At 44.8% G+C, this 57671-nt stretch carries 45 protein-coding genes and 1 tRNA gene (1 of these 46 running past the window's edge); 22 read left to right on the forward strand and 24 right to left on the reverse strand.

Annotation, left to right across the window (positions count from 1 at the left end):
- Positions 1-92: IS3 family transposase (locus tag KDM92_RS15525; RefSeq protein WP_212683795.1), on the forward strand; the 92-nt coding region annotated here is incomplete at its 5' end.
- Positions 93-170: 78 nt separating this feature from the next.
- Here the strand turns inward: KDM92_RS15525 and cphA are convergent.
- Both cphA and KDM92_RS15535 read right to left on the reverse strand, forming a co-directional pair.
- The gene (gene cphA / locus KDM92_RS15530; RefSeq protein WP_212685359.1) at positions 171-2741 is read right to left on the reverse strand and encodes a cyanophycin synthetase; all 2571 of its coding nucleotides are present in this window, start codon (positions 2739-2741) and stop codon (positions 171-173) included.
- 91 nt (positions 2742-2832) lie between these two features.
- Positions 2833-5013, reverse strand: coding sequence for a cyanophycin synthetase (locus KDM92_RS15535; protein WP_212685360.1), 2181 nt, complete (start codon positions 5011-5013; stop codon positions 2833-2835).
- A gap of 408 nt (positions 5014-5421) precedes the next feature.
- Between KDM92_RS15535 and KDM92_RS15540 the strand changes: the two genes are divergently transcribed.
- Together KDM92_RS15540 and KDM92_RS15545 are read left to right on the forward strand one after the other, a co-directional pair.
- The gene (locus tag KDM92_RS15540; RefSeq protein WP_212685361.1) at positions 5422-7686 is read left to right on the forward strand and encodes a cyanophycin metabolism-associated ABC transporter; all 2265 of its coding nucleotides are present in this window, start codon (positions 5422-5424) and stop codon (positions 7684-7686) included.
- 2 nt (positions 7687-7688) lie between these two features.
- Positions 7689-8156, forward strand: a complete 468-nt coding sequence (locus KDM92_RS15545) for a cyanophycin metabolism-associated DUF1854 family protein (protein WP_212685362.1) — start codon at positions 7689-7691, stop codon at positions 8154-8156.
- Between the two features lie 147 nt (positions 8157-8303).
- Here the strand turns inward: KDM92_RS15545 and KDM92_RS15550 are convergent, their stop codons facing one another.
- Together KDM92_RS15550 and KDM92_RS18905 are read right to left on the reverse strand one after the other, a co-directional pair.
- Positions 8304-8834 carry a GNAT family N-acetyltransferase gene (locus tag KDM92_RS15550; RefSeq protein ID WP_212685363.1) on the reverse strand — a complete coding sequence of 177 codons (531 nt, stop codon included), beginning with the start codon at positions 8832-8834 and terminating at the stop codon, positions 8304-8306.
- A gap of 18 nt (positions 8835-8852) precedes the next feature.
- Complete coding sequence (locus KDM92_RS18905) at positions 8853-10451, reverse strand: methyl-accepting chemotaxis protein (RefSeq protein WP_212685364.1); 1599 nt, start codon at positions 10449-10451, stop codon at positions 8853-8855.
- A gap of 271 nt (positions 10452-10722) precedes the next feature.
- Between KDM92_RS18905 and KDM92_RS15560 the strand changes: the two genes are divergently transcribed.
- The 5 genes from KDM92_RS15560 (at position 10723) to KDM92_RS15580 (ending at position 14211) form a co-directional block, all read left to right on the forward strand.
- Entirely contained in the window at positions 10723-11712 is a 990-nt protein-coding gene (locus tag KDM92_RS15560; protein WP_212685365.1) for a fumarylacetoacetate hydrolase family protein, read from the forward strand.
- 197 nt (positions 11713-11909) lie between these two features.
- Positions 11910-12851 (forward strand): CysB family HTH-type transcriptional regulator, encoded by a 942-nt coding sequence (locus tag KDM92_RS15565; protein WP_212685366.1) that lies wholly within the window; start codon positions 11910-11912, stop codon positions 12849-12851.
- A gap of 59 nt (positions 12852-12910) precedes the next feature.
- Complete coding sequence (locus KDM92_RS15570) at positions 12911-13564, forward strand: class I SAM-dependent methyltransferase (RefSeq protein WP_212685367.1); 654 nt, start codon at positions 12911-12913, stop codon at positions 13562-13564.
- 13 nt (positions 13565-13577) lie between these two features.
- The gene (locus KDM92_RS15575) at positions 13578-13874 is read left to right on the forward strand and encodes an SCP2 sterol-binding domain-containing protein (RefSeq protein ID WP_212685368.1); all 297 of its coding nucleotides are present in this window, start codon (positions 13578-13580) and stop codon (positions 13872-13874) included.
- Positions 13875-13887: 13 nt separating this feature from the next.
- Positions 13888-14211, forward strand: coding sequence for a 2Fe-2S iron-sulfur cluster-binding protein (locus tag KDM92_RS15580; protein ID WP_212685369.1), 324 nt, complete (start codon positions 13888-13890; stop codon positions 14209-14211).
- 105 nt (positions 14212-14316) lie between these two features.
- Here KDM92_RS15580 and KDM92_RS15585 read toward each other — a convergent pair whose 3' ends face one another.
- Together KDM92_RS15585 and KDM92_RS15590 are read right to left on the reverse strand one after the other, a co-directional pair.
- The gene (locus KDM92_RS15585; protein WP_212685370.1) at positions 14317-15339 is read right to left on the reverse strand and encodes a CapA family protein; all 1023 of its coding nucleotides are present in this window, start codon (positions 15337-15339) and stop codon (positions 14317-14319) included.
- On the reverse strand, positions 15336-15776 hold the full coding sequence (locus tag KDM92_RS15590; protein WP_230408380.1) for a hypothetical protein: 441 nt from the start codon (positions 15774-15776) through the stop codon (positions 15336-15338). The genes KDM92_RS15585 and KDM92_RS15590 overlap by 4 nt, the downstream gene beginning before the upstream one ends.
- A 322-nt stretch (positions 15777-16098) precedes the next feature.
- On the opposite strand from KDM92_RS15590, the gene KDM92_RS15595 reads away from it, so the two are divergent.
- On the forward strand, positions 16099-16302 hold the full coding sequence (locus tag KDM92_RS15595; RefSeq protein WP_186916917.1) for a cold-shock protein: 204 nt from the start codon (positions 16099-16101) through the stop codon (positions 16300-16302).
- 244 nt (positions 16303-16546) lie between these two features.
- Entirely contained in the window at positions 16547-18256 is a 1710-nt protein-coding gene (locus KDM92_RS18910) for a methyl-accepting chemotaxis protein (protein ID WP_329603167.1), read from the forward strand.
- A gap of 135 nt (positions 18257-18391) precedes the next feature.
- Here the strand turns inward: KDM92_RS18910 and KDM92_RS15605 are convergent, their stop codons facing one another.
- Positions 18392-19300, reverse strand: coding sequence for a LysR family transcriptional regulator (locus tag KDM92_RS15605; RefSeq protein WP_212685371.1), 909 nt, complete (start codon positions 19298-19300; stop codon positions 18392-18394).
- A gap of 456 nt (positions 19301-19756) precedes the next feature.
- Between KDM92_RS15605 and aceB the strand changes: the two genes are divergently transcribed.
- Complete coding sequence (aceB, locus tag KDM92_RS15610; protein ID WP_212685372.1) at positions 19757-21343, forward strand: malate synthase A; 1587 nt, start codon at positions 19757-19759, stop codon at positions 21341-21343.
- A gap of 182 nt (positions 21344-21525) precedes the next feature.
- Here aceB and KDM92_RS15615 read toward each other — a convergent pair whose 3' ends face one another.
- Both KDM92_RS15615 and argA read right to left on the reverse strand, forming a co-directional pair.
- Positions 21526-21798 carry an oxidative damage protection protein gene (locus KDM92_RS15615; RefSeq protein WP_189346622.1) on the reverse strand — a complete coding sequence of 91 codons (273 nt, stop codon included), beginning with the start codon at positions 21796-21798 and terminating at the stop codon, positions 21526-21528.
- A gap of 85 nt (positions 21799-21883) precedes the next feature.
- On the reverse strand, positions 21884-23194 hold the full coding sequence (gene argA / locus KDM92_RS15620; protein WP_189346623.1) for an amino-acid N-acetyltransferase: 1311 nt from the start codon (positions 23192-23194) through the stop codon (positions 21884-21886).
- A gap of 63 nt (positions 23195-23257) precedes the next feature.
- Here argA and hrpA point away from each other — a divergent pair, with 63 nt between their 5' ends.
- Positions 23258-27340 (forward strand): ATP-dependent RNA helicase HrpA, encoded by a 4083-nt coding sequence (gene hrpA, locus KDM92_RS15625; protein ID WP_212685445.1) that lies wholly within the window; start codon positions 23258-23260, stop codon positions 27338-27340.
- A 101-nt stretch (positions 27341-27441) separates the two neighbouring features.
- A complete protein-coding gene (locus KDM92_RS15630; protein ID WP_212685373.1) occupies positions 27442-27954 on the forward strand; it encodes a T6SS immunity protein Tdi1 domain-containing protein in 513 nt (170 codons plus the stop codon).
- Positions 27955-28985: 1031 nt separating this feature from the next.
- Here KDM92_RS15630 and KDM92_RS15635 read toward each other — a convergent pair.
- From KDM92_RS15635 to KDM92_RS15660, 6 genes are all read right to left on the reverse strand, one after another.
- Positions 28986-30020 (reverse strand): cytochrome d ubiquinol oxidase subunit II, encoded by a 1035-nt coding sequence (locus KDM92_RS15635; RefSeq protein ID WP_212685374.1) that lies wholly within the window; start codon positions 30018-30020, stop codon positions 28986-28988.
- 3 nt (positions 30021-30023) lie between these two features.
- A complete protein-coding gene (locus tag KDM92_RS15640) occupies positions 30024-31415 on the reverse strand; it encodes a cytochrome ubiquinol oxidase subunit I (protein WP_212685375.1) in 1392 nt (463 codons plus the stop codon).
- Between the two features lie 39 nt (positions 31416-31454).
- Entirely contained in the window at positions 31455-32036 is a 582-nt protein-coding gene (locus tag KDM92_RS15645; protein WP_212685376.1) for a GbsR/MarR family transcriptional regulator, read from the reverse strand.
- 267 nt (positions 32037-32303) lie between these two features.
- Positions 32304-33383, reverse strand: a complete 1080-nt coding sequence (locus KDM92_RS15650) for a type 1 glutamine amidotransferase domain-containing protein (RefSeq protein WP_212685377.1) — start codon at positions 33381-33383, stop codon at positions 32304-32306.
- Between the two features lie 175 nt (positions 33384-33558).
- Entirely contained in the window at positions 33559-34149 is a 591-nt protein-coding gene (locus KDM92_RS15655) for an SAM-dependent methyltransferase (RefSeq protein ID WP_212685378.1), read from the reverse strand.
- Positions 34150-34228: 79 nt separating this feature from the next.
- Entirely contained in the window at positions 34229-34819 is a 591-nt protein-coding gene (locus KDM92_RS15660) for a DUF6882 domain-containing protein (protein ID WP_212685379.1), read from the reverse strand.
- A 222-nt stretch (positions 34820-35041) separates the two neighbouring features.
- Here KDM92_RS15660 and KDM92_RS15665 point away from each other — a divergent pair, with 222 nt between their 5' ends.
- Entirely contained in the window at positions 35042-35695 is a 654-nt protein-coding gene (locus KDM92_RS15665) for a hypothetical protein (protein WP_212685380.1), read from the forward strand.
- 71 nt (positions 35696-35766) lie between these two features.
- Here KDM92_RS15665 and KDM92_RS15670 read toward each other — a convergent pair whose 3' ends face one another.
- On the reverse strand, positions 35767-37017 hold the full coding sequence (locus tag KDM92_RS15670; RefSeq protein WP_212685381.1) for a DUF5009 domain-containing protein: 1251 nt from the start codon (positions 37015-37017) through the stop codon (positions 35767-35769).
- Positions 37018-37354: 337 nt separating this feature from the next.
- Here KDM92_RS15670 and KDM92_RS15675 point away from each other — a divergent pair, with 337 nt between their 5' ends.
- Positions 37355-38587, forward strand: a complete 1233-nt coding sequence (locus tag KDM92_RS15675) for an extracellular solute-binding protein (protein WP_212685382.1) — start codon at positions 37355-37357, stop codon at positions 38585-38587.
- Between the two features lie 33 nt (positions 38588-38620).
- Here KDM92_RS15675 and KDM92_RS15680 read toward each other — a convergent pair whose 3' ends face one another.
- From KDM92_RS15680 to hpnD, 6 genes are all read right to left on the reverse strand, one after another.
- The gene (locus KDM92_RS15680; RefSeq protein WP_212685383.1) at positions 38621-39274 is read right to left on the reverse strand and encodes a response regulator transcription factor; all 654 of its coding nucleotides are present in this window, start codon (positions 39272-39274) and stop codon (positions 38621-38623) included.
- 67 nt (positions 39275-39341) lie between these two features.
- Complete coding sequence (locus KDM92_RS15685; RefSeq protein ID WP_212685384.1) at positions 39342-40973, reverse strand: sensor histidine kinase; 1632 nt, start codon at positions 40971-40973, stop codon at positions 39342-39344.
- A 407-nt stretch (positions 40974-41380) separates the two neighbouring features.
- Positions 41381-44065, reverse strand: a complete 2685-nt coding sequence (locus KDM92_RS15690; protein ID WP_212685385.1) for a TonB-dependent receptor — start codon at positions 44063-44065, stop codon at positions 41381-41383.
- Between the two features lie 294 nt (positions 44066-44359).
- Entirely contained in the window at positions 44360-45238 is an 879-nt protein-coding gene (locus tag KDM92_RS15695) for an alpha/beta hydrolase (protein WP_212685386.1), read from the reverse strand.
- Between the two features lie 95 nt (positions 45239-45333).
- On the reverse strand, positions 45334-46725 hold the full coding sequence (hpnE, locus tag KDM92_RS15700) for a hydroxysqualene dehydroxylase HpnE (RefSeq protein WP_329603168.1): 1392 nt from the start codon (positions 46723-46725) through the stop codon (positions 45334-45336).
- An 18-nt stretch (positions 46726-46743) separates the two neighbouring features.
- Positions 46744-47577: a presqualene diphosphate synthase HpnD gene (hpnD, locus tag KDM92_RS15705; protein WP_212685387.1), complete on the reverse strand. Its 834-nt coding sequence runs from the start codon at positions 47575-47577 to the stop codon at positions 46744-46746.
- Between the two features lie 228 nt (positions 47578-47805).
- On the opposite strand from hpnD, the gene KDM92_RS15710 reads away from it, so the two are divergent.
- On the forward strand, positions 47806-48660 hold the full coding sequence (locus tag KDM92_RS15710; RefSeq protein WP_212685388.1) for a hypothetical protein: 855 nt from the start codon (positions 47806-47808) through the stop codon (positions 48658-48660).
- A 115-nt stretch (positions 48661-48775) separates the two neighbouring features.
- Here KDM92_RS15710 and KDM92_RS15715 read toward each other — a convergent pair whose 3' ends face one another.
- Complete coding sequence (locus KDM92_RS15715) at positions 48776-49480, reverse strand: M24 family metallopeptidase (RefSeq protein ID WP_212685389.1); 705 nt, start codon at positions 49478-49480, stop codon at positions 48776-48778.
- A gap of 30 nt (positions 49481-49510) precedes the next feature.
- Complete coding sequence (gene hpnC / locus KDM92_RS15720) at positions 49511-50320, reverse strand: squalene synthase HpnC (RefSeq protein ID WP_212685390.1); 810 nt, start codon at positions 50318-50320, stop codon at positions 49511-49513.
- Between the two features lie 383 nt (positions 50321-50703).
- On the opposite strand from hpnC, the gene KDM92_RS15725 reads away from it, so the two are divergent.
- From KDM92_RS15725 to clpX, 6 genes are all read left to right on the forward strand, one after another.
- The gene (locus KDM92_RS15725) at positions 50704-51915 is read left to right on the forward strand and encodes an efflux RND transporter periplasmic adaptor subunit (protein ID WP_329603169.1); all 1212 of its coding nucleotides are present in this window, start codon (positions 50704-50706) and stop codon (positions 51913-51915) included.
- Positions 51912-55022 (forward strand): efflux RND transporter permease subunit, encoded by a 3111-nt coding sequence (locus tag KDM92_RS15730; protein ID WP_212685391.1) that lies wholly within the window; start codon positions 51912-51914, stop codon positions 55020-55022. The genes KDM92_RS15725 and KDM92_RS15730 overlap by 4 nt, the downstream gene beginning before the upstream one ends.
- A gap of 233 nt (positions 55023-55255) precedes the next feature.
- Positions 55256-55342, forward strand: a tRNA-Leu gene (locus tag KDM92_RS15735).
- A gap of 27 nt (positions 55343-55369) precedes the next feature.
- A complete protein-coding gene (tig, locus tag KDM92_RS15740; RefSeq protein ID WP_212685392.1) occupies positions 55370-56713 on the forward strand; it encodes a trigger factor in 1344 nt (447 codons plus the stop codon).
- Positions 56714-56726: 13 nt separating this feature from the next.
- Positions 56727-57353 carry an ATP-dependent Clp endopeptidase proteolytic subunit ClpP gene (gene clpP, locus KDM92_RS15745; RefSeq protein WP_329603170.1) on the forward strand — a complete coding sequence of 209 codons (627 nt, stop codon included), beginning with the start codon at positions 56727-56729 and terminating at the stop codon, positions 57351-57353.
- A gap of 188 nt (positions 57354-57541) precedes the next feature.
- Positions 57542-57671 carry the 5' end (the start) of an ATP-dependent Clp protease ATP-binding subunit ClpX gene (clpX, locus tag KDM92_RS15750; RefSeq protein WP_189346642.1) on the forward strand. 1136 nt of this gene lie beyond the right edge of the window, so 130 of the gene's 1266 nt are visible here — the first part of the coding sequence; the start codon lies at positions 57542-57544; the stop codon falls past the right edge of the window.

A 57671-nucleotide genomic window follows, 5' to 3' on the forward strand; every position in this document is an offset into this window, starting at 1 on the left:
AATACATTCACTACTATAATCATGAGCGAATCAAACTAAAACTAAAAGGGCTGAGTCCTGTTCAATACAGAAATCAGCCCTCCTATGCATAACTAACAAACTGTCCAACTATTTGGGGTCACTTCATAAGTCCGGCTTTTTTATTCTTTAAAACGATATGTCTTATCGTTCTAGCCTTCAGCGATTCGCTTGGCAATATGCGCTAATGCTTCTTCAACCTGATCAATCAAAATGAGGCATAAGTCACCTGCACCTAAAGTGGAAAGTGCAGCGTCAATCGCGATAAATTCACCATTGATTTCTTTGATATCGGTCGTACGTTTTGCGTTTGCCAAGCCAGAGCGTAAGAGGGCGACGACTTCACCATCGGCACGGCCGCGCTGACATTGATCTTGATACAAAATGACCTGGTCGAAGGCGTTGCCAAGAATTTCGGTTTGTTGGCGAATGTCTTGATCACGGCGATCACCTGCGCCACTAATCACTACTGAACGACGATTGCCTGGCATACTTTCGACTGCTTGAACTAAGGCGGTAATCGCGTCAGGATTATGTCCGTAGTCTGCGATCAAAGTTGCGCCGCGATAGTTGAACACGTTAAAGCGTCCTGGCGCGTTATCGCTGTCGTTCATAAAGGATTTGAGACCTTTGCGGATCGCATCCCAGCTAATGTTGGTTGCCCACGCTGCGGCAACCGATGCCATCACATTTTCAACTTGGAAGCCTATCGTGCCGTTACGCGTGATTGGTACTTCTGACAGTGGAATACGTTGAGTCAGCTTGCCTTCGACGGCCACGATTTCGTTGTTTTCGATGAATACAACGCGATGTCCTTTGACGCGATGTGCTGCCATGATAGGTAAGTTACTATCTACGGCAAAGAAGGTAACAGCACCAGTACAATTATTCGCCATACCCGCAACAATCGGATCGGCCGCATTAAGAACTGCAACGCCATTGTCGGCCACGTTTTGTACGATGACACGTTTGAGTACGGCTAAATCTTCAACGGTCGTGATGTAATTTAAACCTAGATGATCACCCGAACCAATATTGGTGACAACCGCCACTTGGCAGCGATCATATGCCAGACCTTCGCGTAATACACCGCCGCGAGCAGTTTCGAATACTGCTGCATCGACATCGGGATGTGATAAGACATTGCGAGCACTGCGTGGACCGCTGCAATCGCCACTATCAATTTGACGGCCTTCGACATAAACACCATCGGTGTTGGTCATGCCGGTGCGTAAGCCGCTGGTGGTTAACAGATGAGCGATTAGACGTACTGTCGTTGTTTTGCCATTTGTACCCGTGACCGCGATAATAGGTATGCGACCGTCATCACCATCAGCAAACATTGCAGCAACGATGGCTTCGCCAACTGCTCGGCCTTTGCCGAATGAAGGCGATAAATGCATGCGTAAGCCTGGTGCAGCATTGACTTCAACAACGCCACCATTTTGTTCTTCGATCGGTTTTAAGACACTGTCGCAAACTACGTCAACACCACAAATATCTAAACCCACCATTTGCGCAGCTGCGACTGCGCGTGCAGCGACTTCTGGGTGGACATCATCGGTAACGTCTGTTGCCGAGCCGCCAGTGGATAAGTTGGCATTATTGCGTAACACCACGCGCGTGCCTTTTGCTGGCACAGAGTCAGCGTTGTAGCCTTGCTTGGCGAGGCTGGCTAGCGCAATATCATCAAAGCGAATTTTGGTGAGCGATGTCGCATGACCGCTGCCACGACGTGGATCTTTATTCACTTGCTCAACCAATTCGCGCACCGAGTGTGTGCCATCACCAACGACTTGTGGCGGGTCGCGACGTGCAGCTGCAACCAGTTTGTTGCCAACTACTAGCAAGCGGAAGTCATTGCCTGGCAAATAGCGTTCTACTAAAATGTCATCACGGAATTCAGCCGCTGCGATGTAAGCAGCTTCTAATTGTTCACGCGTTGTGACATTGACCGTAACGCCTTTTCCTTGGTTGCCATCTTTTGGCTTTACCACTACAGGTAAGCCAATTTCCAAAGCGATATTCCATGCATCCTCAACATCAATGGCGGTGCGCCCAAGTGGAACTGGTACACCTGCAGCATCTAATAGTGTTTTCGTCAGTTCTTTATCTTGTGCGATTGCTTCAGCAATGGCGCTTGTACCATCCATTTCAGCTGCTTGAATTTTTCTTTGTTTACTACCCCAGCCAAATGTTACCAAGCTGCCGCTAGTCAAACGGCGATAGGGAATATTGCGTGCAACCGCTGCATAAACAATTGAGCCAGTTGATGGGCCTAGACGTAAGTCTTCATCAAGCTCACGTAATTCATGCAATGCCGAAGCCAAATCAAAATGGCTGTTGTTGAGTGCCGCGTTGCATAATTTTTCAGCGAGATCGAAAGCCAAGCGACCGACGTCCTCTTCTGAGTATTCGACCACAACTTGAAAAATACCTGCTTCTAAAGTTGGTGTTGTTCTACTGAATGTAACAGGGCAGCCCGCTTGTGCTTGTAATGCCAGTGCAGCTAATTCAAATACGCGTGCAAGAGGAATTGCATCATCGTGGCCAGTCGCTTGTAATGGGCCAATCTCAGGAAATAAAGCGCGCAAGCGAGACTCGAAATCAGGAATCGCATTGATTGATAATTCCTCTGGTGTGCAACGAACGATTGCTTCCACCGCAGTGTGGTGACTCCAGAGGTTAGGGCCACGCAAGGCCCTGATTCGTGAAACTTCCATAAACCTTTATCCTATCTCCGGGCAGTTTGCCCAAAATGTCTGTGTGTGATTTCGCTTGTTGAGTAGAAATCCAATTTTGAGTCAGCGTTTTTTAATAATGTTTTTTTGGCGGATTTGAATCAAAATTCCTGAGTGCTGCAGCGATGACATCTGGTGAGATATCCAATGCCCACGCTGCGGCAACTGCGGCCATAATCGTTTCTGGCTGTTCTGCTTTGGATGGTTTTAAAGCAGAAAGCGCTAACAATTTTTGTTCGCTGTTGCCAGTGCCTAAAATAATTTCCTCATCACGTAAAAACACGGCGCGCTTGCCTAATTGCAGATGTTTGCAGATGGCAGCACTGTTTGTTGAAAGGCCATAAAAAATCACTTCGCCATCCGATAACTCTGCTAACTCTTCTGCACTAGGAATGGCAGCATTAATGACTGCACATCCTTGTGGAAGTACCACATCAATTTGTGTGCGCATCACTTTAAACATTTGTTCTGCCTCGGTGATGTAATAGGCTGATAGATCGTTGTGTCCATCAAGATCAGTAAGTACGCCTACAGTGCATTTGTCGTAAGCGAGACCGTCATTCAAAATACATTTTGCATTGGTTTCAAATACAGCCGCTTCTACATTGCGGTTTAATAACAAGCGTTGACCTGCGTTCCAAGCGGTGCAATCGCTTTTTACTACTTGGCGTTGATCAAGGTATAAGCCGTCGGCGCAAGCAACGCCTGTATATTTGCCTTCCATGCTCAGCATACTGCCAACCAAGCGAGAAATTAAACTAGTACCTTTGCCGCCAGCGATGCCAATAATTGGCATGCGACCATTGTCTTCTGATCCAAATAGATGCTCGATGATGGCAGCACCAATATCACGAGCTTGGCCGACTGCGGGTTTGAGGTGAGAAAGTAAGCCTGGGCTGGCGTTGACTTCGATAATCGCGCCGCCTTGTTCTTGAAGTGGTTTAGAAATGTCTCGACACACCAAATCAATACCAGAGATATCTAAGCCGACAATCCGCGTTGCTAGTGCAACTAAGCGTTGGTTTTCAGGATGTACCTGATCGGTCACATCAATCGCAACATTGCCATTTGGTTGAATTAAAACACGTTGATCTGCGGCAGGAATGGAATCAGCAGTCATGCCTTGACGTTTAAGGTCAAGAATAATTTCAGCGCTCTCGTCTGGCTTGACTAGACCGAGTGGGAATTCTTCAGTTTCACCTCGACGCGGATCAATATTGATTTGTTGTTCAACCAATTCTTTCACGCTGGATTTACCATCGCCAATCACCCACAATGATTCGCCCTTGGCTGCTGCAACCATGCGATTTCCAACGACTAAGAGACGATGTTCGTCGCCCACGATATAGCGTTCAACAATCACGCTCGCGCTATCACCTTCGGCAGATGCAATCTCATACGCTGCGGTGACATCTTCTTGGGTCATTAGATTTAATGTAACGCCACGTCCATGATTGCCATCATAAGGTTTAATTACCACTGGCAAACCAATGTCTTGTGCTTCTTCCCAAGCTTCCTCAGCGCTGCGTACTAAGCTTCCTTCTGGAACGGGAACGCCACATGCTTTTAACAGCGACTTGGTCATATCCTTGTCGCTGGCGATGCTCTCAGCAATGGCGCTGGTTCGATCGGTTTCCGCCGTCCAAATGCGTCTTTGTCGTGCGCCATGACCAAGTTGTACTAGATTACCTTCAGTTAGACGAATGAAAGGGATGTTGCGATCGGTTGCGGCGTCAACAATGTGTGCGGTACTTGGTCCCAGACAAAGTGAGTCAACCATATCTCGCAATTTTTCTAAATCGGTATCGAAGTCATACGCTTGATCCTCAATCATGGCCATGAGTAAATCACGTCCCATGTTGAGCGCAGCGCGTCCGACTTGTTCTTGACGCGTGCGAAACGCCATTTTATAAACGCCTTCGATATGCGTAGAGCGTGTTTGACCGAAACCAGTACGCATCCCCGCCATATTTTGCAGTTCAAGAACAACATGTTCAAGGATGTGGCCAACCCAAGTACCTTCTTTTAATCGTTCTAAAAAACCGCCTACTTCACCAACGCCACAACGATGTTGCATCAAGCCGGGCAAACGTGCGGTTAATCTTTCGTATAAGCCGGGTAATTGATTTGATGGAAGTTGTTCGAATTCGCCAATATCTAAGCAAACTTCGATGACAGGGCGATAAGTCCAAATATTGGGTCCGCGTAAATGCGAAATTCGGAGCGGCGTGATGTCTTTCTTTTTTGTAGTCATGAATGTCAATTTTAGTATTGAATAGTGAAATCACCATTCGCTTCAATTTTTAATTGGATTCTAATTTGTTTGGGTTGCTTGGCATGATGAGTAACGTATCTTCGGCAAACTAGGCTGACACGCATTGTTAATTTCAGCAAAATTGAAAAAAACGCACCTATGCTTGCTGGTATACTTCTGCCAATTACCAAAACAAATAATCACCTTGATCTTGTTTTCCTGTCGACAGAATACCGTAATTTGTCGTTACAGTCATACAGCTTGATGCAATCTTCTACAGTTTTCATCAGCTTTGTTGATGAATAGCGCATTATCTCGTATGCATACGCAAAAATAAGTGCGGTTTTTTTAATATTTTGTTGGGATTGCGCTTTTTGGCGAACACCCATCTATGGAGTTTTCTTTACGATGACAACAGCAACATTAGCGATCACTAGCGCAACTCCAAGTTTGCCTGAGGTATGGAAGGCAGAGTTGAGCTTGCAATTAGGACAAGGAGAAACGCTTTTAAGTGCAGTGGAAACGGATCTTGATTCGAAATTGCGTTTTCAACGTGGATTGATCGTCGTCACTGATCAACGTCTGTTATCTAAATCAAGTGAGTCTTCTGAGTGGCAAAGCTGGTATTTCAAGCAAGGTCTACAAATGCGCCACCACGATCATGCTGGCGTCGGTCATTTGGAACTGGTTGATGCGAATAATTTGTTGGCGCATTGGCGTTTTACGCTAGGTCAAAATTTGCTGATTATGCGTTTGATGGATGCCTTTAATGAGCAATTACAAGTACGTTTGACTGGACGCCCAGTTGAAAAACCAGAACAGAATGTTTGCCCAAGTTGTAAAGCGATTTTGGAGGCAGATCAAGAAGAATGTCCAGTCTGTACCAAGGTCATTCATACGCCGCCATCGACATGGACTCTGTTCCGTCTGTGGCGTTTTGCTCGTCCATATAAGATTTCTTTGATCATCGGATTTACTTTGATGTTGTTGGGCACAGCAGCACACATGATTCCGCGCTACTTGACTAAACCCTTGACGGATGAAGTGCTGATTCCTTATCAAAGCGGTAAGGTGGTAGAGACCTCCTTGGTCGCACTATATATAGGTGGTTTGCTCGGCGCGGCGATTTTAGCTTGGCTATTGAGTTGGGGTAAAACTTATATTCTGGCATTGGTTTCAGAGCGTATTGGTGCTGACTTACGTACCGCTACCTACGAGCATTTACTGAAATTATCTTTGGAATATTTTGGTAGTAAAAGAACTGGTGATTTGATGTCACGCATCGGTAGTGAGAGTGACCGAATCTGCGTGTATTTATCTTTACATCTGCTTGATTTTGCTACTGATGTCTTGATGTTTTTAATGACTGCTGCGTTTTTGTTGCAAATTAATGTGAAGCTAGCACTAGTCACTTTATTGCCATTGCCATTGATCGCTTGGGCGATTCACATGGTTAGAGATCGCTTGAGAACGGGCTTTGAGAAAATTGATCGCGTCTGGGGGGAAGTAACGAATGTATTGGCAGATACGATTCCTGGGGTGCGCGTAGTGAAAGCGTTCGCACAGGAAAAACGTGAAGCAACACGCTTCCGCGAAGCGAATAAACATAATTTGGCGGTCAATGATAAATTAAATAAAGTATGGTCATTGTTCTCTCCTATCGTGTCATTTTTGACGGACATCGGAATTTTGGTGGTCTGGGCATTTGGTATTTGGCAAGTTGCTCATGCCGAAATCACTGTGGGTGAACTAGTCGCTGCCATTGCCTTTATCAGCAATTTTTATGGGCGTATCGATTCCATGAGTCGTATCGTGTCAGTGACACAGAAATCAGCATCTGCGGCAAAACGTATCTTTGATATTTTGGATCATGTTTCCAGCGTTCCTGAGCCAAAAAATCCGGTGAAAATTACCGAGGTCAAAGGACAGATTGAATTGCGTGAAGTGGGATTTCGTTATGGGAATCGTGCTGTCAACCGCAATGTGAGTTTAAATATTCAACCTGGAGAAATGATTGGTCTTGTTGGACATAGTGGCTCAGGTAAAAGTACTTTAGTGAATTTGATATGTCGTTTCTACGACGTCGCTGAAGGTGCAATTTTGCTCGATGGTGTTGATATCCGATCATTCGCGGTTGCTGACTATCGCAGTCATATTGGCTTGGTGTTACAAGAGCCATTCTTATTCTTCGGTACGATTGCCGACAATATCGCTTATGGTAAACCACATGCCACTAGAGAAGAGATTGTTGCGGCAGCCCGTGCCGCGCATGCGCATGAATTTATTTTGCGACTTCCACAAGGTTATGACTCAATGGTTGGTGAGCGCGGTCAAGGACTGTCTGGTGGTGAACGTCAGCGTATTTCGATTGCACGTGCCTTATTGATTGATCCACGTATCTTAATCATGGACGAGGCAACTGCATCCGTGGATTCGGAGACAGAAAAAGAAATCCAAAAAGCACTCGACAATTTGGTCCAAGGTCGTACCACAATCGCAATTGCACATCGACTTTCAACTCTGCATAAAGCGGATCGACTGGTAGTATTAGATCGAGGCGAGATCGTTGAAGTCGGTAATCATGATGACTTGATGACAAAGCAGGGCGCCTATTTTAAATTGTATGAGGCGCAGGCACGAAATGCTGCCGCGTTGGCAGTGGTGGGAGAATAAATATGACGACATCATTTCAATTGACACGAAATAGCTTTCGACAACTGGTACTGACTGATGCGAACGGTGTTGAGCATGTCGATGTGCGACCAGTACGCGCTTTTCCAATTCAATCGCCAAATGACGGGATTTCTTTGGTTAAAGAAAATGGCGCAGAGCTTGCTTGGATTGATCATTTGGTTGATTTACCAGAAGCGATTCGCGACCTAATCACTGAAGAGCTTGAAGGTCGTGAATTCATGCCTGAAATCATAAAAATTGTCAGTGTCACTAGTTTTGCGACACCTTGCACTTGGCATGTTCAAACAGATCGTGGCGATACGAATTTTGTGCTTAAAGGCGATGAAGATATCCGACGAATTGGAAAAGATTCTTTGCTAATCTCTGATAATCACGGCATTCTTTTTTTCGTCCGCAATATGTTTGAAATCGATAAGCACAGTCGAAAGATCCTAGATAGATTTTTGTAAGCGGGATGGGCGTTGGTTCGACTGCGCATCTAAAACAAAATATTTATTCACTGAATTGTTGGTGCAGTCGAATTACTGAGGTAACGATGCACCAACATCGCGTTCATCACATTACTCTCGATATTGAAGCTCGATCTATACCAAATTTTATAGCGTGCATCTATATAGTTTAACGGTGTCGCCAGCGGCTAATTGAAAGTTACTTTCAAACTGAAATCCCAGCTTTTCTAAAAGCTGACTGGAGGGGAGATTATGGGGCGAGACTATCGCCAGTAATTCTTGCATCGACAGCACCTGTTTCGCGTATTTTAGTAATCCTTGATTCGCTTCATAAGCATAACCCTTGCGTCCAAACTCTGGTAAGTAAGCATACCCAATATCGATGCCAGGTAATTCGTCGCGTTGAACTAGGCCGCATAGGCCAATTGCTTGTCGATCTTCTTTTCTTTCCACCAAATAGAGACTAAATCCCAGCTGTTCTTGCACATCCCGATGTGCTGTTTGAATTGCATTTTCAGCGTCGGCGATCGTACGTATTCCTTTGTCGCGAATATTCTTGATGAAGCTAGGCTCGTTGACCAAGCGTAGAAAAAAAACGGCGTCGCTTGCATTTAAAGTTCTTAGGCGTAGCCGTTCTGTTTCAAAAATAGTTTCAGTTGGAAGCAGTGCTTGTGTCATCTATCGTCATTTCTGATGTTATGTGGGTATAGCTATACGTCGTTGAACCGGTTTTGCGCCAGTATATTGCGCCGGATGTAGCTTAAACACGGCAACTGCTTGCGATAAAGCATGCGCCTGTTCTTGCATACTTTCTGCAGCTGCGGCAGCTTGTTCTACGAGAGCGGCATTTTGCTGCGTCATTTCGTCGATGTGGGTAATCGCTAAATTGACTTCTTCAATGCCGGCACTTTGTTCTTGACTCGCTGCTGTAATTTCTGCCATTAAATCCGCTAGGTATTTCACTGATGAGACTATCTCATCCATCGTATTTCCGGCATCATCAACTAAGCGCGCGCCATCATCGACTTTGGTCACGGAATCGTTAATAAGTTCCTTAATTTCTTTCGCAGCTCCGGCTGAACGTTGCGCTAAGCTTCTAACTTCAGAGGCAACCACGGCAAAGCCTCGACCTTGTTCGCCAGCGCGTGCCGCTTCCACGGCCGCATTTAAGGCAAGAATGTTGGTTTGAAATGCGATGCCATCGATCACACCAATAATGTCGACAATTTTCTTTGAACTATCTTTAATCGAATTCATCGTGTGAACCACATTGCCGACGACTTCTCCGCCTTTTTTCGCGACATCAGAGGCTTTTAATGCCATCGCATTTGCTTGTCTAGCATTATCCGCATTTTGTTTGACGGTTGATGTTAGCTCTTCCATGGAAGAGGCTGTTTCCTCTAAAGATCCTGCCTGTGACTCGGTACGGGAAGAGAGATCAGCATTACCTGCTGCGATTTCGCTCGAAGCAGTTGCAATCGTCTCTACACTTTGATTCACTGTTTGAATCGTTTGAACCAAGTTTTGATTCATGTGTTCGAGTGCATCTAGTAAAACGCCGGTCTCATCTTCTGCGTTTTTCTCGAAGCTAGCGGTTAAATCGCCATTGCCGACGCGTGTCGCAATATCAATTGCTTCATTGAGAGGAACCGTGATTGATCGGGTGATCCAATATGCTAAGAAAGCGCAAACTGCTGTCGCTAATATGCCAGTGATGATCATCATTTTGATCGACCAGCTCACATCTGTTTTTACTGCGGCTGCCTCTTTTTCTAATTGTTTTCGTTCATGGTCAACCACCGCTTTCATTTCCATCGTTGCTTTTGCTAGCGCGGGGAACACCACGTTATTCATTTGATTTTCTGCTGCTTCAATATCATCTAGTTCTAGTGAATCAGCGGCTTTGGAAAACGATGCGACAAATGCGACTCTTGATTTGGTTGCTGTCTCAATCAAGGTTTTTCTCTCAGGATCATTGCCTTGTTTCGCTAGTTTTTCGAGTAGCTGTCCTATGGTTTTCTTATTCGCGTCAATGATTTGGTATTGTTCTTTGCGTACATTTTGATCGCGTGTCAGAAATAAAGATGAAACACGGCGGCCATTTTCTTGCATCAGGCGGGCAACTTCGAGAGATATTTCGACACCACTTACATTTTGATCCAGCATCGTCGAGGTTTGTTTTTCTATATCATTTAGACGACTTGTATTAAATGCGCCCATCACCAACATTATGATTAACAACATACCAAAGCCCAGCCAGAGGCGCGTACGAATCTTGAGTGAGTTCAAATGCATTTGATGCCTCCTAAACTTAGATTGAAATAGAAGTGATATGTAGTAATTACGGCACAATCAGATTTCTTTAAGGCTTTAGTACATCATTGAGGCAAAGTAGAGATGCCTGCACGTAATAAATCATACACAGACTTCAACCTTTCTAAAATTAATTTATTGTAGGGATTACTGAAAACCAACAACGCTACACGGTAAAATGGCGAGATTGTCGTTGTACTTGGATTGCGTATGCGACACGCTCGTTAGACTCATTCTATTGAAACCAAAAGATATGAAATTAGCTACTTTAAAAGATGGTACTCGCGACGGACAATTGATCGTTGTGTCGCGTGATCTCAAAAACGCGCAAATCGCGGATGGAATCGCTGCAACTTTACAGCATGCTTTAGATGACTGGAATTTCATTGCTCCTCAATTAAATGAGGTATATGAGCGCTTGAATGCTGGTCGCGGTATTAATAGCTTTGATTTTGATCCCAAAAATTGTATGGCGCCCTTGCCGCGCGCATTTCAATGGGCGGATGGCTCTTCTTATGTGAACCATGTGGAACTGGTGAGAAAGGCGCGCAATGCTGAAATGCCTGAGAGTTTTTGGCACGATCCTTTGATGTACCAAGGCGGAAGCGATGATTTTATTGGCCCGATGGACGATATTGAATTAATTTCCGAAGAGTGGGGCATCGATTTTGAGAGTGAAATCGCGGTCATTACAGGCGATGTTCCGATGGGCGTGAAGGTGCAACATGCAAGTGAACATATTCGTTTGCTGATGTTGGTAAATGATGTTTCGCTACGCAATTTGATTCCGGCTGAACTGGCAAAAGGATTTGGATTTTTCCAATCAAAACCGGCATCGAGTTTTTCACCGGTTGCAGTGACACCAGATGAATTGGGCGAAGCTTGGAAAGATGGCAAAGTTCATTTACCACTGCGTTCAACATGGAACGACAGTTTGGTTGGTCAACCGAATGCGGGCGTCGATATGGTATTTTCTTTTCCGCAGTTAATTACGCATTTGTGTAAGACACGCAATGCACGTGCCGGTACGATTATTGGTTCGGGCACGGTATCTAACAAAGATCCGAAAAAAGGTTATAGCTGCATCGCTGAGAAGCGCGCTTTAGAAATGATCGCGAATGGAGAGGCTAGTACAGCGTTCATGAAATTTGGCGATAAGATTCGGATTGAAATGTTCGATAAAAACGGCAAGTCGATTTTTGGTGCGATCGAACAAAGCGTGGTTGAGTACACAAAAAACTGAAGAATCGCGGTTTTTTGAATAGGAAATGGATTTTTTCTAGAAAATCGATCCTTGAGTCTATATACTGTCTAAGTTATATAAACTGAATAAAGTTAATATTTATCGTATAAAGAATTAGGTCTTTTTATCCGATAAGCAGTGATTCGACAACGATCCAATAGCGATCATTTACTTTATTCTGACTCAAGGATGCCTGCATGAACTTACATCAATTGCGCTTCGTACGCGAAGCGGTCAGACAGAATTTCAATTTAACCGAGGCGGCCAAAGCGCTGTTCACTTCGCAACCCGGTGTATCTAAGGCGATTATTGAGCTAGAAGAAGAGTTGGGCGTTGATATTTTTGCGCGACATGGTAAGCGTATTCGTGGCTTGACTGAGCCAGGGCGCGCGGTGTTGAAGTCGGTAGAAATGATCATGCAAGAAATCGATGGCTTAAAGCGCATCGGTAAAGAGTTTGCTGCGCAAGATAGCGGTAGTTTTACGATTGCGACAACGCACACACAAGCGCGTTATGCATTGCCTAAACTTGTGCAAGCATTCATGCAGAAATATCCGAAAGTGCGTTTGTCGCTATTGCAAGGAAGCCCGAAACAAATTGCAGAAATGGTGATGCGTGATCAAGCAGATATTGCAATCGCAACAGAGGCAATTACGAGTGTTGATGGTTTGGTATCCATGCCTTGCTATCAATGGGAGCACGTGGTGGTAGTGACGCCCGATCATCCTTTGATGAAATTGAAATCGATCACGTTAGAAGATATTGCCAAGTATCCTTTAATTACTTACGACGCTGCATTTGCTGGGCGCAGCAAAATTGATCACGCGTTCGAAGTGCGTCATCTAAAGCCTGATGTCTTGTTAGAAGCTATTGATGCCGATGTGATTAAAACTTATGTCGAACTTGGTATGGGCGTTGGCATCATTGCCGGAATGGCATTTGATGCAGAACGCGATCAAAATTTACGCACAATATCGGTCGGCCATTTGTTTGGAATGAATGTCTCGCGTGTCGCGGTTCGGCAAGGCGCTTATTTACGTACCTACATGTACACTTTTATAGAGATGCTGTCACCGACCATGAATCGCAAATTGATCGATCAAGTTATGCAAGGTGGTAAAGATAGTTACGATCTTTAAATCATGATGAGATCGACCTACATAAAAATTTTAAACTATTGTAATCCTGAAAGAATGAAATGAAGCGTGAAGCATTAGCTGAATATTATGCGCAATGCGCTGAAAGCTTTGATGAAAAATATCAAGAGCCAGATCTAGAAGAAGACGCTTATGCTGCTGCCGAACATGTCGCTGAAGCACTGGCTGATCGTGATGTGTTGGAACTGGGATGTGGCTCTGGATTTTGGACACAACATATTGCAGAAACGGCGAAGTCCATATTCGCAACCGATATCAATGAAGTGATGTTGGAACTAGCGCAAGATCACGACTATCCAGAAGATAAAGTAAAGTTCGCGATTGCCGATTGGCACGATTTGCAATTGCCAGTTGAGCTGAAGTTCAATGCTTGTTTTGCTGCTGGTATGTGGGCACATATTCGTCGCGATGAATATGAATCTGTATTTAAAAATATTCGTAAAGCGATTGGAAGCGGTGGTTTGGTGGTGCTGATTGACGACAATATTGTCGAAGATTTTACCGCGCCAACAGCGCGTACTGACAGCGATGGTAATACCTATCAAATTCGTGAATTGCCTGATGGTAGGCGCGTCGAAGTGATTAAAAATTTTCCTACCGATAGTTATTTGAAGAAAAAATTTGCAAGCATTGCGCGTGATATTCGCGTTAGCCGCAATGAGTTTTTTTGGATGTTAACTTGTGTATTGAAATAAGGATAGATCAAAAATGACGCTGCAAATTTGTACTGAAAAAATTAGAAATAAGCTTGGTGAAGATAGTAGTTTAAATGCCCGTCTTAAGTTTGATTGTGGTGCAGATGGTGTGGTATTTGTTGATGCGATCGCTCGGCCGCATCAGGTTGATAACCAGGATCGTGATGCTGACTGCACAGTAAGTCTCGCGCTTGACGACTTAGTTGCCTTATTGGCTGGAGAGTTAAATCCAGTCAGTGGATTTATGAATGGCAAGCTTAAATTAGCAGGCGATATGAGTATTGCGATGCGACTGCAAAAAGTCGTTTGACATAGCTCTCATTATGGTGACGCAAGAGATTCCATCAGCCAAGCAGTTAACCAAACAGTTTCGAATTCAACTTGTTAAGCAAGGAATTGAGTTTAGCTGTGCAACGAGCGAAACAATCTTGCAGGCAGCATTAAGACATGGAGTGGTCATCGCGAATTCATGTCGCAACGGAAGTTGCCGAACTTGCTTGTGCCGACTGCAAACTGGACAAGTGAATTATGTGGTGGAATGGCCAGGGTTGAGCTTTGACGAAAAACTAGATGGCTACATATTGCCTTGTGTCGCAACGCCTTTAAGTTCCTTGATTATTGATGAACTTGTGCTGAGCTCTTTGTAAATCGAATGTGCATTAGCATGCGCCGATAGCTTTGTGATTGATGCTTGGGTAGGCTGATCAAGCTGAACGAAAACTATCGGCGACGAAGTGAAATTGATTTTGGGTTTATTGTAACTGCGCGTTTTTACAAGTTCTGAGTCCCCCTGACTTTTTATCCCAACATGCGCTATTTGCTTCTGGGATTGGACTAGGAATGCCTTCCTTGTTCAGCTTAGCCATTCTCGTATCCCAGGCCTTGACGCCATGTTGATCAATATGGAGTCGAATTGCCCAGCCTAAGGTTTGCGCCTCGTTATCAACAGCATCAATCATGAAATTGCCTATGCTATAAATAATTGGCTTACCTTTATAGGTTTCGGTATCTTGGATTACATGTGGATGGCCTCCAATCACGGCATCAGCACCCGCATCAATCATGATTCGCGCTAATTCACGTTGGCGTTTATTCGCTGTCATTTCGTTTTCCCAGCCCCAGTGCATAAAGGGGATGATGATGTCTGCACGATAGTCTTGGCGGGCTGCCTTAATGTCGGCAATCACTTGTTCATCCTCACTCCATGCCACACCGGCTTTGTTGACGTTTGCCTCAAAACTGCGCGGCATAAATTCATCGTAGCCCAGTAGGGCGATGCGTAAACCATTCCGCTCAATAATGTGCGGACGATGTGCCTCGCTTTGATTATTTCCACCACCAAAATAGGGCATTTTTTGTGCATTTAGTAGCGTCAACATTTCGCTAAAAGCAGCAGGCCCGTAATCGCCCGAATGATTGTTCGCAATTGAAATCGCATCGAAATATTTTTTTAAGAGGGGAATCACACGTGGATGCGCACGAAATGTGAAGTTTTTCTCTGATGCTTTTCCTGTTGTGGCTATAACACACTCTAAATTGCCCACGCGAATATCCGCACTTTGAAATATTTTTTCAAATGCAGCGAACGGGTCTTGTCCTTGTTCGATGGCTTTACCAGGCAGATCGTCCAACACCATATCGCCAACAAACAAGATGCTTACTTGCTTGGTTGGCTTAGTTGTCGCCTTTGTTGCCGATGTATCGTTTTGAGCGAAGCTTGGAATCGCGATACTGCAAATGACGATGATGATTAGTTGTTGAAGTAAGTTTTTCATTGTTGACGCAATCCTAGAAAACACTGATATTGCAATTCTCGCTCGACTTCTCCCGCATATAGATAATTGATGGGAGTCAGCGCTCGCATCTTGCGTCCAATTTTAATGGGATCTTTATACGTCGCTTGATGGATAGGCACATCTATATCACGCCCTTGTAAGTAGGCATACAGTTTGATGTAGTTCAGCTTTTTATGATCGCCTATCATTACAGCCTTGAAACTAAAACGACCACCGATATCGTGAATTGGCGCCACATAAGGATCCTTACTAACACGGGTCTCGACTATCTGTGTACTGCCAGCATATGTAACATTACAGCGCAATAAGGCTTGGTTTTTTGAAGCAGTGGCCTGAGCGGCAGGTAAACTGGCGAGCAGCAAAATCGGTAAAAGCACAGCTAGCCGCAATTGGCGATACTTGGGTTGGCTTTTCATATTCTTTGGATAGAGTCAAACAAGGTGCTAGTGTAGAGGTCTGCTATTAAAAAAACTAGTATCAAACTTTCGTTTGTTTAGAACGGAGTGAGGCTCTTTTGGGGGAGAGTGGTCGATTCGATCAGGAAACCGTCGAAATACGTTGAAAACACCAAGAAATTTCCTACTTTTAATTTAAAATTTACTTTCCAGAGAAATTGTGCGTATAATCGGGGCTATCGTTGAGATTCTAGGTAGTAGTGCAGTATCAGTCTGTCATTTCTTGCTTGGTTGAAACGATTCATCGGGCAACTGCCCACATTAACTGAAATAGGAAATTGTAATGGCAACAGGTATTGTAAAATGGTTTAATGATTCTAAAGGTTTTGGCTTCATTACTCCTGACGAAGGCGGCGAAGATTTGTTCGCACATTTCTCAGCAATCGTATCTCAAGGCTTCAAGTCTTTGAAAGAAAATCAACGCGTTTCTTTCGACGTGACTACTGGCCCTAAAGGCAAACAAGCTTCAAACATTCAAGCTATCTAATTTGATAACTTGCATGACTTGTTAAAGTCAAGAAAAAAAACCCGGCCGTTTAGCCGGGTTTTTTTTTGTTGCTTTCTTTTAATTTGCATTATTTTTCAATTGAATATCGGCAATATCTCTTTCGAATTGATCGAAAGCTATCTATACTGAGCTTATGCTAAATCAATATTGATTTTCAGCAACTACGTTATTCTGAAAGAGTACATGATCATTCTTTCGCATACATTTATTTGGAGACAAGCGTATGTTTAATGTCACGATTAGGTTTAGATTGATCGCCACGATGGCTGTAATGGGAATTATGCTGGTCGTCGGTGGTTTGATGGGTATTTGGGGTGTTAAAAATAGCAATGCAATTATTAGTGAATTGTTTGCGAATCAAATGCCTTCAATGCAGAGTTTAGCCGATTCGCGAGTAAATTATTTGCGAGCCAGAGTTTTGCTTGATCGTGCGATTGCTCACCCAGAACTTGCGAATCATGCTGAAACTTTGAAACGAATAGATGGATATGTAACTCAGGCAAACGAAGATTGGAATAAGTATCTTAAATTGCCAATGGCAAGCGATGAAAAAATCGTAGTGGCAGAGGCGAAAGATTTGATAGATAAATTTTTGAAAGATGGGTTTTTGTTGGCATTAAACGCAGTAAAAGCAGGAAATGTGGAGGAAGCGGATAGGATCAACTCGAGTGTAATGGGTAAATTATATGAGCAATATTCACAAAAAATTATCCAACTTGAATCGATGCAATTTGCACAAGCTGAAGGAAAGCTAAAAGCGAGTCAAGAAGCATTCAAAGTGTTTATGTGGGTTGATATAGCTGGTGTGTTGGCTGGATTAATAGCAGTAACGATCTCTGCTTATTTCTTGCTTGCTGCGATTTCTCATCCTTTAAATTTTGTACTGACACAATTTGATGCGATAGGCAATGGTGATTTGTCCACTCAGATAAAAGCAAAATCAAATGATGAAATGGGGCAATTGCTAACTGGCTTAGAAAATATGCGCCAGAATCTCGTGCAGACGGTGACGACAGTAAGACAAGGTAGTTCTTCTATAGCTGTCTCCTCTGAGGAAATCGCAACCGGTAACATGGATTTATCTGCTCGAACTGAGAACCAAGCAGCTAGCTTAGAAGAAACCGCTTCTTCTATGGAAGAGTTGACCTCCACGGTTCAACAAAATGCGGACAATGCTCGTCAAGCAAATACGTTAGCATTGAAGGCGTCGGGCGTCGCAAGCAAAGGTGGTCAAGTGGTTGGTGATGTGGTCCATACCATGAATTCGATCAAGGATAGCTCTAAGAAGATTGTCGATATTATTGGCGTTATTGATGGAATCGCGTTTCAAACCAATATTTTAGCGTTGAACGCTGCGGTTGAGGCTGCCCGCGCGGGTGAACAAGGACGAGGCTTTGCGGTAGTCGCATCGGAAGTACGTAGTTTGGCACAGCGCTCTGCAAGTGCCGCAAAAGAAATTAAAGAGCTAATTAATGACTCTGTAAGTAAAGTAGAAACTGGCTCACGCTTAGTTGACGATGCCGGACATACCATGGATGAGATCGTTGTCTCGATTAAAGGTGTGGCCGATATCATGGCGGAGATCACCGCTGCCAGTGCTGAACAGAGCGATGGTATCGCACAAGTTAACATCGCGATTACGAAGATGGATGAAGCAGTTCAACAGAATGCCGCATTGGTGGAAGAAGCCGCTGCTGCAGCGGGAAGTATGCAAGAGCAGGCGAATAACTTGAATCAAGCGGTCAGCATTTTCAAACTTAGTGAAAACGACAGAAGCCAACACTATATGGCTGAATCACCTGCACCAAAGCCAGCAGCGAAGAAACCAGTTGTAAAGAAAGCGGCAGTTAAATCCTTACCAAATCAAAGTTCTTCATCCTCGTTTAAGAGCAATAAGCAAGAGAGTTCTGACCAAGATTGGGAAGAGTTTTAATTGTTAATGGATGTGATTTAGCTTGAAAAAACAAAGGCGACTATGGGCCGCCTTTGTTTTTTTTTGATAACGCATTTTGACTAAGTTTAACTAATTCTAGCGAGCTCAAACCTCAGCACAGTACTTCAAAGTAGCTTAGATTTTATGCTGCCAATAATTTGGTTTAGCATATGCGGCCCGCAAAAAATCGACAAACGCGCGTATGCGCAAGGGTAAATGACGACGCTGCGCAAAGATCGCGTAAATATCGTTACCTGGTGCATTGTATTCGTCTAACACGGTAACCAATTTACCGGTTTCGATCTCACTGCCAACCTCCCACATAGAGCGCCAAGCGAGGCCTTTTCCAGACAATGCCCAGTCATGCAACACCGCACCATCGTTGCAGACCATATTGCCTTCTACTTTGCGCAAAACATTTTTTCCATTTTCTCGAAAAGTCCAACCGCGTTGGCTACCATCGCTGCTAAATGTCAGGCAATTATGGTGGTGCAAATCATCCAAGGTCTGCGGACGACCATGACGTTTGATGTAGTCAGGTGAGGCTACGACAACGCGTTTATTGTCTGCTAGTTTGACACCGATGAGATTCGAATCCGTTAATGTTGCAATACGAATCGCAACGTCTACACCTTCGCCAATCAGATCAACCACGCGGTCGTTGAGGTTCAAGGTCAGCTTCACTTCTTTGTGTTCTGCTAGGAAGCTAGGGATTAAAGGAGCCACATGTTGCCGTCCAAATCCTGCGGGAGCGGAGATCGTCAATTGACCACTCGCTTTTGCGCTGCGTTCAGAAACCGAAGTTTCTGCTTCTTCTAGTTCTGCCAAAATACGTTGGCAGTCTTCGAGAAATGCTGCACCTTCGATCGTGAGTGCGATTTTGCGAGTGGTGCGTTGCAAAAGCTTCACATCGAGTCTTTCTTCTAAAGCATCGAGTCGTCGACCTATCATTGCGGGCGCGACTCCTTCGGCACGTGCGGCGGCGGATAAACTGCCGCGGGTAGCAACTTCAGCAAAGGTCGAAATCTGTTTAAATTGGTCCATCTTTAAGTCTCCACCATACGCAATTCTTCTATGAGAAATTGACTAATCTGATTGAATTGAATTTCCGCACGCATATTCGAATATCCATTATTGGTACATCGAAGTGCGTTTATTTTTGTAGTGAGTGCGTGCCTAATTAAGCTAGTCTTTTAACTAATAGTAACAATAAATTGTTGATATTGGATTATTTGTGATTAAAAGTTAAAAATACTGTGATAAAACGAGGCATTATGTACACATAGATGTTGAATATACTTTGATTTAACTATTCATTTGCATCTAAATCTGGCTTAAATTTTTTATTTTCTTAAGTTTTTTATGAATTTATGACTGTATTAATCATTTCTACTGCGAAAAATCGCTATTGAAGAATAAATTGTGCACTGCAATGATTGAACCGTATTTCTACTGCTTATTTACTACTTATTTTGTTGACTATTTTTTAGGTGAGCCACTATGACACAACTGACATTACCTGCCGGTATGGAAATTACCGGTGCAATCAAGCCTGGTTTTGAGCAAATTTTGACGCTAGATGCCTTAAATTTAGTCGCTAAATTAAGCCGCCAATTTGAAACGCGTAGGCAAGAATTGCTAGGCACGCGCGTTGCTCGTGCTGCGCGTATGGACGCGGGTGAACGACCAGATTTTCTTCCTGAAACCGCGCATATTCGTAATGGTGATTGGACAATTGCGCCAATTCCCAAAGCCTTGGAATGCCGTCGTGTTGAAATCACCGGACCAGTTGAGCGCAAGATGATTATCAATGCCTTAAATTCTGGCGCGGATAGTTATATGACGGATTTTGAGGATTCCAATACACCCAATTGGGATAATCAAATTGCGGGTCAGATCAATTTACGTGATGCAGTGCGTCGCACAATTAGTCTCGAACAAAATGGTAAGAGATATCAGTTGAGTGACAAGATCGCGACTTTAGTTGTGCGTCCACGTGGTTGGCATTTGGATGAAAAGCATGTGCTAGTCGATGGCAAACGTGTATCTGGCGGTATCTTTGATTTTGCTTTGTTCATGTTCCATAACGCCAAGGAGCAAATCGCTCGTGGCGCTGGTCCATTTTTCTATTTGCCTAAAATGGAATCACATTTAGAAGCGCGCTTGTGGAATGATATTTTCGTGATGACACAAAATGAACTTGGTTTGCCACAAGGGACGATTAAAGCGACCGTCTTGATTGAAACCATCGTTGCTGCATTTGAGATGGATGAAATTTTATATGAGCTGCGTGAGCATAGTTCAGGTTTGAACGCAGGCCGTTGGGATTATATTTTCTCATGCATCAAAAAGTTTAAAAATGACGGCGATTTCTGTTTAGCTGATCGCGCAAAAGTAACGATGACGGCGCCGTTTATGCGTTCTTATGCCTTGTTGTTATTGAAGACCTGCCACCAGCGTAATGCTCCGGCTATTGGCGGTATGGCGGCCTTAATCCCAATTAAAAACGATCCAGAAAAGAATGAGATTGCGATGGCGGGTGTGCGTAACGATAAGGCGCGTGATGCGACCGATGGTTACGATGGTGGTTGGGTCGCCCATCCAGGTTTGGTTGATTTGGCGATGGCGGAGTTTAAGAAAGTTTTAGGCGATGCGCCCAATCAAATTGCAAAAAAACGCCCCGACGTCGTCGTGAGTGCGCAAGATTTGCTCAACTTCCAACCAGAAACACCGATCACCGAAGCAGGATTGCGTTACAACATTAATGTCGGTATCCATTATCTTGGCGCGTGGTTAGCGGGTAATGGTTGCGTACCAATTCATAATTTAATGGAAGATGCAGCAACTGCCGAAATTAGTCGCTCGCAAGTATGGCAATGGATACGCTCCGTCAAAGGCGTGTTAGAAGATGGTCGTAAGATTACCGCTGCGATGGTGCGCGAGATGATTGTGGAAGAATTGGTGAAGGTAAAGCAGTCAGTCGGTGAAGGTGCAACTTACGATAGAGCTGCGCAGATTTTTGAGGAAATGTCGACTTCGGCTGATTTTGCAGAATTTTTAACTTTGCCTTTGTATGAAGAGATTTAAGTTGTGATATGAGGAGATTGCGCCGATGAGATTGATTAGATCGTAGTACGGTGCAGCAAGTTGGCAGAATCAAGTGGACACCAGTGATAGTCTTAATTGCTTCGATTGATTCAGTTAACCAATAAAAAAGCGAGCTTAGTTCACACTAGGCTCGCTTCTAATTTTGGGGTGTGCAGTGTACTTTACTCGCTCGGTGGCACATAACCTTGCGCTGCATCTGCACCATCACCGAAGAAGTGCTTTTCCATTTGCGTCGCCAAATACTTGCGAGCGCGGGTGTCGGCGAGATTCAAACGGTTTTCATTGACCAACATGGTTTGATGTTTCAACCAAGCAGCCCACGCTTCTTTGGACACATTTTCAAAAATCTTTTTACCCAATTCACCTGGATAAGTTGGAAAGTCTAGGCCTTCAGCTTCTTTATCTAATTTAATGCAGTGGACCATGCGGGCCATAATCGGTACTCCTTCAATGATTCAAATTCTAGGGGGATAAGCCTTGATTATACGTTTGATTTTTAAATCGGGTTGGCAAGCATATTTATAGTTGCTTGATTAAGACCAAGGATTTGCGCTGCCAGTTGTACATTTTTTGTCGATCTTTTGGTAAATCATCGACAGTCGCTTGGACAAATCCACGCTTTAAGAACCAATGTGCAGTGCGAGTGGTTAACACAAACAAAGAGTGGAATCCAGCACGACGGGCGCGTTTTTCCATGTGTTTTAAAATGCGTTCGCCATCGCCTTGGCTTTGTACGTCGGGATTTACCGTGAGACAAGCCATTTCGCCCATTTTGTCGAAAGGGAATGGGTACAACGCCGCACAGCCAAAGATCACACCATCATGCTCGATGACGGAGAAGTAATTAATTTCACGTTCAATTAACTCACGTCCGCGTTTGACTAAGGTGCCATCGGCTTCTAGTGGCTCGATCAATTTAATAATGCCACCGACATCTTCAATGGTCGCTTCGCGCAAGCTTTCGAGGTTTTCGGTAGAAACCATGGTGCCAACGCCATCATGCGTGAACAATTCAAGCAGGGCGGAGCCATCAATCTTATAAGGCACGATGTGAATACGTGGGACGCCGCCGCGTGAAGCTTTGACGGCGTGCTCGAGATAAAAACTAGCGTCAGAAGCTAAATATTTCTTTTCAAGTTCTGCTTCTGCTTGTTTATACGATAATTCACGAATCTCATCACCGTCTTGATCGACCATCATCGGAGTTTCGGAGATGAAGATGAGTTTATCCGCACGCAAAGCGGTAGCAGCAGAAACCGCAACATCTTCCATCGTCAAATTAAAAGCTTCACCTGTCGGCGAGAATCCTAGCGGAGATAGCAACACCAAACTACCAGCATCCAAGATACGGTCTATCGTGTCATAGGCCACTTTACGGGTTGTTCCTGTCAATTGGAAATCCACACCATCGACAATTCCAATCGGTTTTGCCGTAACAAAATTGCCAGAAATAATTCGTATCGCTGCGTGTGCCATCGGTGTATTCGGCAGACCTTGGCTGAACGCGGCCTCAATATCTAAGCGTAATTCGCCTGCGGCTTCTTTCGAACATTCCAGTGCAGCGGTATCGGTAATCCGTATGCCGTTATGAAAACGACCTTCGACATTACGCAGTGCCAACTGCTCCGCGACCTGTGGACGTGAGCCATGCACGATCACGATTTTGATCCCGAGTGCGTGCAGTAGCGACAAATCCTGCGCCAAAACGGGCAGGGCACCAGCCACCACGAGTTCTCCCGGAAACGCGACCACGAAGGTCTTTCCACGGAAGGCATGAATATACGGTGCGACCGAGCGCAGCCAATGAACGAATTGAACAGAATTTTCCATGGACGGATTATAATCGCGTCCGCTATGTCTGATAATAAAACTCCCCAAAAATCACCAAAAAAAATGCCTGCAGACTTGAAGGCTTTGCGTGACAGCCTGCGTCAAGCGGCACAACAACAAGTCAAACCCGCTGGATTTCCTAAAAAGGATAAGCAAGCCAAGCCTGCTGCACCCCAAAGTCATTCAGGAAGTGGTGTTAAAAACACTAGTCAGTCAGGAAATTCGTCGCCGCAGCCAGCCACGCACAAGCATCAGCAAGCGAAGTTGGCACAAGCAAAAAGGACAGAGACTCGACCAGAGCCTAGTCTGCCATTTCGCAATCCACCACCGGTAATTACTTATCCAGAAGAATTACCTGTCTCAGGCAGACGTGACGAAATCGCCGAAGCGCTTAAAAAACATCAAGTCATCATCGTTTGCGGCGAAACAGGTTCGGGTAAAACCACGCAGTTGCCGAAGATTTGCTTGGAATTGGGGCGCGGCCAAAAAGGCTTGATTGGCCATACGCAGCCGCGTCGTATCGCCGCATCATCGACTGCGAAACGCATCGCCCAAGAACTCAATTCACCACTAGGCGAGCATGTCGGCTTTAAAGTCCGATTCACCGATACCTTGAGCAAAGGCGCTTCGGTGAAGTTGATGACCGACGGTATTTTGCTGGCAGAAACGCAGACCGATCCACTGTTACGTCAATACGACACCATCATCATCGATGAAGCGCATGAGCGCAGTTTGAATATCGATTTCTTGCTCGGCTATCTCAAACAGATATTGCCTAAGCGTCGCGATCTTAAAGTGATCATTACTTCAGCGACGATCGATGCGCAGCGCTTCGCCAATCATTTTGGTGAACACGGTAAAGCGGCACCAGTGATTGAAGTATCGGGACGTTTGTATCCAGTGGAAGTGCGCTATCGTCCGATCCAAGCCGATGAAAAAGATAAAGAACGTGATCTGATGGTGGCGATCACCGATGCGGTCGATGAATTATGTCGATTGGGCTCGGGCGATGTTTTGGTGTTTTTGCCGGGCGAACGCGAAATCCGCGATGCCGCCGAAGCCCTGCGCAAACATCATCCACCGCATGTAGAAATACTGCCTTTGTTTGCCCGACTGTCGGCACAAGAACAAGAACGTGTCTTCAAAATTTCTAATGCGCGACGTATCGTATTAGCGACTAATGTGGCAGAAACCTCGCTGACCGTGCCGGGCATACGCTATGTGGTCGATGCAGGTTTGGCACGTGTCAAACGTTATAGCTATCGTAATAAAGTCGAGCAATTACAAGTCGAAGCGATTGCACAATCGGCAGCCAATCAACGCGCGGGTCGTTGCGGTCGCGTGGCTGCAGGTGTGTGTATTCGTCTCTACGACGAGCAAGAATTTAAGCAACGTGCCGCATTTACCGAGCCAGAAATTTTGCGCTCATCTTTGGCATCTGTCATTTTGCGAATGAAGTCTTTGCGCCTGACGGATGTTGAAACTTTCCCCTTCATCGAACCACCTTTGGGGCGTGCAATCGCCGATGGTTACCAACTCTTGCAAGAGTTGGGCGCGATGGATGACAGCAATCAGTTAACGGCGGTGGGTAAAGAGCTCGCCAAGTTGCCACTAGATCCACGCGTAGGTCGCATGATTTTGGCGGCACGTGATAATCAAGCTTTGAGCGAAGTTTTGATTATTGCAGCGGCTTTATCGGTACAAGATCCGCGTGATCGCCCTATGGATGCACAAAGCGCAGCCGATCTAGCGCACAAAAAATTTGCGGATGAAAAATCCGAATTTACGTCCTATCTCAAAATTTGGAAGTGGTTTGAAGACGCGATTGAACACAAAAAAACCAATCGTCAATTACAAGACAATTGCCGCAGCAATTTCTTAAGCCAAATGCGATTGCGTGAATGGCGCGAAGTGCATTCACAATTGCTGACTATTGTCAAAGAGCAGGGCTGGCGCGTGAATGAAGCACCAGCCACTTACGAGCAATTACACCTCTCCTTGTTGACGGGTTTGCTAGGCAATATTGGCTTTAAATCGGAAGAAGATGCACACTACTTAGGCGCACGCGGCATCAAGTTTTATGTGTGGCCGGGTTCTTATTTGGCGAAAAAAGCAGGTAAATGGATCATGGCTGCTGAGCTGGTCGATACCACACGTTTGTACGGTCGGTGCCTCGCCCAGATACAACCAGAATGGCTAGAAAAAGTCGGTGGGCATTTACTCAAAAAATCTTACGGTGAACCTCGTTGGGAAAAACGTACGGGACAAGTTTCAGGCTTTGAACGCGCGACTTTGTATGGCTTAGTCGTGTACAGCCAAAGACGCATACAGTACGGCCTGACGCATCCCAAAGAAGCCCGTGAGATTTTTATTCGCGATGCGTTGGTCGAAGGTGATTTTGATACGCGTGCACCATTCTTAGCCTTCAATCAAAAACTGATACGCGAAATTGAAAACATCGAACACAAATCACGTCGACAAGACGTGTTAGTCGATGATCATTTAATCGCCGCGTTCTACGATAAACATCTACCAGCCGATGTCTACAACGCGGTCTTGTTTGAGCAATGGCACAAAGAAGCGACCAAAGGCAATCCTAAATTGCTCTACTTGAATAAAGACGAGTTGATGCGGCATGAAGCGGCGGGCGTTACCACCGACTTCTTCCCTAAACTGATGCAAGTTTCCGGTGTGGGTTTGCAATTGTCGTATCATTTCGAGCCGGGTAGTCCGCGCGATGGTGTGACACTGTGGATTCCTTTGTTCTCCTTAAATCAAGTTTCCGCCGAGCGTTGCGAATGGTTAGTGCCAGGCATGCTCAAAGAAAAAGTGCAGCTATTACTTAAATCACTGCCACAAAAAATCCGCCGTCATTGCGTTCCGTTACCGGATTACGCAGCAGGATTTTGTGAGCGCAATGAATTCGGTAAAGGCAATTTCTTAGAAACCTTGATCGCCGATATTCGTGAACAAAAAGGTCTGCAATGCCTGAGTACGGATTTCAAATTTGAACAATTGCCTGCGCATCTAACGATGAATTTTAAAATCATCGACGAACACGGACGCCAATTAGAAATGGGCCGCAATCTCGCCACGCTACGTGCCGAATTCGGCTCACAAGCGCGTGAGAGTTTTCAAAAGATTGCCAGTGCCGATAAATTAGCCTTGTTAGATAACTCTAAATCCGCAGCAACCGAATCCTTAGTTAACCGTCATTCCCGCGAAAGCGGGAATCCAGTGTCGTCAAGCTCGACAAAATCCGCTACCGCAACAAAATCCGTAGCCCCAGCAATCCAACAAGAAAACTTAACCACATGGACCTTCGACGAACTGCCAGAACTACTCGAAGTCCAACAAGGCAAACAAACCTTAATCGGTTACCCAGCCTTAGTCGATAAACAAACACATTGTCACATCGAAGTCTTCGACGACCCTGACGAAGCAGCGCGTGTACACCACGTGGGCTTACGTCGTTTGTTCGCCTTGCAGATGAAAGAGCAAGTCAAGTTCTTAGAAAAAAACATTCCGGGCTTGCAGCAAATGGGCATGCAATTTATGTCGCTAGGTTCACAAGAAGAGTTGCGCGAACAAATCGTCACGACCGCCTTAGATCGTGCTTTCATGCAATCGCCATTGCCGAAAAATTCTGGCGAGTTTAATAAACGCCGTGATGAAGGCAAAGCTAGACTCAATCTACTAGCCAACGAAATCGCGCGTTTAGCAGGCTTAATTTTGGCGGAATATTACAGCCTACCGAAGAAGTTGCAAGGTCTCAAAGCCCACGCGCAAGCGGCCGCCGATATGCAGCAACAATTGCAAAACCTAGTTACCAAACGCTTCATCGCCGAAGTCGATTTCGCCCAGTTAGCGCATTATCCGCGCTACTTGAAAGCGATCACGGTACGCATGGACAAACTCCGCGCCGATCCTGCACGTGATGCGAAGCTGATGACAGAGTGGAACATCGTCGCGCAGCCGTGGCAACGCACGCCGCGTCGATCGGGTGTGGATGCGGATCCTAAGTTGCTTGAGTTTCGTTGGTTGTTAGAGGAGTTGCGGGTGTCTTTGTTTGCTCAGGAGTTGAGGACGCCTATGCCTGTTTCCGTTAAGAGGTTGCAGAAGGTTTGGGAGAGTTTGTTGCGGTAGGATTGCCACGTGTTTTTTTGCGTGCTTTTGGATTTATATCCGAGAAATTTTTTTGCCACCTACAATTGATTGCTGAGTAGTATTTTTTGGAGAATTATGGATTGAATCTATCTTTTAATGATTTAACGGTAAATTTTTCTAAATACAATTCGAAAACTTTGCTTTCGGACTGGCATTGGCTTATTGGAAAGAACAGAATTCCAATTTTGATTACCGCCTTTGGTGAGCCTTTCGTACAAGAGACAGGAAGTGGTGAAGTATTTTTTCTGAATGTCTATGAAGGATTGATGACAAGAGTTGCTGTTGATCTTGATGATTTCAAGGAGCAATTAAACAGTGATGATTTTTCAGAAAAGTATTTGCCAATCCAAGCTGTTGGGGACTTGAGGTTGGCCGGGAAAATGTTGAGTATAGGCGAGGTATATAGTTTCAAGGTGCCGCCAATTTTAGGCGGTACTTATGAACTCGAGAATATTGAAGTTTGTGATATTCAAGTGCATTTTTCGATTCTTGGACAAATTCATCATCAGGTGAAAGATTTGCCGGTAGGAGCCGAGATTGGCAGTGTTCAATTGAATTTGGTCAAAAGACCTTGGTGGAAATTTTGGAATTAAAGCGCGTTTCGCTCTCGCCATGTAGGACGGGTGAAACCCGCGCCGTAAGAGCATTTAAGACATCGCGACGGTAATTTGATACTGGAACAAATTTTAGAATAGTAGTGTGGTCAGTTTTTTGCTCATGTGGAAACAGTCAATTTTATTCGCGCGCAAGTTATCGACTTTAATCTAAATATTTATCTGTAAACACGCTCATCGTTCACAGGTCGGGAGTGGCCCGATAGGTTGAACTATAGTTCAACGAATTATTTTCTTTGTTTCGCCAAAGAAAGTAAGCAAAGAAAGGCGACCACACTGCCACTGGCCTTCGGCTTCCCAATTGAGCAAGACAAAAAATGGGAAAGCTTCGAAACTCGCCTTCGGCTCAAACAACGAAGCTTTCTTTATCCATTTTTTGTCCTGCACAATTGGCAGTGTCAGAAGTGGAACAGCGTCAAAGTCAATTGCAACCCCAACATCAAAACAATCAGTAACGACGGACAAGCATTTTTCTAGTATCAGTTGTAGGTCATTGTTTTTGGTTTTGCTTTTGACTTTGCTGTTGACCTACCCCCGTTTGAGACGAAGTAATTTGTGCGTCACAGAAAATGGATAAGAAAGTGTTGTTGTCTGAGGTGGAGCAGGGAATTCGAGGCGCATGCGCCTCGCCTGCGGAACGATGTTCGCTTGCAAGCGAACATTCCTGAGAACAGTTTCAACACTTTCCCATTTTTTGTGAGGCACAAATTATGCTGAAGCGTAGCGTAAGCACCCAGAGGGCGAGTCTACGGTCGCCTTTTTTGGATTACCTTTTTTGGCGAAGCAAAAAAGGTAATTGGCTGTCGGGCCACACCCGACCTGTGAACTTAACGAACTTGCGAACGCAATTCCAACGCCAAAAATCAAAACTACTGAATATTATCGCCAACAAATTATTCTCGTAGTAACTCAAGCACCCTCATCCCCAACCCTTCTCCCGCTTACGGGAGAAGGGAGCCTAATTTTAACTTGACCTTCGCCCCAATCCCGCTCACGAGAAATGAACGCTCTCAATACTCCAACAGCGTCGCCTTACCCCAAAATATCCGATAAGCCATCACCGTGTAAGCAATGATGACAGGAAGCACGATACATGCGCCGACGAAAATAATCATCAAAGATTCTGGCGCACTCGCGGCCTGCCAGATGGTGATTTTGTCGATGATGAGGTAGGGGAATAAGCTGTATGCCAAGCCGTGAAATGCCAAGAAAAATATTCCTACGGTGCTGGCGAATGGTGTCCAAATCCAGCGTTGGTTCGCTTGCACTAACTGCGCGGGTAGGCATTTTAAAATTCTATCGATCCACCAAAATAAAATGGCAGTGATCATCGGAATCGGAAATAGCAATATAAAGTTAGGAAAGCTAAACCACTTTTCCGCAATACTGGGGCTGGCGAACGGCGTAACGATGGAGATGGTGGCAATGCCGACGCCAGCTAACCATAAACTGCGTCTTGCCCAGGTTGCTGCTTTGATTTGCAGTTGTCCTTCTGACTTCATCAATAGCCAGGTTGCACCTAATAGGCAATAAGCAGCCATTAAGCACAAGCCAATTAAACTGGCGAAGGCATAGCTCCAAATGCTGGTTTGAAATCCCACTACCAACATACCTAGCATAAAGCCCTGTGAAAAGGCGGCGAGGATGGAGCCGATATGAAAGGCTCGGTTCCATGCAGGCTTATTTTGTGCGTGGGCTTTTACTCGAAAATCGAAAGCGACGCCGCGTAAAATTAATCCTAACAACATGATCGCGACTGGAAAATACAGTGCACCTAATATTTGTCCGTGTGCTGTCGGAAATGCGACCAATAGAATGCCAACACCTAATACCAACCAAGTTTCGTTCGCATCCCAGAAGGGACCGATAGAGGCGATCATGATGTCTTTTTCCGCATCATTCGCATGCCGCATCAAGATGCCGACACCGAGATCGTAGCCATCTAGAATCACGTAAGCCAACATCGCTAAGCCCATAACGACCAGAAAGGCGAGTGGTAACCAACCTGCGGCTTGGGATAAATCTGGGTAGAGTGGGGTGATCATGATTTACGTTCTCAGTGTAGTGGTGAATGTTGGCGTTGTTGGTGTCGCTATTGTCGCTGAATTAGCTGTCGATTCCGTGCGATCTGCTTTACGAGCTAAATAGAAGACGACGGAGATGTACGAAATAATCAAAAAAACATATAACGCTAAATACATCGCAAGCGAACTCGCCAACATCGGGACAGGCACTTTGGCCGCCGCCTCGGCAGTGGTGAGCACACCTTGCACCAAATAAGGTTGACGACCAATTTCGGTGGTGTACCAACCTGCCAGTAACGCAATCCAACCGGAAAAACTCATTGCAACTAAAGAGCGTGAGACGAATGCTGGTAAAGCTGGTTTGCGCCAAACAAACCAGCAAGCCAGCCAAGATATCGCCAGCATTAGCAAGCCAATACCGACCATGATGCGAAACGCGAAAAAGACGGGTGCGACAGGTGGATGCTTGCCGACAAAATCATTAAGCCCTTTGAGTTCTCCATTGAGGTCGTGTGTGAGATAAAGCGAGGCTAATTTGGGGATCGCGATTTCAGCTTTATTCACACGATTTTTTTGATCGGGAATCGCGAACAGGACAGCGGGGGCACCTTGCTGGGTTTCCCAAATTCCTTCCATCGCAGCGATTTTTGCTGGTTGATGTTGTAAGGTATTCAGTCCATGTAAATCACCAACGAGGATTTGCAAAGGGATCAATATCGCCGCTAATGTAACGCCCGTTTTGATACCGATATGAATGTCGTCACTGCGTCCGCCACGCACATAGCGATAAGCGCTAATACCCGCAATTAAAAATGCAACGGTTAAACCCGATGCCAGCATCATATGCGTAAAACGATAGGGCATCGATGGATTGAAAATAATCTGTAACCAGCTGGTTGCATGCGCTTGGCCATTGATCATCTCAAAGCCGACTGGTGTATGCATCCAAGAATTTAATGCGATGATCCAAAACACGGAGAGCGTTGTACCGCTGGCGACCAAGATAGTGGCGATGGTGTGGAGTCGATTTCCCACCCGCTTTTGACCGAACAACATAATGCCAAGAAAAGTCGCTTCTAAGAAAAATGCTGTCAAAATTTCATAGGCGAGGAGTGGTCCGGCGATGTTGCCAACGGTTTCCATAAAACCCGGCCAGTTGGTACCAAATTGAAAGCTCATGGTGATGCCACTGACCACGCCTAACGCAAAACTGAGGGCAAAAATTTTTACCCAAAAATAGTAAGCGCGTTGCCAGTGCTCTGCCTTGGTACTGTTGTAGCGCCATTTGAAAAACACCAGTACCCAGCCAAGTGCGATGCTGATGCTGGGGAATAAAATGTGAAAGCTAATATTCGCGGCGAACTGAATGCGCGCTAACAGCATGGGGTCGAAAGTGCTTGCAAGTTCTGCTGACATGATGGGTTCTCTTCTTCTCTCGATATAGCGAGTTAGCGACTAGTTTTTTGACTTGCCATCAAGGCGTAGGCGATCCGTAAACTCAATCAACTTGACGACCTTGGAGCCCATTTTCATCAAGGTTTGTAGCGTCTCTGGTGAGAGTTTTTCGACGTCGTCAAACCACGCACTGGTGAGTTCGATTAGGTCGTGCATTTGTTGAATGCGTTCCAGCGCATATCTTTCACCATCCTTCGCATCATCTTTCGAATCTTCTCTCGCATCGTTTTTAAGTAAGGCTTCGCGCAGCATGGATAAGGTTGGCTCTACTTCGCGGCGGCGGCGCTCTTCCACTAAGTTGCGGAAAATTTCCCACACATCTTTGGGTGCTTCAAAAAATTCGCGGCGTTCACCGGGGATGTGCACCAACTTCACTAAGCGCCATGCTTGTAGTTCTTTCAGACTCATGCCGACATTCGAACGAGAGAAGGTTAATTGCTCGGCGATTTCATCGGCACACAGTGGTTTTTCGCTGAGAAAAATGAGTGCATAAATTTGCCCAACGGTGCGATTAATGCCCCAGCGGCTGCCCATTTCACCGAAATGCGAGATAAATTTTTCTTTGGTCGGACTGATGCTCATGGTTTATTCCTTATTTGTAGTTCCAGTAATATTTGAATTTCCAGTATTTTCAGGAAATATAGCACGATTATTTTTTTCGCGTTTTTTTCGCCCGATTTTGCGATTTGTGCGGAGGTACTCTAAAAACTAGCTATTGAAGGATGGTGTGGTGATTTGCACTAATCTGCGCTAAGTAGTACAAAACGGCTCGCTCTCATGGGTTGAGAGGAGCCGTCTTCTTCGCTTGTAATCTTGATCTGTGGCTTAACTTATAGCTTGATCAATTGTCTATGTTGTCGTCAGCGCTTTTGCTGCGCGTAACAAGCCTATCAGCTCGATCACTTTTGCTGGTTGATAGGACATTGCCGCGACTAGTGCATGCATTGCTATCAAATTTCGTTTGATGGAATTCGCTGGAAACCGCTGTAGATATTGCTTGGTTTTTTCGTAGCCGTGTTTTTCGTAGTGACCGAGGATATCAACAGAAATCTCTTCATTGGTTCTTTCACGTGGAAGCGTTTGAAATCCAAGTTCTCGTATGCTTGCTTCTGCCATTTCCCAAACTGACCACGGATTTTGGCCCGTAATGAGTTTGTCATGCTGGCTGATTTGTTGCAAGTAACGTGGTCCTTTTTCGATGATCGCACCTTGTGCTCGCAGTTTGTCTTCTAATAAAAAAGGGAATAGTTCTTTTGCATTAGGGATCAAAAATAATTCTTCTTCATTGGTAAATGCACTGATTCTTTTTTGATTAACAAAGGCGCTGCCGTCAGCTAATTTGACTAGACTGAGTGCGGCGGGGCCGTGGCAGACTGCGATAATGAGTTTTTGCTGTTGATGAAAATGCTTCACCAAATGGTGTATGTGTGGATTATTAGGGAAATCAAGCATCGTGCCCTTGCCACCGACAAAATAGATGGCATCGTATTGCTCGCCATCGACATTTGCTAAGGGTATTGTGTTGTTGACTTTGTTGACCGCAACGGTATCGTTCAAAAAAGCATAATCAAATTCAGCCATGTCGTCATCGTCTAATATCGCTGGTGCTTTTCCGCCTTGTGGGCTGGCGATATCGACTTGGTAGCCGTTGGCTTGAAACACGTAGTAAGCGCGTGCCAGTTCAGTTAATTCATAGCCTGTTTTTTTCTTACCGATTTGCGAAGTGCTGGTAACGACTGCGAGAATCTTACCGCGAGTAGCGGGCAGTGAATCGCGCAGATAAGCTATGTCGCTAGGCTTGCTGGCTTTTAATAGATCAGTGTCGATGTCTGGGTCTAGCAAGCTGCTTAACCAGATCGCCGTGATCACCAGCATGGCAACGATACTTACGACTGCCGCGATCAATCCCAAACCTATTTTCTTCCACATCATCATTCCTCCATTGAATAAATTGGATGATTAATGTAGTTGTGAGTAGGTGAAAAAAAGGTGAAAAAATAAGAATTTTTGTGAGCAGACTAGGTTTCTTTTTGATGCGATCTTGTTCTGAGTGGTTCAATGACCAGACTACTTGATTCCGTCATTTCTCATTTGCCGAGGCGGCTTAAAGTAGGCCGGATAAGTTGGCAGGTGGGGCATCGCCAGCTAAAACGCCAGAACCACCGGGCAGGCCTTCGCCTTTGCGTACGAGATAATCCGTATGTTCGTACACATTGCTGCAGCCTGTTTCTGTAATCAGGGTTTTGACTATGGCGACCTTCCATGCATCCACGCCTGCAGCTTGAAATTGACAGGCAAGAAAGCCTTGTTGAATTGCGTGATATTCAACCACGAGGCCTGGCAGTTGATCTTCTTCCGCATTGATTAGCAGCTGTGGTTTTTCTAGTTTTACGTCAGACTTCGTAATGAGTGGTAAACGTTTTGTCAGTGCGGCATGAATACGTCGTTTAAACATAGCATGGTCAACCGCTTCTGTTTCATCAAAAGTCCATACGCGGGCGCGAATTTGTGACTTGGGACTCCAAGCTGCGCGAGCTAAGAATTCGGACTTTGATGATCTTACTAAGCAAGTGGCGCCAGACTTCATTCTTTCATGAAACTTGCCGTCGACGCGTTCAATTGCAGAGAGATAAATCCATGGATCGCCGTCTAGCAAACTTTTTTCTTTGCCTTGTTTTATAGTGAGGATGAGCATAATTGTTTGAATGTGGCGAAAGAAAAAAAGGGCAGTTTTTTGATTTGATCGTTTGATCAAGATTGTTATAGCCAGAGATTTACCAGCTAGGACGATGCCGTCCCTTGCTCCAAGCTGGCGATTTGTCTGACGATGCCGTGTTCATTGGGCTTGTCGCATCATTGATGTGGATTTCTTCTGTGGTCATAAAAATATAACGGTTGCCGACGCGACCGCGATAAACGCTATGCGCTCCCGCAAGTTTTTGCGTAACTGCAGCAAACTTCCAAGCATCGTCCATACTGCATACGATGTTGCTGGTGCTATACGCGCGATGACCTTGCGCTTGTCCCCAGTGTTTCGCCATCGTTGCATGATTGCGGAGTGAGGAAGGCAAAGATCGTTGCGACCACGCCCAAGTAAAGGATTGGCTTGCCTCGTCATAGATGCCAACAGTTTGAAAATGGCTGGTGCCGGTTTTATCGCCAGCAAATTGAAACACGATGATGCCAGCTTCTAAATCCGCAGACCAGCCTTTTTCTTTGCCATATTTCCAATTCGCCGCATGCTCTTGATGTTGATTGAGCATCTCTTGATGTGCTTGGTTGATAAATGTTTTCGCTTGGGGAGAGATCTCGGCAGGTTTGAAGCCTGGTAAGAAATTGCGAAGAAAGTAAAGAATTCTGCTCATAATAGCTAATAAAAAACCTAGTCAAATCAAAAACTTATCGATAGATCTGACAAAAATGGATCATTGCACATTATAACAGCAGGATTTTCATTGAATAGGATTCGTATTTTTGCAGAATAGGGCAGAAGCGTATGGTACAAAATGTTGGATTTTCCCGTTGTGTGCCAGCTGTTAGCCTTTAGAATTGCTGAATTCTAAATTGCCGTATTTACGAGGATGTGTATGAAAGATCGTTTGGAAAAACTTAGTCAGTTGGCGGTGCAGTCTGCCGGTAGCGCTGGTCGCGGATTACTGCAAGTGCAATCTAAAGCGCAAGATTTAACAAAAGATCTAACGCAAGGCATAGTGCAAGTCGTGAATGTCGATAACTTCAATAAGACATCGGCCGCCGCCAGCTCAATCGCTATCGCGGCGAGCAAATCCGTACATCAATCGCTGAGTAATGTGATTGAGCACGAAACCACGCAAGCAATCGTCGAGAAAGTCAAGGAGCGTGGTTCGCAAATTGCAGATACAGCGACGCAGAGTGCAAAGGCGGTCAGTACGCATGTGATCGATGGCGTCAAAAAACTAGATGAAAAACTAGAAGAAAATCACCTCGAAATTAAAGAGAAAACAGAAACCGTCTCAATGGGCTTAGGGATTGCCGCTGGCGTTGCTGCTGGTGCAGCGATTATTGGCCCGCCTATCGTGGTTGCCGCTGCCCCTGTTATCGGTGCAGCGGCGACAGTGACGGGTGCCGTCGCTGGTAGTGCGTATTTTTATTCCAAATGGAAATCGAAACAGGCTACGCCGACGCAGGACGAGGTTATCGATGAATCGACATCAGCGGATGGATCAATCGATGGATTAATTAAGGGTCGTGCAAGCGAGTAGCGCGCACGTTTTTGATCTTGTCGGTCAGCCTGATCTTAATTCGCAACCTAGGCTTCATCATGCCGAGCGACTCAGAATTTGATTCGAAAGTTGATTTTGTTTAGTCCGTGAACTGAGAACATAATTAGCAGCGAGTAAAACAAGGCCGCAAATATTCCCATCCCGCCCTCAAATCGACGCAAAGGTGATTGCATGCCGCTGAGATGGAGTATGGCTTCGATTGCGAATGGAAGTAGATAGCAGACAAGCGGATTGATCGCCGCTGGTTTAATCGCGATCATCCAGTTTTGTATCTTGCGTAAATCAATCAGCCAAAATAAGAAACTAAATACAGCGATACAAATTGCAGCGGAATAAAAGCACCACGAAGGTGTTGCATAGATTTTCGAGATCTTGAAATCTGGTCGTAAAGCAGTTGCGGCGAAGATGAGTATCATGAATAAAATTGCCGCATTGATGAATCGTCTTGGTTCGCTCTTTGAGTGACTTCTTAAATGGCTGATGACAGTATCCTCTTCAAAGAAAATTAAGGAGCAAATCACACCTAAGAGCACGATGCTACTGTGAGCGACATGGCCATCTAGACTAGCAATGATCTTCATCAATGAAGCGATGGATTGATTACTCTCGATGAAGTGTCCGAAGTAAGTACTGTGTACTAGTACATAAAAAGCAGTACAAATAAAGACGGAAAAGAGTAAGTGTTTTTGTTTGCCGCTGCACAGTTGATAGATGCCGCAAGAGATCAAATAGGCCCAACCGATCAAGCCTAAGATGCCCCACCACTGTGGTGTCATGCTCTGTGTACCGTTTTCTCCTCCTCGATAAATGAGCGCCAATACCACAAGCAACATGACGCCAGTCGCGGTCAGAATGCGATTGATCAGTACATGTTTAAACTGATACACGCCCCAAATCAATAAAAAAGCCAGATAAGACAAGAGCGACCAAGCTTGTATCGAGATCGGCATGGATGCTTGATGATAGCCACTCTCAGCATTCACCATAAACAAACCCATGATGATCAATGCGAGCGCGCGTAAAAAAATATGTACATTTAATTGCCAGCGGGTTTGAGCTTGTGCAATCCGATGATTAATACCAAATGGAATCGACATGCCAACGATAAATAGAAAGGCGGGGAATACGATATCGGGAAAACTCATCGCATCAGCGTCCGCAGGCATATGCTTGAGCCATACAGAAATACCACTAACGCTGGCTAGTTCATTGACGATGATCATGATTAAAAACGTGATGCCGCGAAAAGCGTCAATGGAAATCACCCTTTGATTTTTTAGGGTGTTGATAGGTTTTAGCATGAAACTAGACTTTCAAAATACTGGGAGAGGAATGCGGTAATTTCTTGTGATGAAGCACAATGAAATAGTTCCAAGCAGAAATTTACCTTGAGCAAGTTAAAACGACAATGCATAGAACTACTTTCTGTTCTAGGTAAATGTACTTAGATGATCAGGTGTTCGTTTTCATGAAATCAATTTTGGTGCAAACTACACATCTCTTTTGATCTATTTTAGACATATGAAATTAGCGCATTTCAATAAGTGGCGACAGATTCTAATGGCGGTGATTTTTGTTCTCGTATCGTTTTGCACAACGAATACATGGGCGAAATCATCTGAACTAAATATTTGGATCATGTCCACTACGGCTCAGCCTCAGCAGGATATGCGTGAAATTTTACGTCCCTACTTAGTTCTCAATCCTCATCTAAGAGTCAATGTGACGGTGATAAATTGGGAGAATGCTTGGAGCAAAATTAGTGCCGCGGCAGATTCCGGACAAGGTCCCGATTTGGTGGAGTTAGGTAGTACTTGGGTAGCTGCAATTGCCGCAAGAAACGCTTTAGAGCCTATCAGCTTGCAGCAACAAAAAGAAGTTGGTGGTGACAAGGTTTTCTTTCCTGCCTTGTGGGTCACTACGCATCAACATAATCAAGGTGAGGTATTTGCTATTCCTTGGTATGCCGGTGCACGGGTTGCCTATTATCGTAGCGATCTATTCAAAAAAGCGGGTGTGAAGCCAAATGAAGCGTTTGCGAATTGGGGTAGTTTTAAGCAAGCGATGCAAAAAATAAATGGTATTGACTTCGAAGGTAAGAAAGTCGCTGCGCTCGGTTATCCAGGTAAAAATGACTCCGATATTTTGCATAATATCGCGCCTTGGATTTGGAATGCAGGCGGAGATTTTCTGAGTGCGGACCGAAAGTCAGCCAGCATATTCTCGCCAGAAACGATGCAAGCGATCAGCTTCTACACCAGCTTTGCGAACGAGGGATTGGTACCGCTATCTGCGTTGGAGAAGGATTCAGTACAAATTGAGTCCGGTTTTTTTACGAATCAATATGCAGTGATTTTTAGTGGACCTTGGGTGTTAAAGATGTTCAATACACCAAAATCGAAGGGCGGTCAGATGGGCACTGTCGCGGCTAAAAATTTTGGTGTTGCGTCTTATCCAGCCGGAATTAAAGGCAATCAAACTTTCTTCTCTGGGTCGGATTTAGCGATGATGCGATCATCGAAAAACAAAGAGGAAGCATGGAATTTACTCAAGTATCTGGTGTCACAGAAAGCGCAAGTCAAATTTAGCCAACTATCTGGTATGTTGCCAGCACGACTCGATGCTTTGTATGATCCCTCGCTGATGCAAGATCCGCATTACGCGGAATTTGTAAAGCAGGTGAGCCTGGGGCGGCATTATCCAGTGGTTCCAGCTTGGGCTCAGTTAGAGAGCGTGTTTCGTACCAACATCGCCAAAATTGTGACAACGGTGAGTGGGCAACAAGGTGCGCAATCTCAAGCGCTTATAAAACGTAATCTTGAGCAAGCCTCGCGGCAAGCCAATGTGATATTGCTTGGTGAACGCCGTTAAACAAAAAGATTACTTGATTACTTTATTACTGACTTATTGCCACAGACTAGGTGGAATGTCGCGTAACTTAGCGACGAGTTCCATGCTTGTTCTAACATTTAATTTTTGGCAGATATGTAGTCGATGTGCTTCGACGGTTTTGGGACTGATAGAAAGATGATCGGCGATTTGCTTTCCCAAATAACCAGCCACGATCTCAGTCAACACCATGCGCTCTCTTTGTGTTAATTCTGCGATTTCTTTCAGTAAACCGGCTTGTCCTTGATGTTCGGCTCTGGCTTTTTCATCAGTGGCGATTGCGCGGCTAATTGCATCAATAATGCTGCGATGATCTGCCGGTTTTTCTAAGAAATCGACCGCACCTTGTTTCAGCACGCGAACAACCAGAGGAATGTCACCATGACCACTAAGAAAAATAACGGGCGGTAGGTAAAGGCGATGCAATTTGCTACGACGAATCAGTTCATCAAATAATTCCAATCCATTGGTGCCGGGAATTCTGACATCGACTAAGAGGCAGTTAAAATCGGTCGGATTTGCTTGGTCAAGAAAATCTTGCGCACGTTCGAATTCGGTGGTTTTCCAATGACGTGTTTCGAGCAACATCACTAATGAACTACGTACACTTGGATCATCATCGATGATTGCAATATTCGCTTGATGTTCGACAGGATTACTTTGTGACATTTCGGCTCCCCTTTGAAATTAATGTTCTATTTTTCTGTGCTTAGCTTGTCTGTGTTAGCGTAATTTATTATGTTTGTTCGGTTTCTAGCGGCAATCTAAATCGAAAGATGGCACCACCATTCGGATTATTTTCTGCCCAGATTTTTCCACCATGATTTTCAATGACGGTTCTACAGATCGCCAAACCAAAGCCCATACCGTCGGATTTGGTGGTGTAAAAGGCCTGAAATAGCTTGTCCATGTTTTGTATTCCTTCGCCTTGATCAACGACGCTAATTTCAATTTGACGATCGTTTCTTTCAATAACTAGACAAAGCTTTTGAGGATGTTCGCCTAGTTTGTGATGTGGATGCTCGATTTTATTTTTTTCGTTTTTCATCGATTCTGTTTTCATCGAATCAAGCGCATTGCGCATTAAGTTAAATAGCACTTGCTTTAGCATCACTGCATCGCATCGAATTTGAGTGTCTTCCATATTGAACATCAAATCGATGCGTATATGTAGATGTTTGGCTTGTACTTCAATCAGTTCTATGGCTTCATGCACCAGTCGTGATAGCGAATACATTTCATGCGGCGCTGCACTTTTTTGAATGAGATTGCGCATGCTATGCATAATTTTTCCCGCACGCCTGGATTCTTCTCCCATTTTTTCTACCGCCTGCTTTATTTTTGGGGAATCGATTTCATTTGCTTCAATCAAGCATTCAGCTGCGGCCGCATAGTTGGCAATCGCTGCTAGTGGTTGGTTTAATTCATGCGCCATTCCAGACGCAAACTCTGCCAAGCTCGATAGATGTGCAGTGTGCTGCAGCAAGACATCGCGTTCACGTAAGGCTTGTTGTGCCGCTTTACGTTCTTTAATCCAGCGTTGTAATAGGCGTAATAGCCAGATAATCAATATTCCGAAAAATAAGACTGCGACGGCTAAGCCAATGAGCAAGTTGTCGAAGTTTTGTACTGTACGTACACTCGTTTTGAGTGACAAACCACTACCCGATGGACCGAAGTCGATGCGATTGCTTTGCTGGTGGTGATTGACGATGCCGCCTTCGCTTGGCGATAACTGTTTATCGTTTTCATCGACTAAACTGAGATCGTAACGCTGCACAAACCACCAAGGCACTTCTTGTGTGAGTAGTTTGTTTAAGTCATAGGTTACGATGATGCGGTGTAGCGGATGTTGTTCATTGCTATTCGGCAGGGCTAGCACCCATAGCGGCGCAAATTGTTCGATCACTCGACTATAAATTGCGGAATTTTGGCTACGACTTTGATGAATGGCATCTTGCACTAAGGGATCGCTTAACGGCGGAAGTTGTTTAGGTCTTTCGTCAAATTGTGGTACGCCAATTAAGCGCTGATTTTGTTCATCGACGATCTCTACTGCGAGAATCGCGTGATTTTCTTTAATCAGTTCATCTGCTCGTTGAATAAATTCTGCGCGAGATTGTTTAGAATCAGGCCGCAAATCTAAGGCCCAATTCTGCAACATGACTTGTTGCGTGCCTAGCTTATTGCTAATAATCTGTTCCATCCAAAGCAGATCGAGTGAGGATTGCCTCGCCGCGGAAGCACGTTTATCTGCATACCAGAGCCAACCTAAGGTACTCGATGCGAACAAGCCCACCGTTAGGAATAACATTATTCCTAATAGAGTCCAGCGATTTTGGAAAAAGCGATGTCCCAGCAATGCCATATTTGTTCCTGATCTATAGCGAGGTTTCCCTGACTTTTAGTTCTTGATAATTTCTATATTTCATAATCTAGCATTCAGTAATCAATTAGGCAAAGCACAGGAGCTAAATTTGAATCTCACGTATGACTTTGATGCCATGGCAGTGCGGCTATGCTCATCTGTTCTAGAAATAAAAAAAGACGGCAAATCTCGTGGAGAAATTTGCCGTGTAAAGCCAGTTCGTCAACTTACTTAGTTCTTTTAAAACTGGTGCTGCTGTATCCAGTCCTTTTTGCTGGGGCAATGGGGGAGACTCAGCAAACGGAACTAATTGGTAGAACGCCCTGGGGGAAGCGCTGTGTGAACCTGATAATGGTTCGCTATTTGTTTCACCCTCCGTGATCTTTGTAATGGACTCAATAATGATGTTAGTAATTGATAGTGCCGCGTATACCAAACATTCTTGGTGGGTTATAGCTATTGAAGGTGTATCCACCCGCATTACCTTGTCCCATCCAATTCTTCACAATATTGTTGCTAAGATTGGTGCCCCATAACTCAATATTCCATTTGTCATCATGGGCGCTGAGTCTTACCGAAGCATTCCAATTGGTGTAAGGATCTTGATAATCACCGAGCACACGATTGTCGAGATTGCGAACTGTAAAGTACATACGACTTTGATGGCGCATACCTATGGATGGCGTCATCACCCAGCCGTTATCCAGTGCAAAGTCATGCGAGTAGTTGATGGCATAAGAATATTTAGGTGCCATTGGCAATTGATTGCCGGTCACATCACGTATCGCGCGACCGCGCTTGCTTGGATCGTTACCGAGATAGAGCGGAGCGCAGGATTCCGCGCCGAACTCTTGGCGATGTCCACACATCCAATTGTCGTCATAAGTTGGATAGGATAAGACTTTCGAATTAAGCACTGATGCATAGCCGGATAAAGTGCCTCCTACCCATGGCCGCGCTTTATATTCGATTTCTAAACCTTGAATGCGTGAATTTCCGATATTTTCGGTTTTCCATGCGGTCACCACATCACAAGCTGGATTCCAATCTGGGCAAGTTTCGTCAGCACGTAATTTCCTTTGACCAACTGCATTCATGCCAGTGACGTGCATATCATCATATTTGGTATGAAAGTAAACCACGCTCAGGTCTAATTTATTATTGAAGTGGCGGCCTTTGTAGCCGACTTCAAAATTGGTGGTGAGCTCTGGATTGTATTCAAGGTAGCTATACTTTTGCGTGCCGCCGTCGACACAAGTGCCACCACCGCAAGTATCAAATTTATCGCCAAAGCCACCTGGGCGATAACCTGTTGCGGCAGACGCAAACACCATGCTTGCTTTATCGATGTCGTACTGTAGACCAAGACGATAGGTGGGCTTTTCCCAATTTGCCTTGTGCGTATTGACTACTGGACTAGGGAATACACCGACGCCAGCAAATGGTCCCATTCCAAATGTGAAGTCAGTACCGTTATGTGGTGTGCCGGTGCCCGCGGCTTTAGGAACATATTTGCCGTTGTAATACCAAGGTGTATCCGCACTCCATAAACCAGCGCTAACTCCTCCTATATCTTCGCGACTATCTTTGCTCATACGGAAACCGACTGTCGCTGACAATTGATCTGCAAGCTTGATATCGGCTTGCGCGAATAGTGCTTTTGAATGGACTTGGCGATTTGGTTGCGCATAAAATTGTGCGTGCGGCATACCCCAAGGAGCTTCAATTAACTTGTCTTGAGCGAAATTGATGGCGTTCTTTTCCGACATATTGAAGAGACCCGCAACATAGCGCCATTGATCGAAATTTTGTTTAATTTGAAGCTCATTGACCAAAGAGCGATAGTTGGAATCGAGCGTATAACTAGCCCAATCTATAGCATGTTGCGCGCCCCAGTTACCCCAAGGCTCCATAACGCCAACATCTTCAGCTAGAAATGATTGACCACCATCATCGTCATGATGCTGTTCGCGCTTTTGTACCGCGTAAGCGACTTTGTAGCCCAATTCAGTTTGTGGTGATAGTTTCCACACCAAGTTGCTGCGGTAAGTCGTGATGCTCATATCGAGTTTGCCAGGGACATTAATTTTGGCATACCACTGACCTTGCGGACCGCAGGCGAAACGTGTACCTGCAGCCATTTTGCAGTCTTTTAATCCAACTTCACCAGCACCAGAATTTTGATAATGTTCAAAGCCGCCAGTCCATTCGAGATCTTTATCAATCGCCCAGCGTGCAGTTAGACGCGTCGCCCATTGATTTGAGTTGGTGTAATAATCTTTAGGTGAAAGCTCGCGATTTAGTCGTTGATCAACGTCAGGTTTGCCGTCGGGCGTAAACTTAGCGCCACCATTACCATCTGACAATAGAACGCCACGATCACTTAGATCGCGTTCTTGTTTGATGTAGCCATCGCGCTTATCCACCATGACGGCGGCACGTAACGCAAAATTGTCGCTAATCCCAAAGTTATACACGGAACGTACTTCTTTGCCATTGTAGTTGGCGAGATTTAAAGAGCTCCAACCATAATTGGTTTTAAATTCTGGTTTTGCGGGTAGGATGTTGACGACCCCTGCGGTGGAGTTGCGTCCGAATAGTGTTCCTTGCGCGCCGCGCAAAACTTCGACTTGATCGAGATCGAACATTAGTGCCAACGAGCCTTGCGGTCTGGGGGAATAAATACCGTCAATATGGATACCAACGGCTGGATCGCCAATTTCCGTAAAGTTGGTGGAAGTCACACCACGAATAGATACTAAAACACCAGAATCAGCACTGGATAATCCAAATTGAACATTGGGAATCGCACCACTGAGATTTAACAGTTCTTTGACATTGGAACGGATCAAATCTTCTGCTTTTAGTGCGCTAACTGCGACCGGTGCTTTGAGTAAGGAAGTTGCTTGTCGCGTTGCCGTGACGATCACTTCAGGGATTGTATCTTTACTTTTGTCATCGGCTTTTGTGTTGCTGCTTTGCTGGATTGAGGTCTCTTGCGCATCGGCTTGTGATGCCAACAAAGTAAAAGCGCTGGCGATCGCCAAGTACATCATCGATCGGGATCTACGAAATTGAATAAGACGGGGCATTTTAGCTCTCTCGAAAATAATGGATGTCATCAAATATCGAGCCGTTTGTACTCCCCAACACGCTCGATGCAAGACTCACGACAACAAATGTGCAGGCTAAATTGTTGTTAATGAGGCTTGTCGTAGTTTCATTGTTTCGACGATGTGCCGCAATTGAGAAATTTACTCTTGGATCTAAGTGATATTACTTAGATTCTTATTGGCCGAAATGGGAGAAGAGTCTTGCGTCGCAAGTGATGCAGGAAGGAGATGTCTACGAGATGCCTTAGAAACGTCAAGTAGACATGTGAGTAATTAATTGCTAGTAGCCGATGCTGAAGAATGAAATCTGCGGACAAAATCACAGTAGGCGGATTGGACTTCTTTTTTACTTAATAAATTATTGTGTCCGGCATCTTTGACGAAAAGATGTTGCTTTTCTTGCGCTGGAATTGCATCAAAAACAGCGCGTCCCAATTCGGGAGGCGTGGTTTGATCATGTTCTGCCGAAATCACCAAACTCTTCCCATAAAAATTTTCCAGTGCCTTGGGATTGTCGATTTCCATTAAGCTAGGAACGATTTCAAAGCGGATAAATGGACGCACATACCAAGGTGTGCGTAGCTGAAGTATGTCGCTCACTTTGGTTGCCGTCGTCTCTAAAATGATGCCATCAACAGCGCGATTTTGTGCGACGTAGGCGGTCATAAAGCTGCCTAGCGAATGCCCATGAACAAGAAGAGGCCCAGTCGTATTGGCTTTGACATAATCATAAATTCGCAAAGCATCTTCTTTTAGATTATTGGTGTTTGGCTGACCGGGAGTGCGGCCGTAACCGCGATAATCAAACATCGTAAAATTGATCGGACAGCTTGCTACATGTTGACTAAGCATTTTGGCAGCATCATCGATGTGTGAGCGATTTCCACCGAAATATAAAACCGTTACCGTGGCCGGCGCATTTTTTACACTTAAACCATTTAATTGCACGCGTTCATCAACTGCAATTTGATCATCTTTAAGTGCCGCATTTGGCAATAGTGTTGCCAAGACTTTGCTGTCAAACTTTCCTTTAGATTGATATGGAACTACGCTATCAGGTCGAATAAATTGTGACTCTTCGATCACGACACTTTTGCAAGCAGCCAACATCGCAAGCATCAAAATCGACATACCTAGACGCATCTTTTGCATTATTTCTCCTAATAGAAAATTGAATTCCAATAATAGAAGATAGGGCGGGTTATCGTCAAACGCAGTACTTTGTTCGACTACGCGTAATCGATTATCTATTTGAATGCTTGTGCCGCGAGTATGCCGCTTCTGACTGCCGATTCTAAAGTGGCAGGATAGTCACTGGCAGTGTAATCACCCGCCAACATAATATTTGTGATCTCGGTACGATTAGTCGGTCTTAGCAGATTAGGTGAACAGGCAAACGTCGCACGTTTTTCGGTGATGACTTGCGACCAGATCGGTCGCTTTAATTCCTCACTTTGCAATTGTTGCGCAAGTTGATCGCATACCGCTTTGATCAATTCTGAGCTTGGTTGCGCAATTGCCGCTGCAGAGGCACTGATGACCACTGCCATCAATCCTGCTTGATGCGTATCTAACTGTCCGCGATCAAAAATAAATTGTGCCCATGCATGTTGATTCGGATTATCTGCCAAGGCGTAAAATGGTCGATCGAGTCGGCAGCTTGCTGCGTATTGCAAATAGCATGTAGTGATAGCTTCGTATTGAAACGTGGTATCGAGAATAGATTTGACAGATGTAGCCTGCGTATCACTGCCAATTTGATCTGCTGAAAGCGCGGATGAAAACAATCGTTTAGCTTGTTCTGCACCAGTGGCGATAATCACGCCATCAAATCGCTGATCAGCGATTTGTGCTTGTCCGTCTGTCTGCTCGACATGTAAAGGCACGAGACTGCACTGATTTGATGAATGTGCTGTGATCGATTGAATTGACACGCCAAGTACGACTTCACCGCCACATTCACGTACCAAGTTGGCACATGCCTCCGGCAATAAACGACTGAGATCGAATCGTGGAATCAGCATGTCCGATGCCGCGCGCTTTGCACCTAAGCTATCTCTCAGTACGTTGAGAAACACTTGTGCCGATGCGCGTTCAGGTGGCGTATTTAATGCAGCGATACAAAGTGGATTCCAAATATGGCAACATAGGTTTTCGGTTTGCTCGTAACGCTGCAATAGCTCAGAGACGGTGCAGTTGTGATTTAATTTCCAATCAATCCAGCGCGCCGTGGTTGAGAATCTTGCTAGCGCCATTTTGTCTGCGCGCGATAGCCCTTTTGATGTCAGCAATGCTGAAAAGAGATGTAAAGGTGCCGGTAGTTTTGCGGTACAAAATTCGATCCCCGTTTGCTTTGGGTACACCATTTGCAAGGGGAGGCGTAATAGGGCGCTTCGCAAGTCTATTTTTACAAATCGCATTAACTCTAAGCAGGCGGAGTAGGCTCCTAATAAGATATGCTGACCGTTATCGATCTTTTTTTCTTGGATATCGACAGCGCGGGCACGTCCACCTAGGTGACGACTAGCTTCAATTAGAGTGACATGGTGGCCTTGCCGACACAAGGTCGCCGCAGCGGCGCAACCAGCCCAACCAGCGCCAATTACCGCGATTCTTTTTGATTTAGTTTGATTCTTCACAGACTTGTGCCAGTGCAATTAACCACGCACATACGTTTTCCACGCCAACCATAGTTTGCGTATCGGTGTTAAAGAAATTCTCTGCTTTAAAACTTGGAACTGGTCTTGTTGAATCTCTACCAGCAGCGCTCGGTAAATTGCAGCCATTATCAAGCCTGTGCGCTGGGCACGACGATCTTCTTCGGGCAACAATGCAAATGCCTCGTCATACAGTTTTTGCGTACGTTCATATTGGAATTGCATCAGTGCGACAAATTGCTCGCTATGACGTGCATTCAAGATGTCGCTCGCTGGTACATTAAATTGTTGCAACTCATTGACGGGCAAATAGATGCGACCTTTGCGCGCATCTTCACCAACATCGCGAATGATATTGGTCATTTGAAATGCTAACCCTAGTTTTTCGGCAAATCGTTTGGTTTGCGGATTTTTGATGCCGAATATGCTAGCAGAGAGCACGCCAACGACACCTGCGACATGCCAGCAATAACGCTGCAATCCGATAAAGTCGAGATAGCGATTTTGATTTAAATCCATCTCCATGCCATCAATAATCGCTAAAAAATGTGCGCCGTCTAGTTGGTAAGTTTGCAGATGCGGCTGCAAAGCTTTGGTTACTGGATGGCTAGGATTATTTTTTAGCATAGCTTGGATTTCTTGACGCCACCAAATCAGCTTGTTTCTGGCGACCGATTCATCGGTGCAATCGTCGACAACGTCGTCAACTTCGCGACAAAATGCATACAGCGCGGTAATCGCGCGGCGCTTCTCTTGTGGCAGAAATAAAAAGCTGTAGTAAAAACTGGAGCCGCTCTGTGCGGCTTTTTCTTGGCAATATTCGTCTGGTGACATGCTTGATTAGGTAGGCTGGAATATGAATTAAGGCGTAATGCTAACCGACTGCGCGCCTAAGTACAAACTTCCATCGGTTTGCGTGGAAATGCATATTCGCATTCGTTCTTACAATATATAGACAAAAAAATGCGGCGAGCATGTTGTACAATGCCAGCTTATTGTGCAGTGAATTTGTGTTGCAAGCTGCGTTGAGTCGTTCATATATCGTAATAAGGTAGACTTATCTTGATTAAATTAAATAAAAAAGTAGCAGTTTTGAGTGCTGTGATCGCTGGTATTTTGGTTGGGTGCGGTGGTTTTGTCTATACGACCGTTGGTGGCACCGTAAAAGGCTTGACGACGACCGGTAGCTACTTGGTTTTGGTCAATGAAGTTGGTTACACTCAGGCATTGTCTGTAGACGGTTCATTTTCATTTCGTGTTGCCAGCAATGCTTCTTACGATATCACTGTCGGACAACAGCCGAATCCAGTGAACTGCACGGTAGCGAACGGAAAAGGCAAGATGAGTGGCGAAGCGCCAGTGAATAACATTGCAGTCACTTGCGTACCAAACGTTCCGTTGGCAGGTTCATTAACTGGCCTTGGTGCTAGCAAATCGCTGACATTGTCTATGAATGGTGCGACACAAACTACCTTGACAGCAGATGGTGTGTTTTCGTTCCAGACCTATGCTGTGAATGGTAAAGAATATGCAGCAAAAGTATTTTTGCCACCAGTTGGCCAAGTTTGCAAAATTCAAAATGCCAGCGGTGTGGCGAATTTAAGCAGCCCTCCAAGCAATATCGCGGTAACTTGTGCGACTGGTGTGCCAGTCGGTGGTTCCTTGGCGGGTTTGAAATCAGGAACATTCTTAACAATCTCAAATACGTTGGCGGATGGTACTACTGATGCGCGAAACTTATTGGCCGATGGTGCGTACACAATGTCGTTTAGTTTGTCTGATGGTGATAATTATGATTTGCAAATCACCACGCAGCCAACTGGGCAAAAATGTACTGTCACCAATGGCAAGGGAAAAGCGTCTTTAGAGAATCCCGCTCCGGCAAGTGCAATTGGCATTACTTGTGTGGCCGCTTAGTTTGGCGCCTCAGCACCGCATCTTAATTTAGCGAAATAATTGATAAATTAAACAGTGGTGTCGAAATAAATGCAGTAGAAAAAGCCAAGTTCGTCTTGGCTTTTTTTATAGGCAACTATAGACAACTTAAGCGCCCATCTTGGTCGAAGTAGTAAATGTCCTCATGCTTAAAGCCCCAGTGACCACCTTTTAAGCGAACAAATGGCTCGAAGCTAAAGAAGTTGACGTTCGAAATTAACTGCTGGTTATGCGCTTGGATGTATTGGCGTCGCTCACGTTCTACTTCTATGCTATGACCGACATTTGTTCGAAAATCAAGATTCACAAAACCACTTTCGCGTATCCGCACATTGCTCCATTGATAGAGTTTGTGAAAACTGGTTTCTGGATTTACCCATGCACACATTTCTTCGTGTAGTCGTTTGAGAAAATCTATCCCATTTTGATATTCGCGGGTTTTGGGATGTTCAACGCAAGCTCCAAATTCGAAGGCAAATGTGCGTGAATAATCCCCCCAAATTGCGCCTTGGCATGGGCTTAAGTCGATACTAATCAAATTCTTGCCGCCAAGTTTCTCTGTACTCGCTTGATATTCTCTACCTGATATCGAGAGACAGCTACGAGTGCCGGCTAACACTAAGGCAGGGCAGTTGTAATACCAGGTTTCGTGTAAGCCTTGTTCGCATAAAAGTGCATAGGCTTTTGTTGCAATGCTATGTTCGCTATCCTCCGGCGTAATCAGGCGAGATAGTTCAGCCATTACCCATTTTGCTTGGGCTTGGATTTGTTGATACGACTGAACCAGCGATACATCAGGCATGTTTTGACTCGTGGATGAAATCGTTGAAATTTACATTTTTAGCGCGCGCCACAATAGCAATGGTGAGTCTGTGGCTTGAATCGTAGGGCGATGTCGAAAAATGTCCATATCTGCCGCTTCGATCTTTTCGAGGATGCGTAAACCACCTTGTACCACCAAGCGCAATTCAAAGCCAAATCGTCCCGGTAATCTTTTGCATAAGGGACTACCAGTAATCATCATCTGTCGAGTTCGATTTATCTGAAATTGCATCATCGCACGCCAAGCCTGATTGCAAACACCTTCGACAATTTGAGACTCGCTAACATGAAACCGCAGCAAGTCTTCTTGTGGAATATATACGCGGGACTTTTGCCAGTCAATTGCAATATCTTGCCAAAAATTAACAAGCTGTAAAGCGCTGCAAATTAGGTCTGACTTTACGAGATTATCACTTGAAGTTTCTTTAAATAGATGCAGCATGATGCGTCCAACTGGATTGGCAGAGCGATCGCAGTATTGCAAAAGGCTAGTAAAGTGATCATAGCGCTTACATGTGACATCTTGTTTAAATGCGCTTAGTAAATCAAAAAATGGTGAAATGGGTAGCTGATGTGTTGAGATAACTTCAGCTAAATCGTTAAACAAAGGATGCTGGCAAGCTTGCTTGTTACGTATTAGTTCCAAGTTATTTTCATATTCCGTCAAAGCGGATAAGCGCTCGACGTCGCTGGCGCTGCCTTCGTCAGCTAAGTCATCAGCACTGCGAGCAAATGCATAAATCGTTTTTACTGCGGGTCGCAAATGTGCTGGCATTAGCCATGATGCGACCGGAAAATTTTCGTAGTGATTAACACTCATAGTGGGTGCTGTTCTTTGCTATTTGAATAACTGCAAAAATAAATGACTCAAAAGTCATTGGCAAGAAAAAGATTCGTGATTATAATTAATAACTCATAAGTCAGTAATTGTGTTTATTTTTAAAATTTTAAAAAAGGCTAGTGTTTCAGGAATCTAGACTTGTTTAGACTTTATTTCTGATTCTCTTCGCTTGTGAATATCAAATAGTGTGTTATCCATTGGCGTAAGTTTTCAATTCAATTAGTGTAATCTGGATTGTTTTTAAATAGTCTTCGATTAATGACTTTATCTATGTATTTAGAACCTATTTGCTGTAGCCTTCAGTCATCCGCAAGCGTCATTGACTATCGCATCATTGATGAAATCGTAAAGGAATAATTCTCGTGTTTAATTCACCATCTCATCGTCACCAGCTTTCTGCGCTTCCTAATTCGACTCCAATGATTCGAAAGAAATTATCCCTAGTAATGAGTTTGCTGGGTTTGGCGACAATATTGTCGCTGACCGCTTGCTCGAAAAAGGTGGAAAAGATGGAGGATATTCGTCCAGTACGCGCGATCCAAGCCCAGCTTCAAGGAACCGAGTCAGCGGTCGAATTGTCTGGTGAAGTACGGGCAAAAATTGAGTCGCGTCTTGGCTTTCGTGTGCCGGGAAAAATTGTTGCCCGTAAGGTTGAATTGGGCACTGTAGTGAAACGTGGTCAAGTGTTGATGCAGCTTGATCCGCAAGATTTATTGTTGGGTCAAGCACAGGCACGAGCAGGATTAAGTGCAGCAGAAAGCAATCGCGATTTGGCGAAGGCAGAATTGAAGCGTTACCAAGAGTTACGTGAAAAGAATTTTGTTGCACAAGCAGTTTTGGATGCCAAAGAAACTGCATACAAAGCAGCGCAAGCTAGCTATGAACAAGCAAAGGCTGCCTTATCGAATCAATCAAATCAAGCCGGATATGCGAGCTTGGTTGCTGATATTGATGGTGTTGTAACAGGAATTGAGGCTGAAGTGGGGCAGGTAGTTGCCGCTGGTACACCCGTTGTGCGTGTAGCGAAAGCAGGTGACATGGATGTCGTGGTTGGTGTCCCAGAAGATAAGATCAATTCGATCCGTCAATTGAACGAAATCAAGGTTAAATTGTGGGCCAATAGTGGCGAGGTTTATGCCGCGAAATTGCGCGAATTATCACCGATTGCAGATCCTGTGACGCGCACCTTTGTTGCGAAAATCGCCTTACCTAATAATGCAAAAGATGTTCAGTTAGGAATGACTGCCAATGTCCTATTTGGCATGAAAAGTGAGGTGCAAATGGTACGTCTGCCGTTGACAGCATTATTCCAAGAAAAAAATGTGAGTTCAGTTTGGATTGTTGAGTCTGGGGCAGTGAAGTTAGTACCAGTTCAAATTGGTTCAACCAGTGGTGAAGATGTGTTGATTTCTAGTGGAATTCAAGCTGGCCAGACTGTGGTGACTGCGGGTGTTAATTTGTTGAAAGTGGGTCAAAAAGTGCATATTCTCGGCGTGGAATCCGCACCGACACCCGCGGCTGCAAGTGCTGCACCTGCTTCAGCGTCTGCTTCTGCTGTAGGAGTATCTAAATGAGTCAGGATAATCACGATAAATCTGGATTCAATCTTTCGCGTTGGGCACTGGAACATATTCCGTTAACGCGGTATTTGATGGTTGCATTGCTATTGGGAGGGATTTTTAGTTTTGCAAAATTAGGTCAGGATGAAGATCCTCCATTTACATTTAGAGCGATGGTGGTACGTGCGGTTTGGCCAGGGGCAACTGCTTTGCAGATGGCTGAGCAAGTGACTGATAAGCTTGAGAAAAAACTACAAGAAGCGCCTTACGTTGACAAGATTCGTAGCTATTCAAAACCAGGCGAGACCCTGATTATCTTGCAATTGCGAGAATCAACGCCGCCAAAAGAAACCTCGCAAACTTGGTATCAAGTACGTAAGAAAATTGGCGACATCAAAGGCACGCTGCCTGCGGGCGTAATTGGGCCGTTTTTCAATGATGAATTTGGCGATACCTACGGCTCGATTTTTGCGATTTCAGCGGATGGGTTTAATTACGAAGAAATGCGTGAATACGCAGACTTCGTAAGGCAGCAATTCTTGCGTATTCCAAAGGTCGCAAAAGTCGAAATGTTTGGTGTGCAAGAAGAGAAAATCAATATCGAATTTTCACAAAAGAAATTTTCTCAATTAGGTGTGCCGTTCGAAACGATCGTCTCGCAAATCAATTCGCAAAATACGATAGATCCAACTGGCGTGTTAACGACTTCTTCCAGCAATTTGCAAGTTCGCATTTCTGGTGCGTTGTTAACGGTGAAAGATTTAGAAAATTTGCGTTTGCGAGCAAATGGAACGACTTTTAGATTGGGTGATTTTGCGGTCGTGAAACGCGAATATAAGAATCCACCAGTCGATAAAATGCGTTTCAATGGTAAAGAGGTAATTGGTCTTGGCATATCGATGGAAAAGGGCGGAAACATCATCGAGCTAGGTAAAAACTTAGAGAGGGAAGTTACGTCGATTAAATCGCAATTGCCGGTTGGGATTCAGTTGGATCGTGTTTCTGATCAACCGAAAATAGTGGCGTCATCGGTCGGGGAATTTGTTAATACCTTGATTGAAGCGGTCGTGATTGTATTGGCGGTGAGTTTTTTATCACTCGGTTTACACACGAAGCCTTGGCGACTGGATGTGTGGCCTGGATTGGTTGTAGGCTTGACGATTCCATTGGTGTTGGCGGTTACCTTCTTATTTATGCGTATCTTCAATATTGACTTGCATAAAATTTCACTTGGTGCGTTGATTATTGCGCTTGGCCTGCTAGTAGACGATGCGATTATTGCGGTTGAAATGATGGTGCGTAAAATGGAAGAGGGCTTCTCGCGATTTGATGCGGCAACTTTCGCCTATAGCTCGACAGCGATGCCGATGTTGACTGGAACCTTGATCACGGCGGCTGGATTTTTACCAATTGGATTGGCTGAGTCTGCTGCGGGTGAATATACCTTCTCGATGTTCTCAGTGAATGCGTTGGCGCTGTTGATATCATGGTTGGCAGCGGTTTTATTTACACCTTATCTTGGTTATTTACTGTTGCGCGTTAAGCCACATGTGGGCGCTGATGGTAATCATGAATTATTTGATACGCCGTTTTATTCGCGTTTTAGAGTATTGGTGAATTGGTGTGTCACATGGCGTAAAACAACGATTGCTATTACTTTAGCGGTATTTGGTTTGGGTGTTTTTGGTTTTAAATTTATTGAACAGCAGTTCTTTCCAGATTCAAGTCGCCCAGAATTAATGGTTGAGTTATGGTTGCCTGAGGGCTCGTCTTTTGCAGCGACTGAAGCACAGGCGAAGAAATTTGAGGCATTCATTCAGAAGCAAGCGGGTGTGGAGAGTATTACTAGCTACGTCGGTACGGGGAGTCCTCGTTTCTACTTGCCTTTAGATCAGATTTTCCCGCAGACGAATGTGACGCAGATTGTGGTGTTGCCAAAAGATTTGAAGTCGCGTGAAGCTTTACGTTTGAAAATCAATCAGGCATTTAAAGAAGATTTTCCTGAGGTACGCGGTCGAGTTAAGTTATTGCCAAACGGTCCGCCAGTACCATATCCAGTTCAGTTCCGCGTCACTGGCTTAGATGTCGCAAAAGTGCGTGAGGTTGCTGATCGTGTCAAGGCGGTGATGAATGCCAATCCAAATGCCATCGGTGTGAACGATAACTGGAACGAGTCTGTGAAGACAGTTCGTATCGACATGGATCAAGATAAGCTGCGCGCCTTGGGCGTAACGTCACAAAACGTGATGCGTGCCGCGAATACAATTTTGACTGGTACCACTGTCGGCCAATTTAGAGAGTCGAATAAATTGATCGATATCGTGGTTCGTCAACCAGTCGATGAGCGTTCGACGGTGCAAGCCTTGAGTAACGCCAATATTCCTACTGCCAGTGGAAAGACTGTTCCATTGTCACAAGTGGCGAAAATCTCTTTGGCCTGGGAGCCGGGTGTTGTTTGGCGTGAAGGGCGTGAATGGGCGGTTACTGTGCAGTCGGATGTGGTTGATGGTATTCAGGGGCCAACAGTGTCTAGTCAAATTAATCCTAAGTTGGATGCGATACGTGCGACCTTATTACCAGGCTATAAAATTGAATTGGCGGGTGCTGCTGCTGACAGTGGTAAAGCTCAAGAATCAATTGCGGCCAACGTGCCATTGGTGATTTTTATTATTTTCACGTTATTGATGTTGCAGTTGCATAGTTTTTCTCGCTCTGTTTTAGTGTTCTTGACTGGACCACTAGGCGTAGCAGGTGCTGCGATGGCTTTGTTGATTTTGCAAAGACCGTTTGGCTTCGTTGCTCAGCTTGGAGTGATTGCATTGTTCGGTATGATCATTCGAAATTCAGTGATTCTGATTGACCAAATTGAACAAGATCGAGCGGCGGGTGTTCCAGCTTGGGATGCAATTGTCGAGGCGGCTGTGCGTCGATTCCGTCCTATCATTCTGACAGCTGCTGCGGCTGTACTTGCGATGATTCCATTGTCTCGCTCCGTATTTTGGGGGCCGATGGCAGTTGCGATTATGGGCGGTTTGATTATCGCTACTGCTCTGACTTTGCTCTTTTTGCCAGCGCTTTATGCGGCGTGGTTTAGAATTAAAGAGCCGGCTAAATCGGCGTAGTGGGATCATGCAATTTATTTCGGCCTTTCGTTTTTGATTAAAAAAAGACGAAAGGCAGAATAAAAATGACGCAGTTTCAATTTGAGTAGAAAAAAATCGAGACAAGTGTGCGTAAAATCTAGTAGAATAGTTGGTTGAAGTTGAAATGCCACAGCACAAGTTATGGGCGACAATGCAATCGAAGTCGCCCTTTGCTTTTGTGCCGGTCTTTCTACCGGAGGTGTTTTCATCCCGCGAGGATGGCGAAATTGGTAGACGCACCAGGTTTAGGTCCTGACGCCAGCAATGGTGTGGGGGTTCGAGTCCCCCTTCTCGCACCACAGATTTTTTATATTTGGACGATTTTCATGGCAACTGCAGTCGAAACTTTAGAAAAATTAGAACGCCGTATTACGATTACTTTCCCAATCGCAGAAATGCAACCGGAAATTGAAAAGCGTTTGAAAGTACGTGCTCGTACAGCAAAAGCGCCTGGCTTCCGTCCAGGTAAAGTACCGATGAAAATGGTTGCCGCGCAATATGGTTATCAAGTTGAGAACGAAGTTCTTAATGATAAAGTTGGCTTGGCTTTTGCTGAAGCAGTAAAAGAAAACAACTTGCGCGTTGCGGGCTTTCCACGTATTGAGCCGAAGAAAAGTTATTCAGATAATTATTTGACTTTCGATGCAACTTTTGAAGTGTATCCGGAAGTTGTTGTTGGTGATTTGTCTGGCGTTGAAGTAACACAGGTTAAGACTGATGTTACAGACGTTGAAATCGAGAAGACGATTGATATTTTGCGCAAGCAACGTGTTCATTTCCATGTTAAGGGTGAACAAGGCCCTCACGGTGATGGTGGTGCTGATCAATCTGCACAATCTGGTGATCGTGCAACCGTAGATTTTACTGGCACTTTGGACGGCGTTGAATTCGCAGGCGGCAAGGCAGAGGGTTTCGCGTTTGTGTTAGGCGAAGGCCGTATGTTGCCAGAATTTGAAACAGCAACTTTGGGTCTGAAAGTTGGAGAAACCAAAGTTTTTCCATTGTCTTTCCCTGAAGATTATCACAGCAAAGATGTAGCTGGTAAAACTGCAGAGTTCACTGTCACTTTGACTAAGTTAGAGTGGGCGCATTTGCCAGAAGTTGATGCAGAGTTTGCGAAAATGTTGGGCGTAGAAGATGGCGATTTAGCTAAGATGCGCAACGATATTAAAGAAAACTTAGAACGCGAAGTTAAAGGTCGCGTAAAAGCAAAAACTAAAGACAGCGTTATGGATGCCTTAGTAAAGGCAGTTGAATTTGATGCGCCAAAAGCATTGATCGATCAGGATGCAGAACGTTTGGCTGAAATGACGCGTCAAGATATGGCACAACGCGGTATGAATGTACAAGGCGTACCATTCCCAACTGAATTATTTACAGCACAAGCTGAACGTCGTGTTCGTTTAGGTTTGATTTTGGCTGAATTGGTTAAAGCGAATCAATTGCAAGCGACTGCTGATCAAATCAAAGCACAAGTAGAAGATTTTGCGCAAAGTTACGAAGATCCTCAGCAAGTTGTGAAGTACTACTATAGTGATCGTAATCGTTTAGCTGAAGTTGAAGCTCTTGTATTAGAAGAAAACGTCGTTAACTATGTGTTGGGTAAAGCAAAAGTGAACGAATCAGTTTTGCCGTTCGACGAACTGATGGGTAATAACGCAGCAAAATAAGATAGGATAATTCATGACAGGCATCATTCATAACTCTGGTTTAGAAACAAATATGCTTGGCATGGTGCCGATGGTCGTTGAGCAAAGTGGGCGTGGAGAACGTGCATACGATATTTACTCCCGCTTGCTCAAAGAGCGAGTGATTTTTCTGGTTGGTCCTGTAAATGATCAGGCAGCGAATTTGATCGTTGCCCAGCTACTGTTTTTAGAAAGTGAAAATCCAGATAAGGATATTTCGCTTTATATCAACTCCCCAGGTGGTTCTGTATCAGCCGGCATGGCAATCTTCGACACAATGCAGTTTATTAAGCCAGATGTTTCGACGTTATGTACTGGATTGGCTGCTTCTATGGGTGCCTTCTTGTTGGCGGCTGGTGCGAAAGGTAAACGTTTCTCTTTGCCCAATTCTCGCATCATGATTCATCAACCGCTTGGTGGCGCGCAAGGTCAGGCATCGGATATCGAGATTCAGGCGCGTGAAATTTTGTATTTGCGTGAGCGTTTGAATGGCATTTTGGCTGAAAAAACTGGTCAAACAATTGAGCAAATCGGAAAAGATACGGATCGAGACAATTTCATGTCAGCCGATGCTGCTGCTGAATATGGTTTGATTGATCAAGTATTGACACATCGCGCTTAAAAAGCTGCATCTAGGGTTTAAAAGAAAACGCCCGCAACCTTTTGGTGCGGGCGTTTTTATTTTTGATCATTGGCAGATATCTGCGAAATAAAAACATTGGATTTGTGTAGGGTATTACTGCGAGCTAGCATTTTTTTGCAGTAATATAGCGTTCATAGATTACTTCGGAAAAATTATTAAAAAGTATTATGTCAGATAAAAAAAGTACTTCCAGCGAAAAATTACTTTATTGCTCATTTTGCGGAAAGAGTCAGCATGAAGTAAAAAAACTAATCGCGGGGCCATCTGTCTTTATTTGTGATGAATGTATCGATTTGT

This window comes from Affinundibacterium baiyunense, assembly GCF_018139645.1.
Taxonomy (GTDB): domain Bacteria; phylum Pseudomonadota; class Gammaproteobacteria; order Burkholderiales; family Burkholderiaceae_D; genus Undibacterium; species Undibacterium baiyunense.

Excerpts from the sequence above, each read along its gene's own strand:
- cphA (WP_212685359.1), bottom strand. The coding sequence starts at position 2,741 with ATGGAAGTTTCACGAATCAGGGCCTTGCGTGGCCCTAACCTCTGGAGT.
- KDM92_RS15535 (WP_212685360.1), bottom strand. The coding sequence starts at position 5,013 with ATGACTACAAAAAAGAAAGACATCACGCCGCTCCGAATTTCGCATTTA.
- KDM92_RS15540 (WP_212685361.1), top strand. The coding sequence starts at position 5,422 with ATGACAACAGCAACATTAGCGATCACTAGCGCAACTCCAAGTTTGCCT.
- KDM92_RS15545 (WP_212685362.1), top strand. The coding sequence starts at position 7,689 with ATGACGACATCATTTCAATTGACACGAAATAGCTTTCGACAACTGGTA.
- KDM92_RS15550 (WP_212685363.1), bottom strand. The coding sequence starts at position 8,834 with ATGACACAAGCACTGCTTCCAACTGAAACTATTTTTGAAACAGAACGG.
- KDM92_RS18905 (WP_212685364.1), bottom strand. The coding sequence starts at position 10,451 with ATGCATTTGAACTCACTCAAGATTCGTACGCGCCTCTGGCTGGGCTTT.
- KDM92_RS15560 (WP_212685365.1), top strand. The coding sequence starts at position 10,723 with ATGAAATTAGCTACTTTAAAAGATGGTACTCGCGACGGACAATTGATC.
- KDM92_RS15565 (WP_212685366.1), top strand. The coding sequence starts at position 11,910 with ATGAACTTACATCAATTGCGCTTCGTACGCGAAGCGGTCAGACAGAAT.
- KDM92_RS15570 (WP_212685367.1), top strand. The coding sequence starts at position 12,911 with ATGAAGCGTGAAGCATTAGCTGAATATTATGCGCAATGCGCTGAAAGC.
- KDM92_RS15575 (WP_212685368.1), top strand. The coding sequence starts at position 13,578 with ATGACGCTGCAAATTTGTACTGAAAAAATTAGAAATAAGCTTGGTGAA.
- KDM92_RS15580 (WP_212685369.1), top strand. The coding sequence starts at position 13,888 with ATGGTGACGCAAGAGATTCCATCAGCCAAGCAGTTAACCAAACAGTTT.
- KDM92_RS15585 (WP_212685370.1), bottom strand. The coding sequence starts at position 15,339 with ATGAAAAACTTACTTCAACAACTAATCATCATCGTCATTTGCAGTATC.
- KDM92_RS15590 (WP_230408380.1), bottom strand. The coding sequence starts at position 15,776 with ATGAAAAGCCAACCCAAGTATCGCCAATTGCGGCTAGCTGTGCTTTTA.
- KDM92_RS15595 (WP_186916917.1), top strand. The coding sequence starts at position 16,099 with ATGGCAACAGGTATTGTAAAATGGTTTAATGATTCTAAAGGTTTTGGC.
- KDM92_RS18910 (WP_329603167.1), top strand. The coding sequence starts at position 16,547 with ATGTTTAATGTCACGATTAGGTTTAGATTGATCGCCACGATGGCTGTA.
- KDM92_RS15605 (WP_212685371.1), bottom strand. The coding sequence starts at position 19,300 with ATGGACCAATTTAAACAGATTTCGACCTTTGCTGAAGTTGCTACCCGC.
- aceB (WP_212685372.1), top strand. The coding sequence starts at position 19,757 with ATGACACAACTGACATTACCTGCCGGTATGGAAATTACCGGTGCAATC.
- KDM92_RS15615 (WP_189346622.1), bottom strand. The coding sequence starts at position 21,798 with ATGGCCCGCATGGTCCACTGCATTAAATTAGATAAAGAAGCTGAAGGC.
- argA (WP_189346623.1), bottom strand. The coding sequence starts at position 23,194 with ATGGAAAATTCTGTTCAATTCGTTCATTGGCTGCGCTCGGTCGCACCG.
- hrpA (WP_212685445.1), top strand. The coding sequence starts at position 23,258 with ATGCCTGCAGACTTGAAGGCTTTGCGTGACAGCCTGCGTCAAGCGGCA.
- KDM92_RS15635 (WP_212685374.1), bottom strand. The coding sequence starts at position 30,020 with ATGATCACCCCACTCTACCCAGATTTATCCCAAGCCGCAGGTTGGTTA.
- KDM92_RS15640 (WP_212685375.1), bottom strand. The coding sequence starts at position 31,415 with ATGTCAGCAGAACTTGCAAGCACTTTCGACCCCATGCTGTTAGCGCGC.
- KDM92_RS15645 (WP_212685376.1), bottom strand. The coding sequence starts at position 32,036 with ATGAGCATCAGTCCGACCAAAGAAAAATTTATCTCGCATTTCGGTGAA.
- KDM92_RS15650 (WP_212685377.1), bottom strand. The coding sequence starts at position 33,383 with ATGTGGAAGAAAATAGGTTTGGGATTGATCGCGGCAGTCGTAAGTATC.
- KDM92_RS15655 (WP_212685378.1), bottom strand. The coding sequence starts at position 34,149 with ATGCTCATCCTCACTATAAAACAAGGCAAAGAAAAAAGTTTGCTAGAC.
- KDM92_RS15660 (WP_212685379.1), bottom strand. The coding sequence starts at position 34,819 with ATGAGCAGAATTCTTTACTTTCTTCGCAATTTCTTACCAGGCTTCAAA.
- KDM92_RS15665 (WP_212685380.1), top strand. The coding sequence starts at position 35,042 with ATGAAAGATCGTTTGGAAAAACTTAGTCAGTTGGCGGTGCAGTCTGCC.
- KDM92_RS15670 (WP_212685381.1), bottom strand. The coding sequence starts at position 37,017 with ATGCTAAAACCTATCAACACCCTAAAAAATCAAAGGGTGATTTCCATT.
- KDM92_RS15675 (WP_212685382.1), top strand. The coding sequence starts at position 37,355 with ATGTCCACTACGGCTCAGCCTCAGCAGGATATGCGTGAAATTTTACGT.
- KDM92_RS15680 (WP_212685383.1), bottom strand. The coding sequence starts at position 39,274 with ATGTCACAAAGTAATCCTGTCGAACATCAAGCGAATATTGCAATCATC.
- KDM92_RS15685 (WP_212685384.1), bottom strand. The coding sequence starts at position 40,973 with ATGGCATTGCTGGGACATCGCTTTTTCCAAAATCGCTGGACTCTATTA.
- KDM92_RS15690 (WP_212685385.1), bottom strand. The coding sequence starts at position 44,065 with ATGCCCCGTCTTATTCAATTTCGTAGATCCCGATCGATGATGTACTTG.
- KDM92_RS15695 (WP_212685386.1), bottom strand. The coding sequence starts at position 45,238 with ATGCAAAAGATGCGTCTAGGTATGTCGATTTTGATGCTTGCGATGTTG.
- hpnD (WP_212685387.1), bottom strand. The coding sequence starts at position 47,577 with ATGTCACCAGACGAATATTGCCAAGAAAAAGCCGCACAGAGCGGCTCC.
- KDM92_RS15715 (WP_212685389.1), bottom strand. The coding sequence starts at position 49,480 with ATGCCTGATGTATCGCTGGTTCAGTCGTATCAACAAATCCAAGCCCAA.
- hpnC (WP_212685390.1), bottom strand. The coding sequence starts at position 50,320 with ATGAGTGTTAATCACTACGAAAATTTTCCGGTCGCATCATGGCTAATG.
- KDM92_RS15730 (WP_212685391.1), top strand. The coding sequence starts at position 51,912 with ATGAGTCAGGATAATCACGATAAATCTGGATTCAATCTTTCGCGTTGG.
- tig (WP_212685392.1), top strand. The coding sequence starts at position 55,370 with ATGGCAACTGCAGTCGAAACTTTAGAAAAATTAGAACGCCGTATTACG.
- clpP (WP_329603170.1), top strand. The coding sequence starts at position 56,727 with ATGACAGGCATCATTCATAACTCTGGTTTAGAAACAAATATGCTTGGC.